Source organism: Labrys sp. HAY1-8F (genome assembly GCF_056754975.1).
In genome coordinates, this window is the sequence record NZ_JBPGWZ010000001.1 from 289,914 (window position 1) to 347,584 (window position 57,671).

At 61.0% G+C, this 57,671-nt stretch carries 48 protein-coding genes and 1 pseudogene (2 of these 49 cut by a window edge); 27 read left to right on the top strand and 22 right to left on the bottom strand.

Annotated elements, in window-relative coordinates:
* The 3 genes in view from paaE to paaZ are tightly spaced (at most 52 nt apart) and all read left to right on the top strand, a layout consistent with a single transcriptional unit that may run on beyond the window.
* Positions 1-332, top strand: the 3' end of a protein-coding gene (gene paaE / locus ACR9ZN_RS01360) for a 1,2-phenylacetyl-CoA epoxidase subunit PaaE (protein ID WP_454818469.1). The gene continues 742 nt to the left of window position 1, outside the view; only the last 332 of its 1,074 coding nucleotides appear in the window; the start codon falls outside the window, past its left edge; it ends in the stop codon at positions 330-332.
* Positions 322-1,098: a Phenylacetic acid catabolic protein gene (locus tag ACR9ZN_RS01365; protein ID WP_481271113.1), complete on the top strand. Its 777-nt coding sequence runs from the start codon at positions 322-324 to the stop codon at positions 1,096-1,098. Before paaE ends, ACR9ZN_RS01365 begins: the two co-directional genes overlap by 11 nt.
* A 52-nt stretch (positions 1,099-1,150) precedes the next feature.
* On the top strand, positions 1,151-3,205 hold the full coding sequence (gene paaZ, locus ACR9ZN_RS01370) for a phenylacetic acid degradation bifunctional protein PaaZ (RefSeq protein ID WP_481271114.1): 2,055 nt from the start codon (positions 1,151-1,153) through the stop codon (positions 3,203-3,205).
* Between the two features lie 78 nt (positions 3,206-3,283).
* Here paaZ and ACR9ZN_RS01375 read toward each other — a convergent pair whose 3' ends face one another.
* The 4 genes from ACR9ZN_RS01375 to paaG all read right to left on the bottom strand — a co-directional run bounded on the left by ACR9ZN_RS01375 (position 3,284) and on the right by paaG (position 6,649).
* The gene (locus ACR9ZN_RS01375; RefSeq protein WP_441774096.1) at positions 3,284-3,883 is read right to left on the bottom strand and encodes a TetR/AcrR family transcriptional regulator; all 600 of its coding nucleotides are present in this window, start codon (positions 3,881-3,883) and stop codon (positions 3,284-3,286) included.
* Positions 3,884-4,064: 181 nt separating this feature from the next.
* A complete protein-coding gene (gene paaK / locus ACR9ZN_RS01380; RefSeq protein ID WP_441774095.1) occupies positions 4,065-5,375 on the bottom strand; it encodes a phenylacetate--CoA ligase PaaK in 1,311 nt (436 codons plus the stop codon).
* 33 nt (positions 5,376-5,408) lie between these two features.
* Positions 5,409-5,858 carry a hydroxyphenylacetyl-CoA thioesterase PaaI gene (paaI, locus tag ACR9ZN_RS01385; RefSeq protein WP_454818463.1) on the bottom strand — a complete coding sequence of 150 codons (450 nt, stop codon included), beginning with the start codon at positions 5,856-5,858 and terminating at the stop codon, positions 5,409-5,411.
* Entirely contained in the window at positions 5,855-6,649 is a 795-nt protein-coding gene (gene paaG, locus ACR9ZN_RS01390; RefSeq protein ID WP_481271115.1) for a 2-(1,2-epoxy-1,2-dihydrophenyl)acetyl-CoA isomerase PaaG, read from the bottom strand. Before paaG ends, paaI begins: the two co-directional genes overlap by 4 nt.
* 381 nt (positions 6,650-7,030) lie before the next feature.
* Between paaG and ACR9ZN_RS01395 the strand changes: the two genes are divergently transcribed.
* From ACR9ZN_RS01395 to ACR9ZN_RS01410, 4 genes are all read left to right on the top strand, one after another.
* A complete protein-coding gene (locus ACR9ZN_RS01395) occupies positions 7,031-9,100 on the top strand; it encodes a 3-hydroxyacyl-CoA dehydrogenase NAD-binding domain-containing protein (RefSeq protein ID WP_481271116.1) in 2,070 nt (689 codons plus the stop codon).
* A 143-nt stretch (positions 9,101-9,243) separates the two neighbouring features.
* Positions 9,244-10,167 carry a helix-turn-helix domain-containing protein gene (locus tag ACR9ZN_RS01400; protein ID WP_441774091.1) on the top strand — a complete coding sequence of 308 codons (924 nt, stop codon included), beginning with the start codon at positions 9,244-9,246 and terminating at the stop codon, positions 10,165-10,167.
* Positions 10,168-10,277: 110 nt separating this feature from the next.
* Entirely contained in the window at positions 10,278-11,684 is a 1,407-nt protein-coding gene (locus tag ACR9ZN_RS01405) for an aldehyde dehydrogenase family protein (protein WP_481271117.1), read from the top strand.
* Between the two features lie 31 nt (positions 11,685-11,715).
* A complete protein-coding gene (locus ACR9ZN_RS01410) occupies positions 11,716-13,695 on the top strand; it encodes a copper amine oxidase (protein WP_481271118.1) in 1,980 nt (659 codons plus the stop codon).
* Between the two features lie 358 nt (positions 13,696-14,053).
* On the opposite strand, the gene ACR9ZN_RS01415 is transcribed toward ACR9ZN_RS01410, so the two are convergent.
* The gene (locus tag ACR9ZN_RS01415; RefSeq protein ID WP_454818451.1) at positions 14,054-14,695 is read right to left on the bottom strand and encodes an HD domain-containing protein; all 642 of its coding nucleotides are present in this window, start codon (positions 14,693-14,695) and stop codon (positions 14,054-14,056) included.
* Positions 14,696-14,812: 117 nt separating this feature from the next.
* Here ACR9ZN_RS01415 and ACR9ZN_RS01420 point away from each other — a divergent pair, with 117 nt between their 5' ends.
* The 8 genes from ACR9ZN_RS01420 (at position 14,813) to ACR9ZN_RS01455 (ending at position 24,394) form a co-directional block, all read left to right on the top strand.
* Entirely contained in the window at positions 14,813-15,781 is a 969-nt protein-coding gene (locus tag ACR9ZN_RS01420) for a GlxA family transcriptional regulator (RefSeq protein ID WP_454818449.1), read from the top strand.
* 608 nt (positions 15,782-16,389) lie between these two features.
* Positions 16,390-16,896, top strand: coding sequence for an RNA polymerase sigma factor (locus tag ACR9ZN_RS01425; protein ID WP_454818447.1), 507 nt, complete (start codon positions 16,390-16,392; stop codon positions 16,894-16,896).
* A 239-nt stretch (positions 16,897-17,135) separates the two neighbouring features.
* Entirely contained in the window at positions 17,136-18,098 is a 963-nt protein-coding gene (locus ACR9ZN_RS01430; RefSeq protein ID WP_454818445.1) for a FecR family protein, read from the top strand.
* 117 nt (positions 18,099-18,215) lie between these two features.
* Positions 18,216-18,866 (top strand): STN domain-containing protein, encoded by a 651-nt coding sequence (locus ACR9ZN_RS01435; protein WP_481271119.1) that lies wholly within the window; start codon positions 18,216-18,218, stop codon positions 18,864-18,866.
* Between the two features lie 4 nt (positions 18,867-18,870).
* Positions 18,871-20,619 carry a TonB-dependent siderophore receptor gene (locus ACR9ZN_RS01440; protein ID WP_481271933.1) on the top strand — a complete coding sequence of 583 codons (1,749 nt, stop codon included), beginning with the start codon at positions 18,871-18,873 and terminating at the stop codon, positions 20,617-20,619.
* A gap of 121 nt (positions 20,620-20,740) precedes the next feature.
* A complete protein-coding gene (locus ACR9ZN_RS01445) occupies positions 20,741-21,559 on the top strand; it encodes an ABC transporter substrate-binding protein (protein ID WP_481271121.1) in 819 nt (272 codons plus the stop codon).
* Positions 21,552-23,540 carry a Fe(3+)-hydroxamate ABC transporter permease FhuB gene (fhuB, locus tag ACR9ZN_RS01450; RefSeq protein WP_481271122.1) on the top strand — a complete coding sequence of 663 codons (1,989 nt, stop codon included), beginning with the start codon at positions 21,552-21,554 and terminating at the stop codon, positions 23,538-23,540. Before ACR9ZN_RS01445 ends, fhuB begins: the two co-directional genes overlap by 8 nt.
* On the top strand, positions 23,537-24,394 hold the full coding sequence (locus ACR9ZN_RS01455) for an alpha/beta hydrolase (protein ID WP_454818437.1): 858 nt from the start codon (positions 23,537-23,539) through the stop codon (positions 24,392-24,394). The genes fhuB and ACR9ZN_RS01455 overlap by 4 nt, the downstream gene beginning before the upstream one ends.
* A gap of 43 nt (positions 24,395-24,437) precedes the next feature.
* On the opposite strand, the pseudogene ACR9ZN_RS01460 reads toward ACR9ZN_RS01455, so the two are convergent.
* A pseudogene (locus tag ACR9ZN_RS01460) lies at positions 24,438-24,669 on the bottom strand (transposase); the annotation flags it as partial.
* A gap of 243 nt (positions 24,670-24,912) precedes the next feature.
* On the bottom strand, positions 24,913-25,512 hold the full coding sequence (wrbA, locus tag ACR9ZN_RS01465; protein WP_454818435.1) for an NAD(P)H:quinone oxidoreductase: 600 nt from the start codon (positions 25,510-25,512) through the stop codon (positions 24,913-24,915).
* 523 nt (positions 25,513-26,035) lie between these two features.
* Here wrbA and ACR9ZN_RS01470 point away from each other — a divergent pair.
* Positions 26,036-26,539 (top strand): hypothetical protein, encoded by a 504-nt coding sequence (locus ACR9ZN_RS01470; protein WP_454818433.1) that lies wholly within the window; start codon positions 26,036-26,038, stop codon positions 26,537-26,539.
* A 247-nt stretch (positions 26,540-26,786) separates the two neighbouring features.
* On the opposite strand, the gene ACR9ZN_RS01475 is transcribed toward ACR9ZN_RS01470, so the two are convergent.
* Complete coding sequence (locus ACR9ZN_RS01475) at positions 26,787-27,377, bottom strand: TetR/AcrR family transcriptional regulator (RefSeq protein WP_434961115.1); 591 nt, start codon at positions 27,375-27,377, stop codon at positions 26,787-26,789.
* A gap of 76 nt (positions 27,378-27,453) precedes the next feature.
* Here ACR9ZN_RS01475 and ACR9ZN_RS01480 point away from each other — a divergent pair, with 76 nt between their 5' ends.
* The gene (locus ACR9ZN_RS01480) at positions 27,454-28,368 is read left to right on the top strand and encodes a haloalkane dehalogenase (RefSeq protein WP_481271124.1); all 915 of its coding nucleotides are present in this window, start codon (positions 27,454-27,456) and stop codon (positions 28,366-28,368) included.
* A gap of 212 nt (positions 28,369-28,580) precedes the next feature.
* Here the strand turns inward: ACR9ZN_RS01480 and ACR9ZN_RS01485 are convergent, their stop codons facing one another.
* On the bottom strand, positions 28,581-29,600 hold the full coding sequence (locus tag ACR9ZN_RS01485) for a 1-aminocyclopropane-1-carboxylate deaminase (RefSeq protein ID WP_481271125.1): 1,020 nt from the start codon (positions 29,598-29,600) through the stop codon (positions 28,581-28,583).
* 138 nt (positions 29,601-29,738) lie between these two features.
* Here ACR9ZN_RS01485 and ACR9ZN_RS01490 point away from each other — a divergent pair, with 138 nt between their 5' ends.
* From ACR9ZN_RS01490 to ACR9ZN_RS01500, 3 genes are all read left to right on the top strand, one after another.
* A complete protein-coding gene (locus ACR9ZN_RS01490) occupies positions 29,739-30,215 on the top strand; it encodes an Lrp/AsnC ligand binding domain-containing protein (protein ID WP_434961112.1) in 477 nt (158 codons plus the stop codon).
* Positions 30,216-30,336: 121 nt separating this feature from the next.
* Complete coding sequence (locus ACR9ZN_RS01495; protein ID WP_434961111.1) at positions 30,337-30,465, top strand: hypothetical protein; 129 nt, start codon at positions 30,337-30,339, stop codon at positions 30,463-30,465.
* A 263-nt stretch (positions 30,466-30,728) separates the two neighbouring features.
* Positions 30,729-32,807: a caspase family protein gene (locus ACR9ZN_RS01500; RefSeq protein ID WP_481271126.1), complete on the top strand. Its 2,079-nt coding sequence runs from the start codon at positions 30,729-30,731 to the stop codon at positions 32,805-32,807.
* Positions 32,808-32,950: 143 nt separating this feature from the next.
* Here ACR9ZN_RS01500 and ACR9ZN_RS01505 read toward each other — a convergent pair whose 3' ends face one another.
* Positions 32,951-33,748, bottom strand: a complete 798-nt coding sequence (locus ACR9ZN_RS01505; protein ID WP_454818427.1) for a phosphodiesterase — start codon at positions 33,746-33,748, stop codon at positions 32,951-32,953.
* A gap of 211 nt (positions 33,749-33,959) precedes the next feature.
* Positions 33,960-34,466 carry a DUF2165 family protein gene (locus tag ACR9ZN_RS01510; protein WP_481271127.1) on the bottom strand — a complete coding sequence of 169 codons (507 nt, stop codon included), beginning with the start codon at positions 34,464-34,466 and terminating at the stop codon, positions 33,960-33,962.
* Between the two features lie 39 nt (positions 34,467-34,505).
* Between ACR9ZN_RS01510 and ACR9ZN_RS01515 the strand changes: the two genes are divergently transcribed.
* On the top strand, positions 34,506-34,760 hold the full coding sequence (locus ACR9ZN_RS01515) for a hypothetical protein (RefSeq protein ID WP_481271128.1): 255 nt from the start codon (positions 34,506-34,508) through the stop codon (positions 34,758-34,760).
* A gap of 103 nt (positions 34,761-34,863) precedes the next feature.
* On the opposite strand, the gene cuyB is transcribed toward ACR9ZN_RS01515, so the two are convergent.
* Genes cuyB through ACR9ZN_RS01530 form a run of 3 tightly spaced genes read right to left on the bottom strand, consistent with a single transcriptional unit; the run spans position 34,864 to position 37,839 of the window.
* Positions 34,864-35,598, bottom strand: a complete 735-nt coding sequence (gene cuyB, locus ACR9ZN_RS01520; protein ID WP_481271130.1) for a cysteate racemase — start codon at positions 35,596-35,598, stop codon at positions 34,864-34,866.
* The gene (locus ACR9ZN_RS01525) at positions 35,595-36,971 is read right to left on the bottom strand and encodes a dicarboxylate/amino acid:cation symporter (RefSeq protein ID WP_454818421.1); all 1,377 of its coding nucleotides are present in this window, start codon (positions 36,969-36,971) and stop codon (positions 35,595-35,597) included. The genes cuyB and ACR9ZN_RS01525 overlap by 4 nt, the downstream gene beginning before the upstream one ends.
* Positions 36,972-36,975: 4 nt before the next feature.
* Entirely contained in the window at positions 36,976-37,839 is an 864-nt protein-coding gene (locus ACR9ZN_RS01530; RefSeq protein WP_481271132.1) for a substrate-binding periplasmic protein, read from the bottom strand.
* 864 nt (positions 37,840-38,703) lie between these two features.
* On the opposite strand from ACR9ZN_RS01530, the gene ACR9ZN_RS01535 reads away from it, so the two are divergent.
* The 4 genes from ACR9ZN_RS01535 to ACR9ZN_RS01550 all read left to right on the top strand — a co-directional run bounded on the left by ACR9ZN_RS01535 (position 38,704) and on the right by ACR9ZN_RS01550 (position 45,504).
* The gene (locus tag ACR9ZN_RS01535) at positions 38,704-39,885 is read left to right on the top strand and encodes an efflux RND transporter periplasmic adaptor subunit (protein WP_454818417.1); all 1,182 of its coding nucleotides are present in this window, start codon (positions 38,704-38,706) and stop codon (positions 39,883-39,885) included.
* A gap of 4 nt (positions 39,886-39,889) precedes the next feature.
* Positions 39,890-43,060: an efflux RND transporter permease subunit gene (locus ACR9ZN_RS01540; protein ID WP_481271133.1), complete on the top strand. Its 3,171-nt coding sequence runs from the start codon at positions 39,890-39,892 to the stop codon at positions 43,058-43,060.
* Between the two features lie 285 nt (positions 43,061-43,345).
* A complete protein-coding gene (locus tag ACR9ZN_RS01545; RefSeq protein WP_434961102.1) occupies positions 43,346-44,065 on the top strand; it encodes a response regulator in 720 nt (239 codons plus the stop codon).
* A complete protein-coding gene (locus tag ACR9ZN_RS01550; RefSeq protein WP_481271134.1) occupies positions 44,062-45,504 on the top strand; it encodes an ATP-binding protein in 1,443 nt (480 codons plus the stop codon). Before ACR9ZN_RS01545 ends, ACR9ZN_RS01550 begins: the two co-directional genes overlap by 4 nt.
* Positions 45,505-45,683: 179 nt before the next feature.
* On the opposite strand, the gene ACR9ZN_RS01555 is transcribed toward ACR9ZN_RS01550, so the two are convergent.
* From ACR9ZN_RS01555 to ACR9ZN_RS01590, 8 genes are all read right to left on the bottom strand, one after another.
* Positions 45,684-46,124 (bottom strand): hypothetical protein, encoded by a 441-nt coding sequence (locus tag ACR9ZN_RS01555; protein WP_454818411.1) that lies wholly within the window; start codon positions 46,122-46,124, stop codon positions 45,684-45,686.
* 662 nt (positions 46,125-46,786) lie between these two features.
* Positions 46,787-47,752 (bottom strand): ABC transporter substrate-binding protein, encoded by a 966-nt coding sequence (locus ACR9ZN_RS01560; RefSeq protein ID WP_481271135.1) that lies wholly within the window; start codon positions 47,750-47,752, stop codon positions 46,787-46,789.
* 98 nt (positions 47,753-47,850) lie between these two features.
* Positions 47,851-49,131, bottom strand: a complete 1,281-nt coding sequence (gene ectB / locus ACR9ZN_RS01565) for a diaminobutyrate--2-oxoglutarate transaminase (RefSeq protein ID WP_481271136.1) — start codon at positions 49,129-49,131, stop codon at positions 47,851-47,853.
* Positions 49,132-49,286: 155 nt separating this feature from the next.
* The gene (locus tag ACR9ZN_RS01570) at positions 49,287-50,657 is read right to left on the bottom strand and encodes a SidA/IucD/PvdA family monooxygenase (RefSeq protein ID WP_481271137.1); all 1,371 of its coding nucleotides are present in this window, start codon (positions 50,655-50,657) and stop codon (positions 49,287-49,289) included.
* Between the two features lie 204 nt (positions 50,658-50,861).
* Complete coding sequence (locus tag ACR9ZN_RS01575; protein WP_441774063.1) at positions 50,862-52,184, bottom strand: SidA/IucD/PvdA family monooxygenase; 1,323 nt, start codon at positions 52,182-52,184, stop codon at positions 50,862-50,864.
* Positions 52,181-53,824: a class I tRNA ligase family protein gene (locus tag ACR9ZN_RS01580; protein ID WP_481271138.1), complete on the bottom strand. Its 1,644-nt coding sequence runs from the start codon at positions 53,822-53,824 to the stop codon at positions 52,181-52,183. The genes ACR9ZN_RS01575 and ACR9ZN_RS01580 overlap by 4 nt, the downstream gene beginning before the upstream one ends.
* A 4-nt stretch (positions 53,825-53,828) precedes the next feature.
* Positions 53,829-54,182, bottom strand: coding sequence for a cupin domain-containing protein (locus tag ACR9ZN_RS01585; RefSeq protein WP_441774061.1), 354 nt, complete (start codon positions 54,180-54,182; stop codon positions 53,829-53,831).
* A gap of 40 nt (positions 54,183-54,222) precedes the next feature.
* Positions 54,223-54,846 carry a LysE family translocator gene (locus ACR9ZN_RS01590; RefSeq protein WP_434961093.1) on the bottom strand — a complete coding sequence of 208 codons (624 nt, stop codon included), beginning with the start codon at positions 54,844-54,846 and terminating at the stop codon, positions 54,223-54,225.
* A gap of 128 nt (positions 54,847-54,974) precedes the next feature.
* On the opposite strand from ACR9ZN_RS01590, the gene ACR9ZN_RS01595 reads away from it, so the two are divergent.
* Together ACR9ZN_RS01595 and ACR9ZN_RS01600 are read left to right on the top strand one after the other, a co-directional pair.
* Positions 54,975-55,994 (top strand): GlxA family transcriptional regulator, encoded by a 1,020-nt coding sequence (locus tag ACR9ZN_RS01595; RefSeq protein ID WP_481271139.1) that lies wholly within the window; start codon positions 54,975-54,977, stop codon positions 55,992-55,994.
* A 327-nt stretch (positions 55,995-56,321) separates the two neighbouring features.
* Positions 56,322-57,671 carry the 5' portion of an NAD(P)-dependent oxidoreductase gene (locus ACR9ZN_RS01600; protein ID WP_481271140.1) on the top strand. Its footprint extends 1,632 nt past the window's final position, so only the first 1,350 of its 2,982 coding nucleotides appear in the window; the start codon lies at positions 56,322-56,324; its stop codon lies beyond the right edge, outside the window.

Below are 57,671 nucleotides of genomic sequence, written 5' to 3' on the forward strand. Positions count from 1 at the left end.
CGCGTCGGGCGGCGCCTACCGTCAAGGCCGCAGCCGATGGCGCCAGGGCGGAGACCTGCAAGGCCACGATCACGCTCGACGGCTCGACCCGCGTGATCGAGATGCCGAAGAAGGGCCAGACCATTCTCGATGCGGCGCTGGGCGCCAATCTCGACGCACCCTATGCCTGCAAGGCAGGGGTCTGCTCGACGTGCCGGGCGATGGTGCTCGAGGGTGAGGTCGAAATGGAAACCAATCATGCTCTCGAAGACTACGAAGTGCGGCGCGGCTATGTGCTCACCTGTCAATGCTTCCCCCTTAGCGACAATGTGGTGGTGAGCTATGACCAATGAGCCAGCCGACGTCGCCGCCCCCATGCCGCTGGAGAGTTATCTGGCGCAGGGCGGCATGCTGACGACGCCTGAAAACGCGCCGCCGCGTTATCGTGGCGAGTTGCTCAGATTGATGGCGACCTTCGTCGACAGCGAGCTGGCCGGGGCCGCGGGTTTCGCCGATGTCGTCAATCTAGGGCCGGGCATCAAGGAGCGCATTGCCGCCTCGCGCATCGTGCTGGAGAAACTCGATCATGCCGAGCGCGTGCTGGAGATCATGGGCGAGTTCGGTGCCGACGTCTCGCGCTATGCCAACCACCATCCCTGGACCGAGCGCGTGGCGCCCGACAGGGATCTGGGGGCCGCGCGTCATGGTTCGGACATGCGGCTTGCCGTGTTGCACTATCCGCTGCAAGGCTGGACCGATGCGGTGGTGATGAACGTGCTGATGGGCCGCGCCGTGGTCATCCAGCTCGGTGAGTTTTCGAGACTGTCCTATCAGCCGCTGGCAGAGATCTTCCGCACCGTCGCGCCGCGAGAGCGCCGGCACATGGAACTTGGCGAGGAAGGCTTGCGCAAGATCCTGGAGGACCGATCCGCCAGACCGGCGGTCGAGGCCTCGATCGCCTATTGGAGACCGCGCGTCGCGGCGAGCTTCGGCAGCGGGACTTCCGCGCATTTCGAAACGCAGAAGAAATTTGGCTTGCGCCGCACGGGCAATCCCGACCTCGCCAGCGAGTGGGAGCGCCAGGTGAGCGTCCTGCTCCATGACATCGGATTGGCCTGAGCGCCCTCCGATCGACCTTTCGCATTCGCCCCCAAACCGAAGAGTAATTGCGATGAACGCACCCGTGATCACGAGCCGACAACTGGAGTCCTATGTTGCGGGGCAATGGGTGCGCGGCGCCGGCAAGGCGGTGGCGCTGCTCGACGCAGCGACCGGCAACGTGGTTGCCCATATCGATGCCAGCGGCCTCGACATGAAGGCCATGCTCGATCACGGCCGCCGCACCGGCGGGCCGGCCCTGCGCAAGATGAGCTTCCATGAACGGGCCCTGATGCTGAAGGCGCTCGGGCAGGCGCTGATGGAAACCAAGGAAGAATTCTACGCACTGTCGACCGCAACCGGCGCGACCCGTACCGATAGCTGGATCGACATCGAGGGCGGCATCGGCACGCTGCTATCCTACGCCTCCAAGGGCCGGCGCGAGCTGCCGAATGCGCGCACGCTCATTGATGGGGAGGTGGAAGCCCTGTCGCGTGACAATAGCTTCTCCGGCCAGCACATCCTGACGCCGCTGGAAGGCGTGGCGATTCACATCAATGCCTTCAACTTCCCATGCTGGGGCATGCTCGAAAAGCTCGCACCGACCCTGCTCGCCGGCATGCCGGCGATCATCAAGCCAGCCAGCCAGACCGCCTATCTGACTGAACTGATGGTGCGCCGTATCATCGCCCTGAACATCCTGCCGGAAGGCGCGCTGCAACTGATCAGCGGCTCGGTTGGAGATCTCCTCGATCATGTCGACTGCCAGGACGTCGTGACGTTTACCGGCTCGGCAGCGACCGGCCGAAAGCTGAGGTCGCATCCTTCGATCGTGGAAAATTCGGTACGCTTCACCATGGAGGCGGATTCTCTCAATGCCGCGATCCTCGGCCCCGATGCCGTGGCCGGCACCGAGGAATTCGACCTGTTCGTGAAGGAGGTCGCACGCGAAATGACGGTGAAAGCCGGCCAGAAATGCACGGCGATCCGCCGCGTGTTCGCGCCGCACCGCAGTGTCGAGGCACTGGTCAAGGCGCTGGGCGACAGGTTGGTGAAGACGGCCGTTGGCAATCCGGCCGAGGATACGGCCAGGATGGGCCCCCTCGCGAGCTTGGCACAGCGCGACGAGGTGCGCCAGCGCATCAAGGACCTGCAGCGCGATGCCGAGATCGTCATCGGCGATCCCGACCGGCCGACCATCGTATCGGGTGACGCCGAGGCCGGCGCCTTCCTCAATCCGGTGCTGCTCTATTGTGACAAGCCGGCCTCGGCGCAGGCGGTTCACGATGTAGAAGCGTTCGGCCCCGTCAGCACGATCATGCCCTACGAGACCATCGAGGATGCGGCCGCGCTGGCGCGGCGCGGCAAGGGCAGCTTGGTTGCCTCGGTATTCACCAACGATCCCGTATTCGCACGCGAGGCCGTACAGGCGCTGGGGCCGTGGCACGGCCGCCTGCTGATCGGCAATCGGGCCAGCGCCAAATCCTCGACGGGTCACGGTTCGCCATTGCCTGGGCTGGTGCATGGCGGACCCGGACGCGCCGGTGGCGGCGAGGAACTCGGCGGCATGCGTTCTGTTAAGCACTATATGCAGCGTACCGCCGTGCAGGCGGCCCCCTGGCTGCTTTCCGAAGTGACCGGCCGCTGGATGCAGGGCGCCAAGGTGAAGCAGGACAGTGTTCACCCGTTCCGCAAATCGCTGGCTGAATTGGAAATCGGCGACCAGGTGGTCACAGCTGCCCGTACCGTAACGTTGGAGGACATCGAGCATTTCGCCAGTTTCACCGGCGATACCTTCTATGCCCATATGGATGAGGCCGCTGCCAAGGCCAATCCCTTCTTCGACGGGCGCGTGGCACATGGTTATCTGATCGTGTCCTTCGCGGCGGGCCTTTTCGTCGATCCGGCGCCGGGACCGGTACTCGCCAATTATGGCGTCGACAGTCTGCGTTTCCTCAAGCCGGTCAATCCGGGGGACACGCTGCGGGTGACCTTGACCTGCAAGCAGATCAATCCTCGCCAGACCGAAGATTATGGCGAAGTGCGCTGGGATTGCATGGTATCGAACCAGGATGCAGAGGTGGTCGCCCAATATGATGTGCTGACCATGGTAGCCAAGACCCTGTGAGATCGAGTTCGAGCAGGCAGGTGTAATGCGCAGGGGCGAAGAGGTGGCTTCGAAATCGCTTCTCGCCTCGTCGATGCCTTAGCGGCCAAGCGACTCTGCGCCGTTCAGAAAGAGCGTGGTGACCATGTCGGCATAGCCGTCGCGGTTCAGCGCTCCACTCGGTTTGAACCAAGTATAGACCCAATTCAAAATACCGAAGAGGGACATGGTAACCGGCGTGACGCCCGCTTTGCTCTTCGCCAACGCCGGATTGATTTCGATCAGCACGTCCGAAAAGGCTTTCACGATACGGCGCTCCATCTGCTGGAGTTCCGCACGCTGCCTTTCGGGCAGCGATCCCGTCGCATTGAGAAGCACTTGATGAAAATCCGCAGCTGACCGGTAGTTCTCCAGGACGCTGCCGATCAGATTGCGAAGACGCTGGCGCGGCTCCAAGGCCGGATCGTCGGTCTTGCTGATCGAGGCCTCGAGTTCGACGAGATGGGTGCGACCGATGTCGAAGATCAGCAACTCCTTGCTCGGATAGTAATGGTAGAGCAACGCCTTGGAGACATTGTTTTCCTGGGCGATCTGCGCCATCGACGCTCGCTCCATGCCGAGCTTGGCGAAGACGGCAGCTGCGCTTTCAAGAATGCTGCGGCGCTTGTCGTCGAAATCGGCCGCCCTTGTTCGCGCCATGTCTCGTATCCTTCACCTGCAATCGCTGCCGACGTTCTATTCCGCCGAATCAATGTCGTCGATGTGCTCCTCCTCCTTCGTGAACATCGACCATGCTTTTGTCGGGCGATGCAAGTCTGGCTATCGGGCCAGCCCACCCGTGCCGTTCAGTCGTTTCAAAGAATGAGCCAATCCAGCGGCCTTATTCCCTCGGCCTGTTGTCGATCACGCGTTTAGCCTTGCCTTCCGAACGCTGGAGGGAGTTTGGATCGCCAACCAGGATTTTCGTGCTGACGCCGACCACGCTCTTGATACGGTGTGCCAGATCCTTCGCCGCGGCCAGCCGGGCGTCGGAATTGGCTGCCTGCGGCATCGCTTCGACATGAATGACCATTTCGTCCATGCGGCCCTTGCGTGTCAGCTCGATCAGGAATTGCGGGGCCAACCCGGTACATTTCAGCAATTGCTCCTCGATCTGGGTCGGAAAGACATTGACGCCGCGCAGGATCATCATGTCGTCGCAGCGGCCGGTGATCTTCTCGATGCGGCGCATCGATCGAGCCGTGCCGGGCAGAAGCCGGGTCAGGTCACGCGTCCGATAGCGGATGATCGGCAGCGCTTCCTTGGTGAGCGATGTAAAGACCAGTTCTCCGATCTCGCCATCCGGCAATACCTCGCCGGTTTCCGGGTCGATGATTTCCGGGTAGAAATGATCTTCCCAGACGTGCAGGCCATCCTTGGTTTCCACACATTCGCTGGCGACACCGGGGCCGACCACCTCTGAAAGACCGTAGATGTCGACGGCATGCATGTCGAAGTCCTGTTCGATCTCCTTACGCATGGCATTCGTCCATGGTTCCGCGCCGAAAATGCCGACAGCGAGCGAGGACGAGCGCGGGTCGAGGCCCTGGCGCCGAAACTCCTCGAGAATCGACAACATATAGGATGGCGTCACCATGATGATCCGTGGCTTGAAGTCCTGGATCAAGGTGACCTGGCGTTCGGTCATGCCGCCGGAAATCGGCACGACGGTGCAGCCCAGTCTCTCGGCGCCATAATGTGCGCCGAGGCCGCCGGTGAACAGGCCGTAGCCATAGGCGACATGGCAGATATCGCCGGCCCGTCCGCCGCCCGCGCGGATCGATCGCGCCACGCAGGTGGCCCACATCTCGATGTCATTTGCGGTGTAGCCGACAATCGTTGGTTTTCCGGTCGTACCGGAGGAGCCATGAATGCGTGCCAGTCTCTCGCGTGGAACCGCGAACATGCCGAAAGGATAGGTGTCGCGCAGATCCTTCTTGACCGTGAAGGGAAACTTCGACAGATCCGCCAGCGTTTTCAGATCGTCGGGATGAACGCCAGCCGCGGCGAAGGTGGCTTTGTAGTGAGGCGAATTCCGGTAGGCATGGTCGAGCGTCGACTTCAGGCGTCTGAGCTGAAGGGCGGTGATCTCGTCACGCGAGGCAGTCTCGATGGCGTCAAGATCGCCGGGACGAGGGGCCAGGTCTTCCATTTGTCGTTTCCTCCGAGAATTTCGACCGCAGGCCTATTCCCGCCCTGGCAACAGGGTGCCCTTGATGGTGCGCGAATGGCCGCGAAATTCGGCGATATGGTCGCCGTTTTGGTTGGTGATGTTGATGTCGTAGATGCCACTGCGTCCCCGGCGCGAAACCTCGCGCGCCGTTGCCGTCAAGCAATCTCCGGCAAAGGCGGGCGCAATGTAGGTAATCGAACAGTGTTGAGCGACGGTGCGCTGATCGTAGCTGTTGCAGGCAAAGGCAAAGGTGGAGTCGGCCAGCGCAAAAATATAGCCGCCGTGGCAGGTTCGGTGGCCATTCGTCATTTCAGGACGAACCGTCATCGACAGCACCGCCATGCCCGGTGCCACGCGTTCCATCGCAATGCCGAGGTGACGGGTCGCGGCGTCTTCTTCCCACATGGCATCGGCACAGGCTTTGGCGAGTTCCTGTGCCGTCGAAACATCCGCTGTTGTCATTGTCCTTGGAACTCCGGCTTGCGTTTTTCCAAGAATGCGGCAACGCCTTCGGCATAGTCGGCGCTATGCCCGGCCTCACGCTGGAGGTCGCGTTCCAGTTCCAATTGTTGGTGCAGCGAATTGGTTGCCGCCGCCTGAATTGCGCGCTTGGTCATGCCCAGGCCTTTCGTCGGCCCTGCTGCCAGCCTGCTTGCGAGGGCGACCGCCTCGTCGAACAATGCGTCGTCATCGCACACCCTCCAGATCAGGCCCCAACTCGCTGCCGTTTGCGCGTCCAGCGGTTCGGCTGTCAGCGCCAGTGCCTTGGCGCGAGCCTCTCCGAGCAGGCGTGGCAGGTTCCACGTTCCGCCCGAGTCCGGGATGAGACCGATCTTCGCAAAGGCCTGGATGAACCGCGCCGAACGCGCGGCTATCGTAATGTCGCAGGCGAAGGCGATATTTGCGCCCGCGCCGGCTGCCACGCCATTGACGGCGCAGATCACCGGCTTCTCAAGGCTGCGAATGAGGCGGACCAATGGGTTGTAGTAGACCTCGATGGTTTGTCCGAGATCAGGAGGCGCGCCGCCTTTGCGTGGATCGCGATCGCCGAGATCCTGCCCGGCGCAGAAGCCACGGCCGGCACCGGTGAGCAGCACGGCGCGAACCGAGGCATCCTCATGGGCCCGCTCGAAGCCGGCGCGCAGCGCCCGATGCATCTCCTCATTGAAGGCGTTGAGCTTGTCCGGCCGGTTGAGCGTCAGACGCAGGACGCCATCGCCAAACGCCACCAGGACGGTGTCCGATGCAACCATGTTTCCTCCAGTTCCACCGTAACGAGCGGCGGTTCACAAAACTCTTGCATATACCGACCGGCCGGTCAATTATAAAGCTGCGTCTCGGGAGGACAATGTGATGAACGCCTGGTTTGACCGCTGCCGACCTATGCGCGGCAGGGCCTTGGACGCGGGGCAGGATCGCGGCGGTCCCGAAATTTCGAAGGGCAGGGGCCTTCGCGGTCTGGATAGAGGCGGTGGTCCGCCGGTCCGTGACAGTGGATCGAACACCGTTGTCCGCGCTCTTGCAAAAGTGCACGACCGCAGACAACGACCGTACCATGCTTGGTTGCCCGATGGATCAGTCGGTAGGCAGATCGTCGATGTGCGAATTCGTTATACTCACCTTGGATCCAGCCGATGACCGTATCCATCACGCGCGATGGCGAGATTGCCATCGTCACAGTCGACAATCCTCCCGTGAATGCTCTCTCTCAGAGGCTACGCCAGGATCTATGGCAAGCCGCCGAAGCGCTGGACGCTGACGGTGCGGTGCGGGCGGTTGTTCTGATCTGTGCGGGGCGCACCTTCATTGCCGGTGCGGACGTCGGCGAATTCGGCAAGCCTCCGCTTCCGCCACATCTGCCGGACCTCGTTGCGCGGATCGAAGCCGCATCCAAGCCCTGGGTCGCGGCGATTCACGGCAGTGCACTCGGAGGAGGGCTGGAGGTCGCGCTCGGCTGCCGCTTTCGGGTAGCTTCCGCTCCCGCGAGCCTGGGATTGCCCGAGGTGCGGCTCGGCATCGTGCCGGGCGCCGGCGGCACAGTCCGCCTTCCGCGTGTGATTGATCCGGCGTTCGCTGTCGATATGGTCACGACCGGAACCCCGGTCGCTGCGCCGAAGGCATGCCAGCAGGGCCTGGTCGATGCGATCATCGACGGAGATCTCGAAAGCGGCGCCGTCGACTTTGCCCGAACAGCAGTACAGCAATCCTTGCCGCTCCCACTTCGCGAGCGAGCTGTGCGGGCCGTCGACGAGGACTTCTGGGAAACGGCGGCAGGAGCCGTCGGTGCTCGCGCTAAACGTGAAGATGCACCGCTTCGCGCACTCGCCTGCGTGAGGAGGGCCACGGAGGTGGATTTCGACCGGGCAATGGCGTTCGAACGGGAGACCTTTCTCGAACTTCGCGGTTCGACACAGGCCGCTGCGCTCAGACATGTCTTCTTCGCCGAGCGAGCGGCGCCGCGTCCTCCACAGCTGAACGGCATTTCGCCCCGTACGATCCGCTCCGTGGCCGTTATCGGGGGCGGGACGATGGGGGCAGGTATTGCAGCCGCGTTTCGCGATGCCGGTCATCCCGTCACGCTGGTCGAACGTGACGACCCGGCGGTCGAACGCGGCCTTGCCAATCTTCGCGCGATCTTCGACAGCTCGGCCAAACGTGGCCGGATCACCCCGGAAGCTGCGGCTGAAAGGCTTGCTGGGGTGACGGGCACGACGGACTACGCCGCTCTTGCCGATGTCGACCTCGTCGTGGAGGCCGTGTTCGAAGATCTCGACGTCAAGCGCAGGGTCTTCTTCGAACTCGCACGCGTCTGCCGCGCGAATGCCGTGCTTGCAACCAACACCTCTTATCTCGATCCCGAAAGAATAGCAGACGGCATTGCCGAGCCGGAGCGGTTCCTGGGGCTGCACTTCTTCAGCCCGGCCCATGTCATGAAGCTCCTGGAAATCGTGCCGACGAATGCGACGGCGCCTGCAGTGTTGGCCACCGGCTTTGCCCTGGCACGCGTGCTGGGCAAGATCCCCGTGCGGGCCGGCATCTGCGACGGTTTCATCGGCAACAGGATCTTGAAAGTCATGCGCGCCCAAGCCGAGCGGCTTCTCCTGTCCGGTACGACGCCCCAGATGGTGGATGCCGCCATGCGTGTCTTCGGGCTGCCCATGGGCCCCTTCGAGGCGCAGGATCTTGGCGGCCTGGACATCGCTGCCTTTCAGCGCCGCGCGGCTCGCGCCAGGGGGGAGGCCCCCTTCGCACCCATCGCAGACAGGCTTTGTGCCATGGAGCGGTTTGGCCAGAAGACGGGCGGTGGCTGGTATGATTATTCCGAGGGTACGCGCACGCCTCAGCCGTCGAGAACGGTTGACGATGTCGTCGCAGAGGAGGCCAAGGGTTGGAGCCAGCAACAATGGAGTGATGGCGAAGTGGCCGACTGTATCGTCTTGCCGATGGTGAATGAGGCGGCAAAGATCCTGGAGGAAGGGATCGCGCTCAGAGCCTCGGACATCGATCTGGTCGAGATCCATGGCTACGGCTTTCCACGGTGGCGGGGCGGCCCGATGCACTATGCCGAACGTCGTGGCCTGTCCGATGTTGGTGCGGCTCTCGACCGCCTGGCGGCGGCAGGTCTTGCAGAGCCACCATGCGGCCTTCTCAGGCGTGCGGTCGTTGCCGGCAATTGGGCTGGGGCGATGGAAGAGCGAAGCTGAAAAACAAGAACAGAGCATTCCGCAAATACTAAAGCGTTTTCCAGAAAGTTCCTGAACTTTTAGATGAAGAAAACGCGTCAAAACAAAGCGATAGAGAGAAAGTGCAATTAGAAGAAATCGCACTTTGCTCTAGGGAGGGAACGATGCAGCCGTTGATGACGCCGACCCACAGGCCAATGGCGGTGGAACTCTTGCAGGCCGAAATCCGCAAAACCTGCGGCGCCTTCGATCTGGAGCCGATGACGCGTGCCGGCTTGGTGGCCGGGGATGTCGCCACGCGCCGTGTCGGTTTCTTCGATACGGCGATCGTCGCGCTCGATGCACGCCATGTCCAACGCGGGGCGCGCGCGATCCGGCAGGACCCGGGCGAGCATCTGTTCCTGCTGATCCAGGACGAGGGCCATTGCCGCGTCGAACAGGGCGAACGATCGACAGACCTTGCAATCGGCGACATGTTCCTTGTCGATTCCGTCAAGCCATCCTCCTTCGTCTATGACGGTGCACGGTCGAACCAGATTTCCATTCACATGCCGCGCGAGGAGATGCTGCATCGGTTTGGCCAGGCCTGCACGGGTGGCGTCGCCATCAGCCGGAATGATCCCTTGTGGCTGGCCATGCGGGCGGTGATCGCCAAGCTGCTGGAAGAGCCATCCGTCGCGCAGCAACTCAGCGAGGCCTTCCTGTGCCTGCTGGGCGCCTACCTCAGGGGGAGCAAAAGGAACGGCGATGTCCGATCGGCGGAAACCCTTCTGTCGCGGGCGTTGACGATGATCGACCGGCATTGCGCCGATCCCGACTTCGGTGCCAGTGAACTGGCGCGACGGTTGAACGTGTCGGAACGCATGCTGCAACGCCATTTCCAACCGCTCGGCGAAACGCCGCGCCACCGGCTTCTCAATCGGCGGCTGGATCTCGCCAAGACGCGGCTGGCAACGCCCCGGGACGCGCAGCTGAGCGGCATCGCCGCCATTGCCTATGATGTCGGCTTCAACGACCTATCCTACTTCTACCGGGAGTTCCGGAAGAAATATGGTGTGACGCCGGGAGCAGTCGCACGTTGCCATTGACGGGTTTGTCCAATCGCCGCGACGGCACCGCCCAAGCTTGAAGCACCCGCTTTCCCTTACCTTCTCCGTCAAACAAGTCCCGGCTCCAGGGCTCCGCGGGGAGGAATGAAATGACCGTCCAGACTGCGACGATCCATGGCAAGCCGATCGGCGACGAGCACAGCTTCAGCGTGCTCAATCCCGCGACGGGAACGGAGGCCGGCCGGGCGCCGAACATGGGGCCGGCCGAGCTCGACGCTGCCATAGCAGCAGCCAAGGCGGCCTTTCCGGCTTGGTCGGCCAGGAGCGATCAGGAACTGCAGGCTGCCTGTGCCGCCGTGACCGCGCAGATCGAGGCCCATGCCGAGGAACTCGCGCATATCCTCACGCTCGAGCAGGGTAAACCCCTGAACGGCCTCGGCTCACGCTGGGAACTGGGCGGCACCGTCGCCTGGGCCGGATACACGACGGGGCTTTCGCTATCGCCGAAAATCCTGCAGGATAATAGTGATGGGCGCGTCGAACTGCACCGCAAGCCGCTCGGTGTCGTCGGTTCGATCACGCCCTGGAATTTCCCGGTGATGATTGCGATCTGGCATGTCATGCCGGCGCTACGCACCGGCAACACCGTCGTCATCAAGCCCTCGCCCCTGACGCCGCTCGCCACGCTTCGCCTGGTCGAGATCATGAACGAAGTACTGCCACCTGGCGTGCTCAATGTCGTCACGGGTGACGACCGCGCGTTCAACATCGGCGCGGCTATGTCCGCGCATCCCGATATCCGCAAGATCGTCTTTACCGGCTCCTGCGCGACCGGCCAGAAGGTCATGCGCGCGGCTGCCGAGACGATGAAGCGCCTGACGCTTGAACTGGGCGGCAACGATGCCGGCATCGTGCTGCCGGACGCCGATCCGCAGGCGATCGCCGAAGGATTGTTCTGGGGCGCGTTCATCAACAACGGCCAGACCTGCGCCGCGATGAAGCGCCTCTATGTGCATGAATCCATCCACGACGCTGTCTGCGAGGCGCTTGTCGCCTATGCGCGTAACATTCCGGTTGGCAACGGCATGGACGAGGGCAGCGTGCTCGGTCCCGTGCAAAACCGCATGCAGTTCGAGAAGCTCTCGCGCCTGGTCAAGGACGCCAGGGAGCGTGGCCGGGTGCTGCTGGGCGGCGAGCCCGGCGAGGGGCTCTTCTTTCCGCCGACGATCGTGGCGGGCCTGCGCAATGGTGACCCGCTGGTCGATGAGGAGCAGTTCGGGCCCGCGCTTCCTATCATCAAATACAGGACCGTGGACGAAGCCGTGGACCTTGCCAATGACAGTGCCAACGGCCTCGGCGGCTCGGTTTGGTCATCCGACACCGCGGCGGCCAAGGCGGTGGCGAGCCGCATGCAATGCGGCTCCGTCTGGATCAACAAGCACGGCGCCATTCAACCGAACGCGCCGTTCGGTGGCGTCAAGGCTTCAGGCTTGGGCGTCGAATTCGCCGAGGAGGGACTGCAGGAATACACCGATATCCAGGTGGTATTCGCGTAGGCAGCAAGAATATCGAGACAGGGAGGATGCAATGAACCTAAAACAATATCTGGCCTCCGCCAGCGTGATCATGGCGCTCAGCGCCTCTGCCGCAGTGGCCCATCCGCTGGATGGACTGACCGCGGAAGAATATCAGAAGATCAACAAGATCCTGCGCGAAGGCAAGGTTGTCGACGACAACACTCTCTTTCCCCTGATTGAGCTCAAGGAGCCTGCAAAGGAAAAGGTGCTCTCCTGGAAGGAGGGCGACCAGCTCGATCGCGAGGCCAATGTGCAGTTGACCAGTCCCCAAGGCTTCAAGGAAGCCGTGGTCAACATCACCAGGGGAACGGTCGAAAGCACGACGCCGATCAAGGGACAGCCGATGGTGCTCTTCACCGAGTTCATGGGCGCTCTCCAGGGCGCCCTGGCCGATCCGGATATGATCGCCGGCCTGAAAAAGCGCGGCTTGGCGCCGGAACAGGCGTTCTGCCTGCCGTTGACGGCAGGCAATTTCTTCACTGAGGAGTATCGAGACTCCCGTCTGATGAAGGTGCCGTGCTATCGGGTTCCCGAAGGCTCCAACTATTACGCCAAGCCGATCGAAGGTCTTTTCGCCGTCTATGACGTCGGCAAGAAGAAGGTGCTTCGTGTCATCGATACGGGCGTGATCGAGGGCCCCAAGGACAATTGGGGCTATACCGAGAAGGAGGTGGCCGCGCGCGAGCCGCTCCGTCCGGAAATGAGCCCGGCAACCCTCTCGCAGCCGGGCGGGCCCAACTACAAGATCACCGGCAGCCATGTCGAATGGGACATGTGGCGCTTCAACTTCCGGGTCGACAAGCGGCCAGGCCTGGTGGTGTCCAACCTCGATGTGAGGGACGGGGACCAATGGCGTTCCGTCATCTATCAGTCGCACCTGTCGGAAGTGTTCGTGCCTTACATGGATCCGACGGAAGGCTGGTACTGGCGCACCTATATGGACAGCGGCGAGTATGGGTTTGGCTTGTTCCTCAGCCCATTGCGGGCCGGCGTCGATTGCCCGAGCCATGCGACCTTCCTGCCGGCAACCATTGCCGACGACAAGGGCAATCCGCTGACCATACCCAACGCCATCTGCATATTCGAACGCAGCATCGGCGACCCGGCATGGCGCCATTTCGAAGTCTTCGCCCAGAGCCCGGAAAAACCGCTTCCCGCTGAAGGCCGGCCGGCCACCGAACTTGTAGTGCGTACAGCCTCGGAGGTTGGAAATTACGACTATCTGATCGACTATCGTTTGCAACAGGACGGCCAGATCAGGATCATGATCGGAGCGACCGGCCTCGACGCCGTGAAGGGCGTGGCATCGACCTCGATGAAAGATCCGACGGCGGCCAGCGACACCGCCCATGGCACGTTGATCGCGCCGAACCTGGTGGCCGCAAACCATGACCATTATTTCAACTTCCGGATCGACTTCGACATCGACCAGTCGATCAATCATTTCGGCACGATGGACATCGTTCCCGCAAAGCTCGACCCGAAGAGCCCGCGCCGCTCGATGTGGACAGTCCAGCACACCATGCCGAAAACGGAGTTGGAGGCGCGCTACCAGCTTTCGGCACTGAAGCCACGCTACTTCATGATCTCCGATCCCTCTCGCAAAGGCTATCTCGGCCAGGAGCCGGGATGGATGATCCACCATGGTGATGTCGCCTACGGCCCGTTCGATTTCGCCAACGATCCGCCGATGAAGCGCAACGCCTATATCGAGTATTCGGTCTGGAACACGGTCTATGACCCCGAACAGCAATATGCCGGTGGCAAGTTTGCCATGCAGAGCGATGGCTCCGACACGCTGCCTCAATGGGTCAAGGCGAACAAGCCTCTGATGGGCAAGGATATCGTGACCTGGTTCACCGCCGGTTTCCACCACATCCCGCGCATGGAGGACTGGCCCGTGATGTCGACCGAATGGAAGACCATCCATATCGAGCCGCATAATTTCTTCGCCCACAATCCGGCGCTGACGATCCGCGCGCCGAAATAAGATGGACGGCACGCCGATGGCCCGCCTGGAAAAGGGCGAGCCATCGGGACTTTAAAGCTTCATCAGCCACTTCGCGCCAGTTCGCACAGTAAGGTCACGACGCCAAGCCCCCGAAATGAATTCCGGCCTGCAGGTCCGAAATCGGGTAGACCCGAGATGTACTGCTCGGCGTCAAGGCAGTCGCCTGATGACGATGAATTGTGGGTATGCTGGTCTCCCAGTCAAAGGCCAAAGCGCGTTCAGGTTTGAATGCTTGTTTGCCCTAACCCCTTGTTTCGAAGCGTATTTGCAACTCTTGGTGCTTCCGTCTCATCGTAAAATGCTCTAGCCGCACGACGTGTTGATGGCGGCGGCCGTTTCAACCGTGCCAGTGCGAGCAGCGAATGACGCTACAGAAATTGCCGCGGTGGAAATGGGGCTCCTTGTCGGCGATGACGTCGGCCTTGACGTTGCCGAAAGTGGTCTGCGGCTTGTGCTTGATGCCGTCGTAGAAGGCCTGGATGATGTCTTCCTTGAATGTCGGCGTACGCGGAAAGGCGCTGACGACGGCCTCACGCTCGGCATCGGAATAGTGACTGTAGGTGAGCCCGAGCACGTCCATCTCGACGCCGGCTGTCACGAGGGCGACGACGGGGTGCATATGCTGCGGCACGCCCGGCGTGGTGTGGAGCGCGATCGCGGTCCAGACGGTGTAGGCATCCTCTTCGGAAAGACCGTGGCTTCTCAGGAAGTCGCGCGCGGCATGGGCGCCATCGACCTCGAAACGCTCGTTCTTGCTGCTATGGCCGGGCATGAGGCCGAGATCATGAAACATTGCGCCAGCATAGAGAAGCTCACCATCAAATTTGAGCCCCTTCTGGATGCCCGCCAGCGCACCGAAATGATAGACGCGACTGGAATGATTGAAGAGAAGTTCTGTCTCACTATCGCGAATAAACTCGGTGATTGCCCGCGCCAACGTGCTGTCGGGGATCTTCGCTTCTTTCGGTATGAGTGGCATTGCCTGCTCCTGTATTTTCTACTCGCAGGCAGGCTAGAACTGGGATAGTTTGTCTGCAATCGATGTAATATATCAAAAACAGACAAATTCAGATCGAAGCGGACGTGAATGCAGGTCATGGCGAAAACGATCGTGATGGTGGCATTGCCGGGCGTGCAGCTTCTCGACGTCTCAGGTCCCCTGGACGTCTTCGCCGAGGCGAATGCCCAGGCCGGCCGTGAGATCTATCGCCTGCTCATTGCGGCGAGCGAACCGGGGCCGATCCGCGCCTCCTCCGGAGCGCGGCTGATGCCGGATCGCATCATCGACCGTGATATCGAGGAAGCGATCGACACGCTTCTCGTGGCCGGCTGTCCGAATGCAGCCGAGATGCCGGCGGATCGCGTCGTCGTCGACTGGCTACGTCGGAGGGCACCAATGGCCCGACGATTCGGATCGGTATGCAGTGGTGCCTTTTTCCTGGCGGCGGCGGGTTTGCTCGACGGCCGGCGCGTGACCACGCATTGGGCTGTGGCCGAGCAACTGGCAAGGCAGTTTCCGGGCGTTACGGTGGACGAGGACGCCATACAGGTCAGTGATGGAGCGCTACGCACCGCCGCGGGCGTGACGGCCGGCCTCGACCTTGCCCTTTCCCTGGTCGAGGAGGATCTCGGCCACGAGATTGCCATGCGCGTGGCAAGCCAGCTGGTGATGTTCTTCAAGCGCCCGGGCGGGCAGATGCAGTTCAGCCGCAAGGGCGAAGCCGTGCCGGCGGGGCGGGCTGCGCTTCAGGAGTTGCAGCGTTGGGTCGCAGCCAATCCCGGACACGGCCATAGTGTTGCGAGCCTTGCAAAGCGCATGGATCTCAGCCCGCGCCACTTTGCTCGCCTGTTTCGCAGCGAAGTCGGCATCACACCGGCAACATGGGTCGAGGAGGTACGGGTGCATGCGGCGCGGCGGCTGCTCGAACAGGGGCACGAAGCCCCCAAACAGGTCGCAGTACATTGCGGGTTCGCCGATGCCAACACGTTGCGACGCGCCTTCACGCGCCATGTCGGCGTAACGCCGGCGGAATATCGCAAGCGCTTCGCCCTCATCGCAGCCTGATCGGTGTCGGCCGGCTCGCCGAGCGTTGGGACATGCTTCAGGACGAAGCGACCAAGGATCAATCCGTCAGCGGGCTGCCAATGTTAGGCAACGCATTTCCCGCATGACCGCATTGAATTCTTTAGCTTCAATCTAGGAACTGGATTCATGAAATTCGCGGGCTTTGTGCCCATGGCGGTAACGGCGTCTATTCGGCTACGAAGGCTGCGCTCCACTCCTATGCACAGTCGCAGCGCTTTCTATTAAGGATGCCGGCATCTGCGTGCTCGAGTTCGTGCCCCTTTGGGTGCGTACCGACCTGATGAACAGCCGCGAGGCAGAAGTGGCTATGCCCCTCGATGCCTTCATTGCCGAGACGATGGCGGTTCTCGCCATCAGCGCCCAGTCTAGAATTTATATAAAACATTGTTATTGCAAGAGAATTCCGAGAATGGCAAAGGGAGGCATGCTCCCTCAAGCTGGCCGATGTCGTGACTCAAGCTCCGTGCCTCTTCCCTTCGTCATCCCTCGTCCGTATCTGCGTGGATCTTGATGAGGAAATGTCTCCGCAAGCCTCGCCGCATGACCTGATGGCAAGTCGGCACCCTGGTCTCGGGGGAAACCAATAAGTGGGTCTGGACATCCGCACATTGTTTCAGCGCTACGCCAAGGAGATTTCCAACACGCTGCGGCGTAAGGGGGCCACGGCTGAAAATGCCGCCGATTTGACGCAGGAAGCGTTTCTCAGGCTACTTTCGGTTGGATCGCACACCGATGTGGATCATGCCAATCCCCGGGCCTTGCTTCATAGCATTGCACGCAATCTGCGCATTGATCAGCAGCGCCGCGACCGGCTGATGCTGAAGGACGACCTCGCAGACCAGGACTTCGCAGCGATCTCGGATGGCAAGCCGTCGCCGGAGACGATCGTCATCGACCGCCAGAACCTTGCGATCGTGGCAGCCGCGCTGGCGGAATTGCCGGATCGCACGCGCCGGGCTTTCCAAATGCACCGCCTGGGCGAGAAGACGATCGGCCAAATCGCAGGAGAACTCGACCTGTCGACAACCAGGACCTGGACGCTGATCCGTGAAGCCTATCTTCATGTTCGAGCTCGGCTGCGCGAGAAGGCCTAGAGCATCGCGCCAACGAGCGGGCGCCGATTTTCGGCAAAAACGATGCGACGACAATAACCTACAGCGTCGGGCTTCAACCCGAAATCGGGGCCGACGCCGTAGGTGCGGTGAAAGGCGTCAGCCAATCCGGCATTATGTGAAGCCTTGTCCGTGTTGGGAAAATCGTTTCCGCTCATCCGTTCTATTGATGTAGTCAGGAGTGGCTGGCTGGCGCCCGATCGTCAGCCCAAGGACCATCAATGAACGAAACTTCCCCCCAGGAAGATCGGCTGTTCGAGGAAGCAGCCGATCTCATGATCCGCCTCCAGAATGATCCGGCCAATCCAGTGTCCCGGGAGATGGTGAGGCGCTGGCGCGCCAGAGGCCCGGCCTATGAGAAGGCATGGCTCGAGGTTTCGGAAATATACGGCATCGCCGGTCGGGTCCTTGCCCCCGGTTATCAAGCTGAACCGCGCTTCCCGAGGGGTTTGACGCGTCGTAGCCTTTTGGCTGGAGGAGTAATCGGGGCAGGGGCCCTGGCTGGCGGATATCTCGCTTTACCGGGCCTGATCCTTCGTGCCCAGGCGGACCATCTGACCGGCACGGCGGAAATCCGTCGCATCACGCTTCCCGACGGTGGCGCGGCAACGCTCGGTCCCGATAGCGCCATCGCTCTGCATTACGACAGTAGCCAAAGAACCGTCACCTTGTTGGCAGGCATGGCATTTTTTGAAGTTGCCAAGGATCCATCACGCCCCTTCCGAGTCGCGGCCTCCGAGATGGTCGCCACCGCGCGCGGCACGGCTTTCGACCTCGGCAATGACGCCGGGCTCATTTCGGTTTCGGTGGAACACGGATTGGTCGAGATAGACGTTCCCGGCCCAAGTCTGGTCGATGGTAACCGGCTGGCACCCGGCCAATGGGCCACTTTCGACGAGCGCACGCGCCTTGCCACGCGGGGCAGCCGGGATATCCGGCAGATCGGCACCTGGCGCAGCGGCCAGATCCTGGTCGAGAACGAGCCGATCCGGGCGGTCGTGGCAAGGATCGCGCGCTGGCAACCAGGACGTGTCTTGATTGCCGATGCCGGTTTCGGCGCCAACCGCATCAGCGGGGTCTTCGATCCCAGCAATCCCCTGCGCGCCCTGGAAGCGGTGGTGCACCCGCTGGGAGGCCGGGTGCGTTCGATCGGCCCTTACCTCACCGTGATATCGCGCGCTTAAAAAAGCTTCGCAGAGGGGAGAAATTTCGCGCCCTCCATTCGTCTTCACTCAAGGGGCCCGCTCGCGATCCGATCGTCGAGTGGAGCTGGGCCCCGGTGTCGACGAGGAGGGTTATCGATGGTATTGGCTCGGTGCTTGCGTGGGAGCCTATCCGGCCGGGTGTTGTGGGTTGGCCTGACAGCTTCGAGCGCCATTGCCCACACGCTGCTCCCAAGCCCGGCAAGCGCACAGGTCGCGCGGGTTCAATTCATCATCCCAAAGGGACCGCTCAGCCAGGCCCTGGCGGCGTTCGGACGTCAAAGCGGCCTGCAGATCACCTATCTGCCCGCGATCGCGCGAGACAAGTCATCGCCCGGTATCGCCAGCTCGGTCACGCCGCAGCAGGCGCTTTCGCGTTTGCTGCGTGGAACGGGCCTGTCCTACACTTTTACGAATTCGAGCACGGTCGCGATCACGGCGCCCATTGTCCGGGACGGAACGGCCAGCATCTCCGGCGCCATCGAGCTCGATCCGGTCGTGGTCCAGGGCAATGGCGACGGCAGCACCGGTTACGTTGCCACGCGTAGCGCGACTGGCACGAAGACCAACACGCCCCTGATCGAGACCCCGCAATCGGTGACGGTGCTCACCCGCAAGGAGCTGAACGATCGCAATGTGCAATCCTTGACGCAGGCCGTCGCCTACACCCCCGGCGTGCGTACGGAGTCCGCGGGTTTCGACTCCCGTTTCGAACTCCTTCTCCATCCGCGGTTTCGACGTCACCTATAACGGTATCTATCGCGATGGGCTGCGCCTTCCCGGTGCCAACATGGCGGTCTTCAAGGTCGATCCCTACAATGTCGAGAACATTGCGGTGCTGCGCGGTCCGAGTTCGGCCTTGTACGGACTGGGATCGCCCGGCGGGCTGGTCGACATCACTTCCAAGCTTCCTGTCGATACGCGCTTTGGTGAAGTGGCGCTGGAGGGTGGCAACAGGGACCACATTCAGGGCAATGTCGACCTTGGCGGTCCGCTCGACGCCGATAGAACGCTGCTCTATCGCCTGACCGGAACCCTCAGGGACGGGAAGGCAGCCAACGTCCTCGGCGGCGGCGATGACAAACTGGCCAGCCTGGCGCCGGCCTTTACCTGGCGCCCGAACGACCAGACGACGCTGACCTTGCTCGGCGAATATCTCCAGGCCAAGACGCCGGCCGCCTTCCCCTATTACGGGTGGGCCGGTTCACCCTCGAACCAGTATTCGCAAAGCGATCCTGACTACAACAGCCTCGAGCAGACCCAATATCGCATTGGGTACCAGTTCGAACACAAGTTCGACGATACCTTCACTTTCAGGCAGAAGCTTCGCTACGGCAGCGTCGACACCGAGGTTCGCTATACCGGCGTCGGCAGTGTCGATACAGAGACGATGATCGCCAAACGCTCGCTGGGCTATGTCCATGACGTTATGAACTCATTCGCCGTCGATAACCAGCTTCAGGCTGATTTTTCCACTGGGCCCGTCGAGCATAAGCTGCTGGCTGGCCTGGATTATTCCCACCTGACACTCAACAGCCGCATCGGCTTTGGCGATGGGCCGGACCAGAATCTTGCGACCGGCGCTTCGCTTGGGCCGTTCATTGATCCAGCCTTCGACACCATCACGAGGCAGAAGCAGAACCAGCTCGGTCTCTATGTGCAGGAACAGGCCAAATACGACAAATGGATCCTGACACTGACCGGGCGGCAGGACTGGGTTGAAACCCGGACCCATATCCAAACCCGTGAGCCGGTGAGCAACACCCGGCAGAGCGAGTCCGACAGTGCCTTCACCGGGCGCGTGGGCCTGACCTATCTGTTCGACAATGGCCTTGCTCCCTACGTCAGCTATTCCACCTCCTTCAATCCCAACCTTGGTTCAGCCAACGGAATCGGATTCAAGCCCACGACCGGCAGGCAGATCGAGGGTGGTATCAAATATGCTCCCACCTGGTTCGACGGCATGGTCACTGCCTCCATCTTCGACATCACGCAGGATGGCGGCATCGTCTCCATCAACAATGTTTCGTCGCAGCGAGGCAAGATCCGCGGACGCGGCTTCGAGCTTGAGGCCGTGGCCAATCTCGGTGCCGGCTTCAGCCTGCGCGGTGCCTATACCTTCCTGGATCTGAAGACGATCACCGGGGAGGTTGGAACCATCGGCAAGGTGCCGACCGCGACGCCGCGCAACAGTTTCTCGACCTGGGTCGATTATCAGGCGCCTGGCGACATTGCCCTGGCAGGTTTCGGTGCCGGCCTCGGCTTGCGTTACCTCGGAGAAAGCTATGGCGACGCCACGAACTCCTTCAAGAACGAAGCGGTTGCGCTGGTGGATGCCAAACTCAGCTATGATCTCGGGCAGATCAAGCAGGGGTTGAAAGGCTGGGATGTGCAAGCCAATGCCCGTAACCTGTTCGACAAGAAATACACCACCTGCGAGGCCGGGTTCTGCTACCAGGGCGCGCGTCGGGTCATGACCGCCAGCCTGCGCTATCGCTGGTGACGTCTTGCAGTTCGGCAAACCTTCATGTCTCTCGCGCAGCCGCCGGGGCTTCATGACCGGAGGGCTGGCCGCGCTTGCGTATGGGCTTGGTGTTGCATCGGCAGCGCCGTCGGCCTTGCAAATGGCTGCTTATCCCGCGCGTATTGCCTCGCTCGACGATGGCTTGACCGAAACCCTGCTCGGTCTGGGCGTGACACCGGTCGCCATGCCGCAGGTCGAAGCCTGGAACGACTGGGTGGTCGAACCGCGCCTCCCGCCGGGCATCGTCGATCTGGGAACCGACCGCGAGCCCAATCTCGAACTCCTGACGCAGCTTGCGCCGGATCTGATCATCACCACGCCCTATCTGGCCGCAATCGAGCCTGTGATGGCACGCCTTGCACCGACGCAGACCTTCTCCATCTACGCCCCCCCAGGGGGACGTCCCTATGAACTGAGCTTCAGGGAAACGCTTCGGCTTGGCGCGTTGCTCGGGCGCGATGGCCCGGCACAGGCTTTGGTCGCAAAGAGTGCGGCGACGATGGCGCAACTGCGCGGCCTGCTTCGTCGGGCCGCTGACAGGCCCTTGCTGGTTGTCAATTTCCTCGATGAGGGACATCTGCGCATTTACGGCAAACGCAGCCTGTTCCAGGATGTGATCGAGCGATGCGGTCTTGCCAATGGCTGGACTGGCTCGACCAATTACTGGGGCTTTTCGACGATCGGCCTGGAAGATCTGGTCATAAATCCGGAAAGCCGGCTGCTCTACCTGGAACCGGTCGCCCCCGATATTCTGCAAAGCCTCGAAAGCAACCCGGTGTGGAATAGCCTGCCGTTCGTTCGCGCCGGGCGCATCCATCGTCTGCCTGCCGTGTCGGCCTTCGGTATGCTGCCTTCCGCGATGCGCTTTGGTGCCTTGCTGGGCGCTCATCTTGCAGCTGCCGAAAATGCCAATGGTTGAGGACGCGCGCCGAGGGGGCCCCGTAGCTCTCACCATGATCCTGCTTGTAGCAGCGGGAGCCTTGAGTTGGTCGCATGCCGCCGGGCGCCTGCCCTTCGGAATTTGGCTTGAGGCCCTGTGGAGGGGGGACACCGCCGACACGGCCCAGATGCTGTTCGCCTACAGCTTCCTGCCGCGCCTCGTCGTCAGTCTCCTGTGCGGAGCCTCGCTGGGGCTGGCCGGCGCGCTGTGCCAGCTTTCATTGCGCAACCCTATAGCCTCTCCGACCACGCTGGGCATTGAGGCGGGAGCAAGCCTTGCCCTGAGCGTGGCGATGCTATGGGCACCATGGCTGTTTGCCTTCGGGCGGGTTTGGCCGGCTCTGGCAGGCGGATCGCTGGCAGCCACGGCCGTCCTGGCCTTGTCTTGGCGACAGGGCCTCGCCCCGATCTCAGTCGTTCTCGCGGGACTTGTCACAGGCCTCTTCTGCGCGGCTCTTACGGCCATGCTGACCCTCTTCAAGACCGAGTATCTAGCCGGGCTCTTCATCTGGGGCAGTGGTTCGCTCAGCCAACAGGGCTGGACGGTGGCGGCCAAACTCGCGCCTGTCCTCGTGGCGGCCGCACTGACTGCTGTTTTGCTGGTACGGCCCTTGATGCTGTTGACGGTTGACGACGCCAAAGCACGAAGTCTCGGTCTTTCCGTTACTACCGCAAGGCTGTGTGCGCTGGCGCTCGCCGTCGGGCTCAGCGTCAATGTCGTCAGTGCGGTCGGCGTCATCGGCTTCGTCAGCCTCGCAGCTCCCGTGCTGGCCCGCTCCCTGGGAGCGCGGCGTGCGGGCCACCAACTGGTCTGGTCGACGACAATGGGCGCCGGCCTTCTGTGGCTCGTGGACCAAGGCGTTCAGACGGCAGACGCGCTATCCGGCCTCAGCCTCCCGACAGGCGCTGTAACGGCCCTGCTCGGCGCGCCTCTCCTCATCGTCTTGCTCGTGCGGCAAAGGAGTGTCCCGCTGGTGCCTCCACCTCCCTTCGTGGAGAAAGCGCCCCTTGCTCCCGCAATCAGTAACCGTCTCATCGGGTTGGTGATCCTCTTGGTCATCGTCCTCGTGCTGTCCACCACGGTCGGAAGGGATGGCGGAGGGTGGCATCTGAGCCTCGGCCATGAGTTCGATAGGTTGGTGCCCTTGCGGCTGCCTCGCGCGATTGCGGCTCTGGCAGCAGGCACGATGCTGGGCCTGGCCGGATGTCTCCTTCAGCGGCTGACGGGAAATCCCATGGCCGGTCCGGAAGTTTTGGGTGTCAGCGCAGGAGCAGCCTTCGGCCTTGCCGTTGCGTTGTTTTCCCTGTCCACGGTCGGGCAAGGCGCACAAATGCTTGCAGCATCGATCGGCGCTTTCATCGCACTGGCAGCCATCCTGGCTCTCGACCGCAAGGCAAGCCCTGATAGAGCGTTGATTGTCGGAATAGCGTTTGGCGCCATGTTTGACGCCATGATCAACGTATTGATGGCCGGCGGAGATCCGCGTGCGATGCTGCTATTAAACTGGATGATGGGCTCGACCTATTCGGTGGATGCCACGGCAGCTCTTGCGAGCATCGGTGCGGCATCAGTGCTCTTTGGCGGATTGTTGCTGACCGTGCGCATGCTGACCATCCTGCCGCTCGGCAGGGGCATGTCGCTGGCTCTCGGCCTCAATCCTACGCACAGCCATATCCTCACCCTGGGCTTGAGCGCCCTCCTTGCCGCCATGGCGACTTTGATCGTAGGGCCGCTGAGTTTCGTGGGCTTGATGGCACCGCATCTGGCGCGTCGCCTCGGCATGCGTCAGGCCCTGGCGGAACTGGCAGGGGCAGCCATCATAGGAGGGCTGGTCATGGTCGCAGCCGACTGGTTCGGCCGCACCATTGCCTTCCCGCGGCAGATTCCGGCTGGATTGGCGGCATCCTTGATCGGAGGCCCATCCTTGATTTGGCTCTTATCACGCAGGTCACCATCATGAGCACACCAGCCCCTATCGCCGACACGATCTATTTCGATCTGACCCCAGCATCGAAGATGCCGCCCTATCGCATTTTCCTGCGCATTCCCAAGGAAGCACCGCCGCCACAGGGGTGGCCCGTCCTCTATTTCCTAGATGCCAACGCCATCGTTGGAACGATGGTCGACATCGTACGTGTCCAGGCGGCCTATCCACTTGGCACCGGTATCATGCCGGGTGTTCTGGTCGGTATCGGCTATCCCACGCCGGAAGCCTATGACAGCGTCCGCCGATCCTGGGACATGGGTCCTCCACCCGGCATGACCTATCCGCCTCACACACAGGATGGCCCCGAGGTGCGCACCGGGGGAGCCGACCAGTTCCTGGCGTTCATCGAGGACGAACTCAAGCCCGTGATCGCATCCCTAGTCCCCATCGACGGAAAGAAGCAGGCCATATTCGGCCATTCCTTCGGTGGTCTGTTCGTGCTGCATGCTTTATTTCGCAAGCCCGAAGCCTTCTCGGCCCGGATCGCTGCGAGCCCCGCGATCTGGTGGGAAGGGGCTGGTATCGTGGACGAGGCCGAACGCTTCGTGGCGCGAACGCAGGCAAAACCCTCGGGACGGCTGCTGGTGATGGCCGGCGAGTACGAACAGCGGCTGGCTCCTTTTCAAGTCGGGGCGATTGACGCGGCCGACCGCGTCCGAGGCTATGAAGACAGCCGGATCGTCGACAATGCCCGGGCCATGGTGCACCGCCTGGCCGGCGTGCCGGGCCTTGTGGCATCCTTTCAATTGCAGGACGGCGAAAACCACATGTCGGTGCTGCCGGGCGCCATCAATCAGGCGGTCCGCTTCGCGTTCGGTTCATCGTGATATCTGTATCAAATAGGTTTCTTGGGTAAGTTGGCTTTGTGGTCGACGCTTTGCGTAAAATCTCATTGGCCTGACGAAGCTCATGATTCTCCCGTTCAGGAAGCTTTATCTTCTCTACGACGTCACTCGGCTGACCAGTTCGCTTGCCGCACGACCTCGGTCTTCTTTGCCCATCCGTGCAGCGTCTTCGGCAAGCAACCTATCTTGGCTGCGATCGATGAAACAGCTGCCGATCGCGGCGAGAGATCAGCCTTGTGATCCAAAACCGTTCGAATGGCCCACTCGCGGACTTCAGGTCAAAACTTGTTCGTCGTCTTGCCCATATTGGCTCCAATCTCTCATGTGTCGAAGCCTCCGGCAAACCCGGTGCGGTTCACCGGAGGCTGCATCGGTTCAAGCACGACTTTGCCTTCGAAGTCCTCGGGCATGGCTCCTCCTTTGCAAAGGTTTAGCCTTCGCATGAATTGGCTCGGCAATATCGGTTGGAATTGCGGGGGTATGCGGCCCGGCCTTTCGGATCAGCCGAAAAGCTTGGCCGCTGTTCGCGCAACGATTTCGCCCTGATGGCGGGCGCCCTGGAGTTCGATTTCGGAGGGCTGGCGCGAGCCATCACTGCCAGCAACCGTGGTTGCGCCATAAGGAGCGCCGCCGACGATCTCCTTGAGAGTCATCTGGCCCGCATGGCTGTAAGGCAGGCCAACGATGATCATGCCGAAATGCAGCAGGTTGGTGATGATCGAGAACAGGGTGGTTTCGTTTCCGCCATGCTGGGTTGCCGACGATGTGAAGGCCGCGCCCACCTTGCCGTTCAGGGCACCGCGTGCCCACAGCCCGCCGGCCTGGTCGAGAAAAGCCGCCATCTGGCTGGACATCCGGCCAAAGCGCGTGCCTGTGCCGACCACGATCGCGTCATAATGTTCGAGGTCCGCGATGCCGGCGACCGGCGCCGCCTGGTCGAGCTTGAAATGAGCGTTCCTTGCAATGTCCTCAGGAACGGTTTCCGGCACACGCTTGATGTCGACGGTAGCGCCGGCGGCGCGAGCACCGTCTGCCATGGCATTGGCCATGCTCTCGATATGCCCGTAGGACGAGTAATAAAGCACGAGGACCTTGGCCATGATGGGGGTTTCCTTCCGGTGAGGGGACTTTTTCTAGCTCGTTGAGATATCTGTGCCGTTTTCGGAGCTCTGCGCAGTCCTCGATGCTATCCCCTGGTTGAGCTGGTGTCCCCTGCGAAGTCGATCCTTTCGCCCCATGACGGAGCGAAATTCTGCTGGATCGGCAGGCCAGACGTCGATTTCTACAATAAGCTGTTGATATGATTGCGAATTACAGAGATTCGCCGCGATTTTGACCCTCAACGGAAAGGGCCTCAGGCTGCATTGCAAGCGGTTGCGTTTTAGTTTGAATAATTCCAGAGAGAGGCTCTATAGTACCATTCCATTCCTGAAATTTTCCCAATGTAGGGCGGGGATGGTGAGGACCGACGGCCTACTTACGGATCGTGATAATACGGGGCGATCATCGCAGCGAGGGGGTTTCGATGCGTCAATTCTGGAAAGACAATGGCTGCGTCGCTCTACCGTTCCTTCGCACCAGCATAGCTTGGGCGGGTTGCTCCTCCAGCCAGGAGCCGGCACCATGAGCACACTTAACGTCACTCTGATCGTCATTCACACCTTGATCAGTATCGCCGCGATTCTTGCCGGCGTGCCCGCTGTGATGGACCTTTTCCGCTCGCGTGCGAACTCGGGCTCGACATGGTTCTTTTTGATCACCGCCATCCTCACCAGTGCCACCGGCTTCATCCTGCCGCTGGCCGGCCTGACGCCGGCCGTGATCGTCGCTATCATCGCGCTGGTCATCCTGGCTGCCGTACTCATTGCCAGGACCCGCCTCCTTGCCGGCGCCTTCTGGCGCTGGATCTATGCCGGCGGCATGGTTGCCAGCCTCTACCTTCTGGTCTTCGTCGCCATCGCCCAGGCCTTTGGTAAGGTTGGTGTGCTGCACGAGGCCGCACCGACGGCTTCAGAGCCGCCCTTTACGATCACGCAGGGCCTGACATTGCTGTTCTTCGTAGTGCTGGGCCTTGCGGCGGCAGTGAAGTTCCGTCCGGCGGTTGCAGGAAGATACGCGGCGGCTTGATCCCGCCGACGCAGGGCAGTGTTCGGCAGCCTGATCCCTGGTGCGGGGTCGACATTCGCAACGATCGCAAATCCGGCATGCAACTGGGCGGTCGTCAGGCCGTCAGGGCTCGCCGAAGAGGGCGGCAGGTTGGGCCGGCACCCTGGATTTCCTGTCGGAGCAAGGCCAGAACGACAAAGCGACGTGGGATCAAACAGGGAGCATTCCGGCGGGTCCAAAGGACCGTGACCCGCCTGTCCGACACGTCCTACGATCCCTTTGCAAATATCCTGGTGAACGCAATCTTCTTGAAACGCTCCAGCGGCTCTTCGCTCTGTTCCACTTTCATGCGGAGAATGGCCCCCTCCCAGGACGTCAGCAGGAAATCCGCCAGATCCTGGGGAGAGAAGCGATCTTCGATCTCCCCCGCTTTTTGCCCTTCCGCGATGCATTCTTCGAAGGGGCGGAGCCATTCGCGGTAGATGGCGACAAGCCGCTCGCGAAGCGGCTCGCTGACCTGAGAGACCTCGATGCTGAAGTCGCCGATGAGGCACCCACGCAAATAGCCATCGGCGGCCAGCCGGTCGGTAATGATGTCGAGATAGCGCAGCAACCGGCCGCGCGGGGAAAGCGAGTGGTCGCCCAAGGCCTCTTCGACGATCGCCTGGGTCTGCATGAAGTAATGGTCGAGGACTTCCTGGGCGAACGCCTCTTTCGATCCGAAATGGTTGGTGAAGGAGCCTTGCGGCACGCCTCCTTCCGCGACGACGTCGCGTATTCCGGTCGCATGGTAGCCCTTGCGGAACATTACCCGCATTCCGGCTGCGATGAACTCGTTCTTGTTCGATGGTTTCGGCATGCATTGACAATACGCACGATCGTATTATAAGTCAAATCCACAATACGCTCGTACGTATATAGGGAAGGCGATTGTCATGTCAGCAAATATCGAAACATCCAGTCTGGCGGTACTCGGCTCGCACATGGCCTATCGCCATGCGGGCTCGAAGAGTGCCCCCGTCACGCTGTTCCTGCATGGAAACCCAACGTCTTCCTACATTTGGCGCCACATTATCGGAGCAGTGGCGTCGCGTTCCCACTGCGTGGCCCCGGATCTGATCGGGTTCGGAGAGTCAGGAAAACCCGAAATCGATTATCGCTTCGTCGACCACGTGCGCTATCTCGAAGCGTTCATCGACGGGCTCGGCATATCCTCGGCCTATCTCGTCGCGCAAGACTGGGGGACGGGGTTTGCCTTCGAACTTGCGGCGCGGCGGCCCGGTTTCGTCCGCGGCCTTGCTTTCATGGAATTCATTCGTCCGATGGCGAGTTGGGACGACTTTCATCAGGTCGAGGCGGCGAGGGCGCTGTTCCAGAAGTTTCGAACGGCGGGGATCGGCGAGAAACTGATTCTGGACGACAATGTATTCATCGAACATGTCCTGCCCGGTTCCATCAAGCGCGAGCTGAGCGTCGACGAAATGGACGCCTATCGGGCGCCATTTCCAACCCCGCAATCGCGTCGTCCGATTTGGCGGCTGCCGAACGAATTGCCGATTGCAGGCGAGCCGAGCGACGTCTGGACCTTGCTCGAACGAGCTCATGTCGCTTTGCGCAGGAGTTCCTATCCTAAGATCCTGTTCGTTGGTGAGCCGGGAGCACTCGTCTCTCCAGAATTCGCCGAAGGCTTTGCGAGGCAGCTCCACAATTGCGAGGTCGTGCACCTGGGCAGCGGTGCGCATTATCTTCAGGAGGATCATCCCGATGAGATCGCTTCAGGCGTGTGCCACCTGATCGAACTGCGTGAGAACAGGTTTGCTGTGTCGCCTGTGATCGATACATGCTTATGAAGGCTTCCCGGGAAGTAACGCCGATCCCGGGGGCCACCATGGAGCGCATGTGCCGCAATTCTCCGGCGCGATCTCGATGGGCCATTTCTTGCCGCGAGCGGCTGAGACGGCCCCGTACAGCTTGTTGTGCGAGAGCCGGAGGCCAGTCTCTTCCGAGTCCGTGCCCTCGCGCCGGTGTCGTTCCCGGCAAGCCCGGGAATGGGCAATCCATGTCAGCCTTCGCGATAATAGTAGCTGTAGCCGTTCAAGGCCGGTGCGCCGCCGAGATGGGCGTAAAGCACGCGTGAGCCTTCGGGGAAGAAGCCCTTGCGCGTCAGATCGATCAGCCCCTGCATTGATTTGCCCTCGTAAACCGGGTCCGTCATCATCGCCTCGGTGCGGGCGGCGAGCCGGATCGCCTCGTTGGTTTCAGCCGACGGGACGCCATAGGCCGGATAGGCATAGTCCGGGTTGATGATGATTTCGTGCTCGCCGATCTTGCGGCCGAGCCCGACCAACGCCGCGGTGTTGTCGACGATGGTGCGTACCTGTGCCCGCGTTTGCTCGAGAGTACCCGAAGCATCGATGCCGATCACGCGATCGGCGCGCCCCTGTGCGGCAAAACCGACGATCATGCCGCCCTGGGTCGAGCCGGTGACGACGCAAACCACGATATAGTCGAACGTGAAGCCAAGCTCCGCCTCCTGTTTTGCGACCTCCTCGGCAAAGCCGACATAGCCGAGGGCGCCGAACTTGTGAACCGAGGCGCCCGCCGGGATCGGATAAGGCTTGCCTCCGGCCGCCTCGACGGATTGGATCGCATCCTGCCAGCTCTTGCGGATGCCGATATCGAAGCCGTCCTCGACGAGCCGGCAGTCAGCGCCCATCAGCCGTGTCATCAGGATGTTGCCGACCCGGTCGTAGACGGCGTCGTAGTGCGGCACCCATTTTTCCTGGATGACCACGCATTTCATGCCGATCTTGGCGGCGGTCGCCGCCACCATGCGCGTGTGGTTGGACTGAACGCCGCCGATCGACACCAGTGTGTCCGCTCCCGAGGCGATGGCATCCGGCACGATATATTCGAGCTTCCTGAGCTTGTTGCCACCCATGGCAAGGCCGGAGTTGCAGTCATCGCGCTTGGCATAGATCTGAACCCTGCCGCCAAGGGCTTGGGTGAGACGCGGCAGGTACTCGATCGGCGTCGGGCCGAAGGTCAGCGGATAGCGCTCGAATTTTTCAAGAAGGGACATCGGACTGGCTCCATGAGACAGGAACCGAGCCTAGTCGAAAAGTCCTGGAGGGTGCTTTCGAATTTCACCTTCATCTTTTATAAAAATCTCGATCAAACTACTATTTGAGTGCAACTTATTCCTAACAATAGGATATAAATGAAAGAACCTTCCATCTCCGATCTCGATCGCATCGATATCAACATATTGCGCGCCCTCCATGGCGATGGCCGGCTGAGCAATGCCGAGCTTGCCGCACGCGTGAATGTCAGCCCGGCCACCTGCCACAGGCGCACGCAACGCCTGTTCGACGAGGGCTTCATCACCGGTGTTCGTGCCGAGATCGCCCCCGTCTCCGTCGGTCTCGGTGCCCTCGTGATGGTCGGTGTGGTGCTCGACCGTTCGACACCCGAAAGCTTTGCTGCCTTCGAGGGAGCGGTACTCAAGCTCAAGGAGGTCTTGGACTGCAATCTCGTGGCGGGCGATTTCGACTACCTGCTGAAAATCCGCGTCTGCGACATGGCGGATTTCAACAAGTTGCATGGGCAGAAACTGATCGCATTGCCAGGCGTGAGGCAGACGCGCACCTTCTTCGTCATGAGGGAGGTCAAGGACAATGCGCGCCTGCCGTTCTGACGGAAGGATGCCCTTATTGGCGAAAGACCCGACCCGTCCTGTTGTTCTCTCGAGCATCGTACCGAAAGGGGGATGCCCATTTTTTCGAAGACAGGCGTTGCAAATATAGGAACTGCGCGGCGTGTTCGAGGTCCGTAAAGGTGGCAGGATCCTGGGCGGCCAGGCGCTCGAATTCGGCCCTGCTGGCGACTTGCCATTTCAGAATGTCCATGAAAGCCTGGTGGTGCCGCTGCAGGATCCTGAACCTTGATCGATCTCGGTTCAGCAGTCGCGCTTATGACCGTTGCGGGCTTGTTCGCGCATATGGCTTTTTGCTGATGCCCTGCGAAGGCGGGAACGGGAATGCAGGCCTTCCAATCCGCGGCAGGCCTGCAACGGTTCGGCACAGTCTTTTCCGCTGTCCGCAATCCGTTCGTCCCGCTCAATCAACGGGCTGCTGGAAGAGGCAAGTCAATTGCGGCTATAGAAGGAGGCGGGGCTCAAGCAATCGATCAACTGCAGGAAATGCCGAACTTGCTCACCCGCTTGTGCCTGCTTGCATTGATCCTGCTCCAATTCGGTATCGTCGAGAGAGTCAGGGCGGCCTCGCCCGAGGCTGGCTTTTGCCGCCAGATCCCGGCGGGCCGCGACAGCAGTGACAGGCGCGTGGCGCTGGTCGTGGGCAATGCGGCCTATCTGCATGGATTGCCGGCGCTTGCAACCCCTGCCAACGATGCCGCCGCCGTCGCCGGGGCATTGAGCAGGCTTGGATTCGAGGTCTTCCTCATCACGGATGCCTCGGGCCGGCAATTGCAGGCCTGCCTGGCGCTCGCCAGCGCGCGAATGTCGCACGCCGCCATCGGCCTGTTCTATTATTCGGGCCATGGCATCCAGGTCGATGATGAGAACTACCTCGTTGCTCTCAATGCGCACGCAGGAAACCTCAAGACGGGCTTTGTGCCCGTGCAGCCGATCGTCGATGAGCTCCAACGCCGGGCCGCTGCGACACTCGTATTCCTCGACGCCTGCCGGAACAATCCGCTGGCGCGCCAGGGCCGTGAAGGCCTGTCGGTGTCGACCGGCCGCGGCATCCAGGTCGTGGCCAGCAGAGTCCCTGTCGCCAAATCCGCTTCGCCGCAGACCCATGGCCTGATGGTGGCCTATTCGACCTCGCCCAACTCGGTCGCCGTGGATGGCGATGGCGACCTCAGCCCCTTCACAGATGCTTTCATTCACAAGGTCCTCTCACCCGGCTACTCGATCCAGCGGGTGATGAGCGAGGTGACGAACGCCGTCGGCGAGCAGACGACATGGGCTCAAACACCCTGGATGAAATCCTCGCTCACCAGCGAGCTCAAGCTCGATGGTGAACAGACCTTGCAAGAGGCCCAGGCGGTCTCGCAAAATTGGGCGAACCTGTCGCTGAAGCTGTTGTGGACCCACGAGGGCCGGCAAGCCGCGCTGGCTGCCGCCTTGAAGGGGTTGCCGGCCGATCCGAGCGAGGCGACGCTCAAAGCGTTTCCGGATGCCTATCTCGCCGTCTTCTCCGCCATGCATGCCAGCATGTCGAAATTGCCCGTGAACGGCTTGCCCCTTGGCGATATCCACGGTGATCAGGTCGCGGTGTTTCGTTTGCTCGAGAACGGTGCTTCCAGCCTTGAGCTTTGGTCTCGATCACGCCAGGTTCTGTTGCGCCCGGTGACGGAATATCCCGCAAACGAGGCCCATGGCGCCAGATTCAGCCCCGATGGCACCCTCTTGTTGAGCTATGGCAATGGCACCGTCGCGGGATGGGACGTGGCTACGGGCGTCAAGCGCTTCAAGACCGTGGTCGCTCATGAGGCTGTCGGTGGCCTGTTCGGCCCGCGCACATGGATCTTCGACATCGGCTTCAGTCCGGATGGGCGTTTCTTTTATGCAACCGCAACGGACAAGAAAATTCTCCAGATCCTCGACGCCCGCACGGGGAGTGTCGTCGAAGCCTTCGACAGCACCAGTTTTGCCCCCGTCCCGGATGCGACCCAGGCCCCCACGGTAAGATATATAGACGAAGACAGGCTGCTCCTGCTGCTGTCGTCGGGCCAGCAACCCGAACGGCCCGTGATTGCGACCTATGATCTGAAGGAGCATCGGCTGACGCTGATCGATCATGTTCCCGCAAGGTCCGTGACACATTTCGGTTATGACCCGGCAGGGCGTTACGTCGCTCTCACGGTCATGCCCGACAATGGCTTCAGCGGACAGGCTGATTTCATGGTCTGGGATCTTCGTTCCAAGAAGAGGGTCTTGTCAGCCAAGGGCCTGGTCATGGACGTCTCCTTCGATCCAACGGGGCGTTTCGTGCTCGCGAGTGCTGGAACGTCGTCGACGGTGTACGATCTTTACAGCGGCAAGGAGACCAGTCTGGCGGCGATACCATCCGGATTTCGGGCCATGCCCGGCTATATTGCCTCGTCGACGGGACTGTCGCCCGTGGCGATGCCAACAGGTCCCTGGTTTTCCTGGGATCTGCCCAACGGGCGGGCGCTCGTCGATCTGGCTTTTTCGACGCTTCCCCCCGAACAGCAGGCACGCGTGGCCCAGGACCGGGTTTCATACATCGGAAATGACTAGAGTGTTTTGCGATTTGGCGGAATTGCCAAGAATCGCAAAGACGCGTCGAATCAAAGAGTTAGAGCAAAATAGCGTTTCCGTCTAAACACGTTTTGCTGCATCGGACCGAAAAGCGGATACCGGATGTAGAACGAGGTCGTCGTTCAGAAAAAGGGCATCGGCCCAGGAAAGCGTCCGATCGGAACCCAATGGGTCACCAGGCCTTGTCGGGGCCGCCAATGGTGCAACAAGAAGGCCGGTGGCTCGACATAGGAGGCAGGTGGGGCGCCCTCTGTCAGGCGGAGCGCGATGGAGGTTGCGGTACTCGGTGCGGTCAGCAGCGTGGTTCCTGCGAACCGCGCTTGCATGAAACGATGAATATGTCCGCAGAGGACGCGCTCGACATTGCCATGGCGGAGCAATAGCTCGGCAAGGCGCTCTCCACGAAGGCATTTATAGGCATCGATGATATCGATGCCGCTATCGATCGGTGGCTGATGCATCAGGATGGCGGTCGGCCGATCCGGGTGTTCCGTCAGCGCTTTCTCGAGCCAGAGGAGGGCTGCATCATCGATTTCTCCGTAATGCTGGCCGGGAACGGTGACGTCGAAGCCGATCACACGGACCGGCCATCGCCCACTTGTATCGAAATGGAGAGGGCCAGCCGCCGCCAGGTGGCCTGTTTCGCTGAAACAGGCTCTGAACGCCTCCCGCTCGTCGTGGTTGCCTGGAATCGCATAGACGGGCTGGCGTAATCTGGATAGCGCGAGCCGGACGGTCTCGTATTCTGCTTCGGCCCCTTCATCGACCAGATCGCCACCGATGATGACAATGTCTGGCTCCGGCCTGAACGCTTTGAGCGTTTCAATCGCCAGATCGAACATCGCATTGGAGTCCACAAGCCCCTGATAGAGATGGCCTTTTTCTCGCAAGTGGGGATCGGATAAATGGGCGATCAGCACTCTGTTGCCTCATCACGTTTCTTAGCCGGTCATCAAAAGAGACTTCGGCGGTCGGAACAAGCTCGAACTATGCCCAGTCTTCACCCTCGCCAGGCAAATAATGGGCAGGGCACTAGGGGCGCAGCGGCCGACAATCTATCGGCGCATGACCGTTCCACTGTCGTGACGTCCCGGACGGCAGCCCGTTGGCTCGCAAAAGGTCAGGTCCCTCTCACGCCGTCGGGCGTTCGACGTCCTCGTCGGATTGCATGATGAAGATCAGCACGAGGAGAATGGTGACATAGAATCTGAAGGCGGGATTCTGGCCATTCCAGGTTGACGATTGCCACATGGCAAACCACTCCCCGCCGATCACCATGAAGCCGAAGAACCAGACGAGAAAACCGATCGTGGACGCCATGACGGCATAGTTCTTGGCAGCATGGAAGCTTCTTGCCGGCGCGTGACGGGCTTTCCAGAGCGAAGCGGTCGCAGCTAAGTATAAAATACAGGTAATTCCTTCACCGGCTATGATCAGAATATAGGAAGCGTTCCATAAAACCGGATTGCTGATCGACCTGTACATCAGGCTGTTGCCTGGAAATGTGCTATCCATGGACAGGACGTGCTTTACGAATTCGTAGTTCGAGCCATAGTCGGTAATATTGCCAAACGTAACGAGACAGGCGAAAGCGGCAAGGCAGAGGCACATGACGATCTTGGCGTAACGCGTGGACATATGCTGTACTTCCTCGGTTGAGACGGATGGGCCCTCGATTTGAATGATTCTCCAGCCAATCGGCCTCGGGGTGGTAGCGTCGTTCTCACGGCCAGTGCGAAAGCCTTTGCCGATGGAGAGGGGATACTGGCAGCCCTTGTCGCTGTGAACCTGCCGCTGGAATGCATGGTTGGCGATTGGGTGACTGTGTCAGGCTGCGATTTTGCCGTCATACGCCGCCGTTGGGTCTCGATGAACGATATCGTCAGCCTGGAAATCACGCTTGACCATCCCGCCGGGCGCGGTGTGCGTTGACGAAGCACGCCCGGTAGCGAAACATCATCGGAAAGATCGATGCGCTGTGGGCCGTGGACCTGATGAGACCGTCTCCGTCGAAAACCTCAGACATCCGGGCCCCTCACATGGCGGCATTGCGCCTGCGATCTGGATTGCGAAGTCGTTGAACACAGGTCAGGGCCAAGGCTCGCGAGGCATCGATCACCAACATGCCCTCCGGCACCATGTCCTCTGCCGCGATGGGAAGTTCCGTGCAGGCGAGAATGGCTGCCTCCAGTCCGTCTTCCCGGCAGTGCTCGAAGGCCGCCGCGCAGGCGAGTTTTGCCTGTTCGAGGTTGCCCAATTTCACCTGCCGGATCGCATCATCGACGGCGTCCTGGAAAGCCGGCCCGATGGGGTTGTGGCAAGCGATGCCCGCCTCTTGCAGGCGTTGCTGGTAGAACCCCGAATGCAGGGTACCTCGGGTTGCCATGACGGCCGCCTTGTTCCCCCTGTACTGGCGAAGCAACGCGTCGATTGCCGCGTCGGCGATGTGAATGATCTCGGCCCTGGAGCCTTCGGACAGGGCGTCGTACCAGTGATGGGCGGTATTGCAGGCGATGGCGATGATTTCGACATCGAGGCTGTTGAGCATCTCGACCGCTTCGATCAGCCAGGGCAGTGGCTTGTCATTGCCCTCGCGGACCGCCCCTGAACGGTCCGGTATCTGTGGCACGCTCAAGATTGCCATGGAGATATGGTCGGCATCGTTCTCGGCAGGAACCGCGTCGATCGTCTTGCGATAGAAGTCCGCGGTGGCAAGAGGGCCGAGACCGCCAACGACACCGAGACGGGGTCGCAGGAGCCGGCCGGTCATGCTGCAGCTTCTGCTTTGGGCAGGTTGAGCGCGTACTCCTCGCTGTCATCGACCGGATGCTGGGCCAGGTCCTTGGGCGCGATCGCGGCCGTCGCCGCGGCGATCGTCGATACGATCGTCAGCGTCCGCATGGTGTCGGTCAGCGCGTCGATGGTGAGAAACAGCACGAAGGGGGCTTCGAAGGGCAGGTTCAGATGGGCGCACAGGATGGCCATCTGCGATAGCGTTACCGCACCGCTCATTCCGGCAGTGGTCAGGCCGACCAGGATCGAAGCGCCGGCGATGTAGACGTAATCGCTCGTGCTGAGCGAACGCCCATAGAGCTGGGCGATGAACAACGAACCGCAGACGAACAGCATGATGGGCCCGGCGCGCAACATGGTGACATGAAGCGGCACCAGCATTTCCACCACGATGCGGTTGAAGCGCAGGCGCTCGCCGACAAGGCTGATGATCCAGGGGATGCTCGCCGTGCTGGAACGGGTCGCGATGGCGATCATGAACAGGGGCTGATGGGCTTTGAAGGTCGCCCACAGGCTCTCGCCGCTGCGAAACCAGACCACGAGCAGCGACAGCATCATGATGATGCCCGTTGCAATGGCGAAGGTGGCGATGAAGCCGACCATCAGCATCAGCGGCTCGACACCGGTCAACGCGGTCTGGCTGGCGATGATCGCGAAGGAGGCGATGGGCAGCAGGACGTTGAACCAGCCCGTCATGATCAGGCAGGCCCGGTAGATCGTCTCGAGTGCGTTGGCGAAGCTGACGGAGGTGGCTGCGGGGACGCGGCCGATGCCGATGCCGAACAATATGCAGAAGACAAGCACCTGCATGGTATTGCCCACCGACAGCGAATTGAAGATGTTGCTGGGTATCAACTCCAGCAGGCCGGAGAAAACGCCTTCGTTCGAGGGCGTTTTGCTGGGCGGCGCCAGCGTCATCTGCAGGTCCGTGCCGATGGTCCCTCTGCTGTTGAGCACGGTGCCGAGCTCGATGCGTTCCTGCACGTCGGTAATCACGCCCGGCTTCAGCAGCAATGTCACCATGCCCGTGATCGCGACCGTTGCCACGGATATTACGACGATCGCCAATACAACCCTGGAAAGATAGGCGGCAGTTTGCGGATCCCGGGTCATCGACTTGATCGCGAAGACCGTCGCCGACACGATCAAGGGCAAGACGACCATCTTCAACAGATTGAGATAGGCGTCGCTGATCGGGGCGAGGGACTTGGCGAAATCCGGCAGATACGCGCCGCAGAGGGCACCGAGGATCACCGATGCGATGACCGTCCAGGGCGATTGCGAGATGCGCCGCAGGCCGACATTCCAGGTCGACAGTTTATGTTCGCTCGAAACGGACACGGAACTCATGACGTCAGGCCTTGTGCAGGTAGCGGTCCACCAGTTCGTCGGCCGTCATCGGCTTGTCGCGGCCGGACAGCTCGAGGAACAGATTGATGAATTCCAGGAGATGGGGGGAACCTCGGCGCACGCCGATCGCGATCGTGTCAGTGAGATCGGTCAAGGTAACGGATCGCGCCACAATGCTGAGCGACGGGTCCTCGTGCAGCAGCCGCTTGATTTCCAGATCGTCGCGGTAGGCCGCGTCGACGCGGCCGTCTCGCACTGCCGCGACCAGTTCCTGCCAGGCCAGGAAAGTGCGCACCTTCGCCTTGGTGAAATTGGCTCGCGCGTAATATTCGAACGATGATCCGGCGATTACGCCCAGCTCGCCATCGAAGGAGCGCACGACTTCCTCCGGCTGCCGACCATTCGAGAGGACCGCGAAGCGGACCCGATTGATGATCAGGGCATGGCTCAGTCGGGCATAGGGGTGGGAATAACTGATGTTTCGTGCCCGATTGAGGGTGCGGCTCAGCTTGGCGATGACGATGTCGGCGCGGCCCTGCTGGATGAGCGCAACCGCGCCATCGAAAGTGGAAGGACTCCGGTCGAGGACCAGCTGCACGCCGAGGGCGTCAGCAAGTTGCTGGCTGGTGTCGGCATCGATGCCCTGCGACCTGTCGTTGCTTCCTCCGAAGAATGGCAAGGATTGGAAACCCGGCATGGCAACGACGAGGGACTTGCGTGCCAGAATTTCGTCGATGTCTCCGGCCAACGGCGTTGTTCCGGGAGGCATTTCGGGTTTCTCGGGTTGCGTTGCTGCGGCAACCGGCGATACGGCGAGAATGGGTGCTGCCAGAAAAAGAACACGCCTGTTGATCATGATGCTGTGCAATCCCGAAAAGAAAAAAGACTCGCGTCCAATCTTAATAAGCAACGAAATCCAGGAATTTCTCGCATCACAGTGCGTCGCCTTCTCAAGCTACACTACATTCCTACCCCGATATTGAGTACCCAAACGGCGCGAGCCATATCGCTTGAACAAAAAATGGCTTTCGGCGCAGTCGAAATCATGTTGAGAGAGAATTGTCTGCCCAATCTTCCGGGCGTTGACGTCATCCTTTCAATACGAAATTCTCAATCCCTGCATAACACTGTAACTGAACAAATCATGCAAACTTATACCCAGTCTAGCTGCGGATGACATTAGATGGTGTTCTGATTTTTACAAGGTACCGCAACGACAAAAATTTGCTCAGGGAAGAGCTAGCCGCATCTTCTTATGCTTTCTGCCGGCGCTTCGTGCCCTAGGGTTATATTCTGTTCATACCATTCGAAATAAAAATAGATTTAATTTCATAAAAATTGAATCAATATATATATTAAATTGTTTATATATTATTTACTAAACAAACAAGTTCAATTTTAGATGATGTTGATAGTTACGATTTAATTTTTACTTCGAGAAATAAGATTATTTGTCGCAGAAACGAAGAAAAAACCAAATCTTCGATCCAGCGGACATCAGTCACCCTCTAAATGGTGGCTGTCTTGGCTCGACGGACGCCATAGGTACCCCCGGGCAAAAGATACCGGCTTTGTCGCAAATTGTGCAACGCAGCAAACCGGGTACATCCTTCGACAATCTGCCCCCTTGATCGGCACACTTTCAAGACAGGCCTCAATCAATCTGGCCCCCGATAAAGGCGCTCCGGCAGCAGGCGGAACGTCGGCAGCACGCATGGCGCGGAGCACGGACTTGAAGAATATACAGGCAATCACAGGGCTGGCCGGCCTGACGATCCTGGTGGGCATGAGCGCCGCTGGATGGAGCCTCTATCAGGCACGGGCGGCCGTGACGCCGGCATCCATCCGTCCCGCACCCGCGGTCGTCGTCTCCCAACCCCTGCAAATGCGTGTCGCCGACACACAGGAATTCGCCGGCCGCTTCCAGGCCAGTGCGATGGTCGAGATCAGGGCACGGGTGCCAGGCTATCTGGATGCCATCAATTTCGAAGACGGACAATTGGTCGAAAAAGGCCGGGTACTCTTCGTCATCGACCAGCGCACCTATCAGGCCTCGCTCGACATGGCCAACGCCCAGCTGAAGAGCGCCAGGGCGCAGGCGGAGCTGGCCGGCCAGGAACTGGACCGGGCCCGTCAACTGGTCGGCACGGCTGCCGTCTCGCGCTCAACGCTCGACCAGCGCCTGCAACAAAAGGCAGCGGCCGACGCGGCGATCGAGACGGCACGGGCCACCCTGCGCCGGGCTGAACTGGATCTCGAATTCGCAACCATTCGAGCCCCCATTGCCGGACGGGTCTCCAACCGACGGCTGGATGTCGGCAGTCTCGTCTCCGATAGCGGCACGGTTCTCACCACTATAGTGGCGCTCGATCCGATCGACTTCATCTTCGACATGAGCGAACGGGACTTCCTGCGCCATGAGCGTGTCATGAAGGCAGGAGCCATGCCGTCCATGCGCGACAAGGGCGTTGCTGTCCAGGCCCGGCCGGATGGCGAGGCGGCCTGGTCTCATGGTGGCGTCATCAGTTTCGTCGACAACCGATTGGAGCCGGGCGCCGGAACCATCCGCGCCCGCGCCACGCTTCCCAATCCGAGCCTTTCCATCACACCCGGCCAATTCGGCCGGGTTCGCATGGCTGCTTCCGGGGACTATGCGGCTTTGCTGATCCCGGAGACCGCCATCCTCACCGACCAGGCAACCCGCATCGTGCTCAAGCTGGGAGCCGACAACACGCTGCAGGCCACCACCGTCGGGCTGGGTCCCAGCCGCCCGGATGGGTTGCGGGTGGTGACCAGCGGGCTCGGCCCCGACGATCGTATCGTCGTCAACGGCCTGCTGCGGGCTCGGCCTGGCCAGAAGGTCGCGCCCCAACCGGGCAACATCGCCATGCAGACGGCCGGCCTCGCGGAGTAGACGGATGCGCATCGCCCATCTCTCGATCGATCGCCCGATCCTGGCGACGGTCATGTCCGTCCTCGTCGTAATCATTGGCGTGGCCGCCTATTTTACCCTGCCCTTGGCCCAATATCCGGAGATCGCCCCGCCGACGGTCGTAGTCCAGGCCCAATATCCCGGCGCTTCGGCCGAAACGGTGGGCGATACGGTCGCCGTGCCGCTCGAACAGGAGATCAACGGTGTCGAGAACATGCTCTACATGTCCTCGCAGGCGACCGGTGACGGCCAGCTCACTCTCACCGTGACCTTCCAGCTTGGTACCGATCTCAACGAAGCCCAGGTGCTGGTGCAGAACCGCGTGGCCGTGGCGGAGCCTCGCCTGCCGGAGGAGGTCCGCCGCCTCGGCGTGACCGTGCGCAAGACCTCGCCGGATCTGCTGATGGTGGTGCAGCTCTTCTCCCCGGACGGCTCGCGCGATCCCTTGTATATGGCCAACTATGCCACGCTGCGTATCCGCGATGCATTGTTGCGCCTTGACGGCGTCGGCGATGTCCGCCTCGCCGCGTCCCGCGATTACGCCATGGTCGTGTGGCTCGATCCGGACAAGGTCTCGGCCCATAATCTTTCGGCAGGCGAGGTGGTGGCGGCCCTTAGGGCTCAGAATGTCCAGGTGTCGGCAGGGGTGATGAACCTGTCGCCGGTGCCGCGCCAGGGGGCCTTCGAACTGAATGTGGAAACGCTCGGGCGATTGACCGACAAGGAGCAATTCGAAAACGTCGTCGTGCGCACCGATGCCGAGGGACGCGTCATCCGCATCCGGGATGTCGCCCGCGTCGAGCTGACGGCACAGAGTTTCCGCGGCACGGCCTATCTCAACGGCCAACCGGCCCAGCCGATCCAGATATTCCAGCAACCCGGATCCAACGCCATCGAGACGCCCGAGCGCGTGACGGCGACCATGAAGCGTCTCGGCGCGGAGATGCCCGGCGGCCTGAGCTACGCCATTCCCTTCAATCCCACCGAATTCGTCGCGGAGTCGGTTCGCGAAGTCTACAAGACGATTTTCGAGGCCATCGGCCTGGTCGTCCTGGTGGTGCTCCTCTTCCTGCAAACCTGGCGCGCCGCCATCATTCCCATCCTCGCGATCCCGATATCCCTGGTCGGCACCTTTGCTGTCATGGCGGCGCTGGGCTATTCCCTCAACAATATCTCCCTGCTGGGCCTGGTGCTCGCGATCGGCATCGTGGTCGATGACGCCATCGTCGTAGTCGAGAATGTCGAGCGCCATCTTGCCGCCGGGCATTCGGCGCGAGAGGCCGCCCACCGCTCCATGGACGAGATCGGTGGCGCGCTAATCGCCATCACGCTGGTCTTGTGCGCCGTCTTCGTGCCCGCCGCCATGATGTCGGGTATTTCGGGTCAATTCTTCCGGCAGTTCGCCGTCGTCGTGGCGGCGGCCACCGCCATTTCCGCCTTCGTTTCGCTGACGCTGAGCCCGGCCCTGTGCGCGCTCTTGCTGAAGCCGCATACGGCCGAAGACCAGACGCACCGCCGCTTCCTGCCGATGCGCCTGCTCCACGGCTTCTTCGGCCTGTTCAACCGCGGCTTCGACCGCCTCTCCATTGCCTATGGCAGCATGACCCGGCGGCTCCTGCGTGTCAGTGTTCTCGTCCTCGTCGCCTATGCTGGCCTCGTCGGTTTCTCCGGCTGGCAATTTGCGCGCGCGCCAACCGGCTTCATCCCGGTGATGGACCAGGGCTACATCATCAATGCGGTGCAACTGCCGCCGGGTGCGGCCCTGAGCCGGGCCGATGCGGTGATGAAGGAGGTCTCGCGCCGGCTCCTTGCCACGGAGGGCGTCGCAAATGTCGTGGCCATCGCCGGGCTGGACGGTGCCACCTTCACCAATGCATCCAGCAGCGGCATCGCTTTCACCATCCTGAAGCCCTATGCGGAGCGCGAGCGCCAGGGACTGACCACCGATCGGATCATCGGCTCGCTGCAAGCGCGCTTCGCCGATCTCTATGAAGCACGCATCATCCCGATCAAGCCTCCTTCCGTGCGTGGGATGGGCAATGCCGGCGGCTTCAAGCTGATGGTGCAGGATCGCAATGGCCAGTCGCCCCAGGCGCTGGAGGCAGCAGCGCAGCAGGTGCTGGCCGCCGCATCGCAGGCGCCCGGGATTGCCAACGCCTTCTCGCCGTTCAACACGGCTACCCCACGGGTCTATGCCGATGTCGATCGCATCAAGGCGCAGATGCTGGGGGTGTCCGCCGGAAGCATCTTCGAAGCGCTCGAGGTCTATCTGGGTTCGGCCTATGTCAACGATTTCAACATGCTCGGCCGAACCTTCCAGGTGCGGGTCCAGGCCGATGGGCGCTACCGCACGGATCTTACCTCGATCGGCAATTTCAAGATGCGCGGCGATGGCGGTGCCATGGTCCCGTTGAGCGCGGTTGCGACCTTCCAGGAGAAGTCCGGGCCCTATCGCATTCCGCGCTTCAACCAGTACCCGGCGGCGGAGATACAGGGCGCCGCGGCGGCGGGGACGTCGACCGGCATGGCGCTCGACCGAATGGAACAGATCGCGCGGGACAATCTGCCCGAAGGCTTCGGCTTTGAATGGACCGAGGTGGCTCTCCAGGAGCGGCTTGCCGGCAATACCGGCCTTCTGATCTTCGGTGCTTCCGTCGTCTTCGTTTTTCTGCTGCTGGCGGCCCAATATGAAAGCTGGACGCTACCGCTCGCCGTCTTGCTGATCGTGCCCGTGTGCCTGCTGTCGGCCGTGAGCGGCTTGCTGATCTTCGCGATGGACGTGAACATCCTGGCCCAGATCGGCTTTGTCATCCTGATCGGCCTGGCGGCCAAGAATGCCATCCTCATCGTCGAGTTCGCCCGCCAGGCCGAAGCGGAGGGGCTCGGCCGTGTCGAGGCGGTGGTCCAGGGTGCCCGCATACGTCTGCGGCCGATCCTGATGACCTCGCTCGCCTTCATTCTCGGCGTGCTGCCGCTGTTCCTGGCGACGGGTGCCGGTGCCGAGATGCGGCAGTCACTGGGCACGGCCGTCTTCTTCGGCATGATCGGCGTGACCGCCTTCGGCCTTGTCTGCACGCCGGTCTTCTATGTGCTGTGCCGGATGCTCGAAGGAGGAAGCCGCCGAAAACCTGTCACGACCGCGATCGAGGTTTCCTAGCCGAGAAGTCCATGTTTCCTCGAGGGCGAGGAAATTCTCGCCATCGAGTCCGGGGGCCGCGCGAGCGGCGAGATCTGCAGAATTCTGGCAGGCGCAGGAAAAGTGTCACAAGCTATGGCGCGATATCGGCCGGATACAATTCGATACAGTTCAAGTCGATTTGCCATCGCGGCCGGTCTACCCAGCCCGCTACGACGCCATTACAATGGAGAGTGGAACAGGAAGCGATGGATGCGGTACGAAGAACCTGCCTTGTCCCGGTCGCCTTAGGTCGGAGTGTCATGCATGGAATCGGTGCCCCATATTGCGGTGGTCGACGATCATCGTGACATCCGTGACCTCGTCGGCAAATATCTCACACAGCATGGCTATCGCGTCAGCGTGGCCGAGAACGCGGCGGCGTTGCGGCGTCTGCTGGAACGCAATGCGCCCGATCTCATCATCCTCGACGTGATGATGCCGGGCGAGGACGGATTGAGCGTCTGCCGTCATCTGCGCAGCACCACGGTGGTGCCGATCATTTTCCTCACGGCCATGGTCGATGACACCGACAGGATCATCGGCCTCGAAATGGGGGCTGATGACTATCTCACCAAGCCGTTCAATCCGCGCGAATTGCTGGCGCGGATCAAGGCGGTGCTGCGCCGGGTCAACAGCCTGCCGCCCCAGCGCGGTGCGTTGAAGGCCAAGACCCTGCGTTTCGATCGCTGGCAGCTCAATGTCGGCCGCCGCGAGCTTGCTGGATCGGACGGTGTCGCCATCCCCCTGAGCACGGCCGAGTTCCGGCTGCTGACGGCCTTCCTCGACCATGCCGGCCTGGTGCTGAGCCGTGATCAATTGCTCGATCTCACGGTCGGCCGGGCGGCCGACACCTTCGACCGCAGCATCGACAACCAGGTCAGCCGGCTGCGCAAGAAGATCGAGTTCGATCCGAAGAATCCCATGCTCATCAAGACTCATTGGGGCGGCGGCTACAGTTTTACCGCGGAGGTCGAACAGGCATGATGGCCTTGTGGCGGCGCAGCCTGGCTGCCCAGATCATCACATTCATGCTGCTGGCCCTGGCGGTCTCGCAGGGCATCGGCTTTCTCGTCTCTTGGGATGAGCGCGGCCAGGCCATGCGGGCGGCGGCCAAGGGGGAGTTCTTCAGCCGGGCGGCTTCACTCGCTTTGTCGTTGAATGCGACGCCGGACGCGGTCCATGGCGACATTCTTGCCGTTAGTGGCACGATTTATTCGCGCTTTTGGTTGTCCGACCAGGAGCCTGTCGATGCGACGGCCTGGGCCAAGGACGCTTGGGGGCGCCTTCACCAGCCACTCCCGCCTGCCAAAATGCCCGTCCATCCCAAATCGAACCGCGGCCCGGTGATCGCGGCCGTGCCGGACACGCCAACCGGTGCTGCTTTTGCCAGCGAACCGGCCCGCTGGATGGAGATCACGCCCCAGTCCTGGCTGCTCGCCCGCCCGGCGAAGTTTCAATATCTCGACACCGCGATCGGCATGGGGCTGGCCGTCGAGCTCGATCGGGGGATGTGGCTCAACGCCGCCTATGCCAAGAACTATCACAACACCTTCTGGACCTCGCAATCGGCTCTCTCCCTCGGCATCACCGCCCTGGTGCTGTCAGTCATCGCCATATTGGTGGCGCGGGGCATTGCCCGGCCGATGCGACGCCTGGCGAGCGCAGCGGAACTGCTGGGGCGAGGCGAGGCCGTGCCGCCTTTGCCGGAGTCGGGCCCCGACGACATCCGGCAGACTGCCGAGGCCTTCAACCGCATGCAGGCCCGGCTGCAGCGCTTCGTCGAAGACCGCACCCGCATGCTCGCGGCCATCGGGCACGATCTGCGCACGCCGCTGACCTCGTTGCGCCTTCGAGCCGAATTTGTTTCGGACCCGGAGATCCAGGAAAAGATGCTCAAGACCATTGCCGAGATCCAGACCATGACGGAATCGGCACTGGCTTTTGCGCGCGAGCAGGCAACCGCCGAGACCACCCGCACCGTCGATCTCTCCGCCTTGGTGGAAAGCCTGTGTGACGATCTGGTCGAGATCGGCCAGAACGTTGCCTTTCTCGACGGCCCGAAGATCAGCTATCGTTGTCGCCCCGACGCCTTGCGGCGTGCCATCCGCAATCTGGTCGAGAACGCCGTACGCTATGGCGAGCGTGCTCGGGTAACACTGGCGCGCTCGGCGGAGAGCATCGACATCGTCGTCGAAGATGATGGGCCAGGCATCCCGGAGAATGCGGGCGAACAGGTGTTCGCTCCCTTCTTCCGCCTCGAGCATTCGCGCAATCGTGAAACGGGCGGGGTCGGCCTCGGCTTGTCGATTGCCCGGGCTATCGCCCGCCACCATGGCGGTGATATCCGGCTCTTCAACCAGACCAAGGGATTGCGGGCAGTGATCGGTCTGCCGCTCGTCACTGCCCGCCGGGCCCGAGCGTGACTGCGCGCAGGCGTCAATGCCGTCGCGCTACGGTGCGTCTTCCGGTCGATACTACCATCACTCTGGCATGGACCCATGTCGTGGCTTTCAGAGCATGGGACGGTATGCCAACCTCTTCAATCGGCACGATAAGCGTGCGCCGTAGCTGCTGTGGCGTCTGGTGATTTGAGGGGCGCGCTTCAAATCGCAAGGGCGCAGGGCAGCTTGGCCGATTTGATGGACGACAGGTATATTTGGCGCGGTGTTGTCGCCGTCGGCGATGAGCCGGTGATTGTAGCGACTGAAATAGGACCGGTCGGGTCTTTTGCATGCGGATCCGGCGAGACGAGCAGGTTCAAGACGATGATCATGGGAATCGAGGCGACGACCAGGATATCGAAAAGCGTGCCGCCGGCGCGGCGATAGGCGATGGCAGCAGGGCCATCCAGTTGCTCATAGGCCGGGTCGCCGACAAAAGGCACCCCATCGTCGACGATCTTCGATCGCGTGGAAAAATCTGCAAAGGATGTCACGGTCCAGCCTCCAGTTGCATGGCATGACCGTAAGCACCGTTTGTCGCGTGACTTCGCCGGCTGGCCGGAGATTTGTCGAAAAGCTTGTGCCGGCGCGCCCTGTGACATTTGGATACCGTTGGGACCGCCCCTACGGATACTCGATCGGGCAGGTGCCATTCGCGATGTCATCAACGCTTCCAGTGTATCGCCGTCACGATCCCGTTGCTGCTAACGGCCCGGCATTGCCTGGCTCGGAGCTTGTCTCCGACGAGGCTCATTCTCCGAATGCCGCAAAAACCAGGACACTTGCGCTCGCTCTGGTTTTAACAGGGCCCTGCGACACTTTCTTACAAAACAACCGGCTTCTCGACAAACTTGTGAGGCAGTTGCCAGCTATTATCAAAACAATGGCGATAAGGAATGTGCCGTTCGTTCGGTGATGGTTGATTAAAGGATCGGGCCGACAATTTTCTACGATCTGTCGATAAGGATGACTACTATCGGTATTCCAGAGTTATCTTCCAATCTGCTTTTCACAGTCGCACAAAATATTTACGGCAAGAGCGATGCCAAATTTGCGAGGCAAAAATGAGTGATCAGATACTTACCGTCATTCTCCCGGCTGCAAAATATATCTATCCTGTTTCTGTAATTTCTTTCCTCTCGATCCAGATTTTAATCACCTATCGCTATTATACGGATTGATTCAGGCATTATTTCCATCTTCTGGTAGATTTGAGCAGAAGACGTTTCTCGGCCCGTATCGATGATACGGGCCGAGCGCGTTCCTAGGACGCGGTCCCTCGGAAATGGCGGATAGTTCCGTTGTCGACCACGAAGGATACGGCGCTCAGGTCGCGCAAATTGCCGTGTTCGTCGAACGTTATCGCGCCATAGGGCGTGTTCCAGCTGCAGGCTCGAATGGCCTCTCCAAGCTCGGCTCCGTTCAGCTCGGGAAAAAGAGCTGTTGCCTGCAGGGCGACCGTCAAGGCTATGACCGAAGTTGGGAGATATCCCTGGGCCGGCGCATCGTCACTCTCGCCCAGCAGGGCGGAGAGGATCTGGGTCGAGATGCGGCATCCCTCGGCCGCTCCGGATGCTCGTTGGACGAAACTGGGCGTATAGCAATCATCGCCAACGGATATCGTGCAACCGAGTTTCCGTTTTCTTGTTTCTCTCGCCACGTCGGCGCAGAATTCGTGAATTCCTGCAATATAGAGCGTAGAAACCCCTGAAGGTAACGCTGCAAGGCTGGCGTCGCCGGTGATTTCGATCAAAGCGGGCGCGTGACCTTTCGCTTCGAGCCGTTGCCGCAATTCCGATGCTAGCGCCTGGCTATAGGTCTGGCGCTGAAAGCAGATTGCGGAGCTCTCCCCGGGGGGAGCGATCGCCACCATCGACTGCGCTGTCTGGCCGTCCGTGCCGAAAGCCCGCAATACCCCGGGCCAACCCTGGGGATTGAGGCGCGGGTGGCTGGTGGCCGGGGCAATGAAAGCCATGTTCCGTGCTGCGTAGACGGGAACGGCGGCGACGGCCGCGGCCGCGCTGAGATGGCCGACGACGATGGGAACGCCGCTATCGGCCATGCGTTGGGCGGCCCGCGCCGCCGCCTTTGGCTCGCGTTCGTCGTTCTCCCAGATATAGGACGCCTCGACGCCGAGCCAGGCCTTGGCCACCACGAAGGCATCGAGCAGTTCTTGCGTGTGAGCACCGCCGTCATTGGCGGCCAGTCCGATGCGCAGATGCTTGTTCAAGAACAAAGTCCTCCGTGGCAGGAGATCGGGCGTCATGCGCCATCGAAGAGGCGGCGGCCGAGATGGGCATCCACGGTGCCGCCACCGTCGTCATCCGCTCACGCAGCACCCGCAAGCAGCTCGGTTCTGGGCTCGCTCAAGGCCGTGCAGCGCGCAATGATCTCGATCCCTTCTTCCAGGAGGCCTTCGGGCGTCGTCAGGGGCGGCAGCAATTTGAGCGTGTTGCCATGCGGCCCGCAGGTCTCGACGATGAGGCCTTGCTCGAAACAGGCCCTGGACACGGCGTCGGCGCGGCCCTCTGCGGAAAAGCGCAGGCCGAGCATCATGCCCCGGCCCATCACGGTCACGCCGCGATGGCGCGAGGCGATTTCATTGAGCCCCGAACGCACGATGACGGCATTGGCGCGGACCTCGTCGATGAAATCGTCGGTGAGCCAGTAATGACGGATGGCGGCTGCCGCGGTCACGAAGGACAGGTTCGAGCCGCGGAAAGTGCCATTGTGTTCGCCGGGTGCCCATTGATCATGTTCGCTGCGTATCAGCAGCAACGACATCGGCAATCCAAAACCGCTGATCGACTTGGAGACGCAGATGAGATCCGGCTTGATGCCGCTGGCCTCGAAGGCGAAGAAGTCGCCGGTACGCCCGCAGCCGGTCTGGATTTCGTCGACGATCAGCAGCGATCCCAGCCGGCTGGCGAGGGCGGCCAATCGTTGCAGCCAGCTCGGTGAGGCGGATTCGAGACCTCCCTCGCCCTGGACCACCTCAACGACAAAGGCTGCGGGAGCCTCCCATCCCGAATTGGGATCATCGAGAAATTTCTCGAGGATGGCGATCGTATCGACCTTCTGACCGAAATAGCCTTCGAACGGAGCCCTGAGGACGTTGTTGAGAGGCTGGCCTGCGGCCCGGCGCTTGCCGTTCTCGGCACTGGCGGCCAGGGCACCCAGCGACACGCCGTGGAAGCCACGGGTGAAGGCGACGATCTGAGCCCGGCCGGTGACTTTGCGGGCGAGCTTGAAGGCGGCCTCGACGGCGTTGGTGCCGGTGGGGCCGACGAATTGAACGCGATAGTCCGCCAGGTTTCGCGGCGTCAGGACATGATCGAAAAAGGCCTCCATGAACTCGGCCTTGGCGGTGGTGTAGAGGTCAAGCGATTGGCAGATACCATTCTCATTGAGATGGCTGATCAGGGCCTCGCGCAGATATGGATTGTTGTGTCCATAATTGAGCGAGCCGGCCCCCGCCAGGAAATCAAGATATCGTCGGCCTTGGGAGTCGAAGACATGGCTTCCTTCCGCCCGCTTGAAGAGCGCGGGGAAATGGCGGCAATAGGTGCGAACCTGCAACTCGTGTCGCTCGATGACTTCAATGGACATTTCAATCTCCCTGAAGAACAGTTTGTCGAGCGCGCTGGAACAAGCGCGTTCATGGCGGGATGCTTGTTTGCTCCAACGCCTAGTTTCCAAGCCAATCCGATGGAGTGGCTAGAGCGCCCCTTGCGACTGGCGGCTGCCTCAAGCCGCAAGATGCCTTAGGCGGCACTCATCTGCTTTTTCTCCTCGCTGCGCTGATCGATCGGGTGCGGCAGGCTGGCCTGCAACTGCGATCGAATGCCCTCGAAGATCCTTTCCGCCTTGTAGGCGATCAGGCTGAAGGACTGCGTATCGGCAATGCCATGCGTATGCTCGCAATGGCCGTTCATCCAGATGGGCACACTCACGCGGTCGGAGGTCTTGAGCCTGTAGTCGGGCGTGATGGCGAGCAGGCCGTCATATTCGCGCTCGACCTCGCTCTCGATGCCCGAAAGCAGGCGATCGGGCGCGGTATCGCGATATCCGGTGGCGAGGATGACGAAATCTGCCTCGATCGGGGCAGCTTGGTCTTCCTTCATGATGTCGCGTAGTCGAAGGCTGATGCGCCCACCGATCTCCTGGACGGTATCGATCTCGTGCCGGTCTATGATTGTGGCGTTCGACAGGCCCATCAGGCGCCGTTCGTAGAGGAAGTTCCATTCCTGCGCCGAGCATTCGGCGTCGACGCCCGAGAAATTGGTAGCCCAGGATTTTTCGAAGATCCGGCGCCGGGCGGCCGGCGTTGCCGCCGAAAAGCGAACGGCCTCGGGCGGCATGTAGATCTGGTTCGAGAACTGGGACATGTCATATTGCCGGAACGGTAGTCCCCGATGAAGCGACGTGACATGGATGCGGTCCGGCTCATGTCGCGTCAACAGATCATGCATGATTTCCGCGGCGCTGAGGCCGGAGCCGATTATGGCGACGTGAAGGGGTCTGCCGGCCGAGGCATGAATGCGCTCGTCGAGTTCCTTGCGATAATAGAGATAGTTGCCGGCGTGACGGGCGAGATGGTGGGGGACCGCCTCGAACTGTTCGGGCAGGAAGGGTTCCATGCCGCAAGCCAGCATCACCTGGCGGGCGCGATAGCGCCCCTTGCCGGAGGTGACTGTCAGGGTGCGTCGCTCGCCGTCCGAAGCGGGGCCGATCGATTCCACGGCTTCGCCATAGCGCACATACTGGCCGAGCTGGCCGGCGGCCCAGCCGACATAGTCGGACCATTCGATCCGGCTTACGGCTCCGCTCCAGGCGCCGTGCTCGAACAGCCTGCCCTGGGCCTTGAGATAGCGCGCGAAGGTGAAAGCGCTGCCAGGGTCCCTCGGCGTTGCCAGATCCCGATAATGGTTGTGGTTGATGTTGGTCCCCGGCAGGAGGAGGCCGCCCTGCCATGCCGTGCTCGATTGCTTTTCCAGAAAGACGACCCTGTGGCGCATGTCGGGGGGCAACGAGCCGGCGCGGACATTGTCCTCGATGGCGGCGGCCACGGCAATCGCCGCTGGGCCGAAGCCGATGCAGACCAGTTCGTGAGTATTGTCGATGGAACCTGTCATCTTGGCATTCTCCATACTGGATACAGGTTGTGCGGCATGGTTGGCGGATCGTGGTCCGAACCATCTCGAACAGGGGCAGGCTTGTTTCGTTGGGAAGCCGCGCTAGAGAAAAATGACTTGTCTTCGAAACATCATTTTTCTCTAACTCTTTGTTTTAACGCGTTTTCTTAATTGGAACGTCTATCGACTTTCCTGAAAAACGCTCTAAGCACGCATGGCGGTCGCCAGCTTCGGAGGAGGGCGTATCGGTGCCCGTCTGTCGAGACGCTGGGCGGCGGATATTGCAATGTCCCGTGCCCGGATCGAAAGAAGCGAGAAGGAGCCCGCATCGCCGAAGCCGTGGGAACTCTCGCACAGGCCGTTGAGATAGACCGGCGGCGCATCCGACCCCACCAAGCTGTAATCCCTCGCAACTGCGAGTCCCTGGACAGGGTGGAACTCATAGTCGCCGCAAAGGTCGCTCAGGAGAGGATGGATCAGCTCCCGCTGGCCGCCGCTTCCCAAGTCGAGGAACCCGGTGGCGAGGACCACTGCGTCCGCCGCCAGTTCACGCACTGCCTGCGCATAGCGATCCTGGATTGTGAGCCTGGTTTTGCTGCCATCCGAGATGCAACGCCGGATATCGGCGTTGTTGATGATGTTGAGATGGTTCGGCCTTCCCTCCAGATGCGATTCATAGCGCCGGAGATAGAGCTGATTGATCACATCGGCATCGGCAGCCGAGTAATTGGTCGATCTCAGTTCCCGGGACAGCGCCATCCGCCCGTCCCAGGAGGCGGCATGGAAGTAATCCGTAAACTGCGGAAAGTAGATCTCGCCGGTGAAGGGGCTGGTATCCTTGAGCCTGTAGCCATAACCACGCATCAGGCCGTAGATCTCGGCTTGCGGAAAGCGGCCATCGAGATCGAGCATGATCTCGACGGCACTCTGGCTGGCGCCGACGACGACGATCTTCTCCGGCTGGGACAACTGCGTGATCCTGGGCAGATAGTCCGACAGGTGGAAGATCTTCTCGCCCAGGAGGCCGGCGAAAGCCTCCGGGATGTTGGCACTGCGCCCCGGTCCTACGACGACAGCGCGAGCCAGATAGCGGCTGCCGTCAACGCAATCGACCTGGAGCAGTCGGTCCGCACCGGAGCCGTGAACCACCTGTAGACTGCTCGCGGTCCGATCATAGGAAACCAGATGCGAGAAGTGCCCGGACACCCATTCGACATAATGCGCAAATTCACGGCGTAGTGGATAGGCGCTGCCTAGATTGAGATAGTCGAAGAAACGCCCCGACTGATGCAGGTAATTCACGAAGCCATAGCGGCTCCTGGGATTGACGGGGGTGATCAGGTCTCGCAGCGGGTTATGCTGGATGTCGCTGCCGCGAAGCAGCATGGTGGGCTGCCAGGCGAATGCGGGCCGGGCCTCGATGAAGTGGAGGGACCCGGAAAAGCCGGCGTCGTCGAGGGCAACGGCGAGGGCGAGATTGGCCGGGCCGAAGCCAATGCCGATGATGTCGATGACGGGAGGCTTCACGATGCTCTCCTCAGGGCGGGTTCCCGGTCGAACCAGGCGGCAGCGAGCGCCTGGCCATAGGTCGTAGCCTCGATCTGACACTCCTGGCCAGCCAGGCTGGCTGGCCAGGCGTCGGTGGCGCCTTTCGCGAAAGCCTGGCTGAGGCGATCGCTGAAGGCGGGCATCAAGGGGCGGGTTATGAGCGGCAGGACCAGTTGGAAAAGCGCCGCCAGGTAGCGAACTTCCTCGATTGCCTCGGCCCTGGCGAGGCGGGGCGAAAGGGCATGCCGGCTGCCGGCAGCAATGCGCACCAGCAGCTGGCTCAGATGCTCGGCAATACGCTGGGGGCTGAAGGTTTCGATTTCGTGGAAACGGGCGAAGCGAGCAAGCACGCCGCCAAGACTTCCCGCGGTCCGCTCGTCGATACGCCAGCGCTGGCCCGATAACCCGAGTGCCGCGGCCGCCTCGAGGATGCCGCTGGCCGCTTCCTTATAAGGCCGGGACAGGCGAACCTCGACCAGTTCGTCCATGGCGCCTTGCGTGAAGTTCATCTTCTGATATTCGGGATTTGCTAGGGCAAGATAGAACCGCACGGCGTTGACGTCCCGTTCGCGCAGAAGATCGCGTCCCCAGATCAGGTGTCCCTTCGATGTCGAGAACTTGAAGTTCTCGAGTTCGAAGAATTCATTGGTGAGAATGGTGTCGACGATCCTGCAATCGCCATGGGCCCAGGCCAGGGCCGGATGCACGAAGGTGAAGAAGAAGCTGTTGTCATAGCCGAGGAACTCGACGAGCTCGGCCTGCCGGCCAAGGCTCCAAAGGCCGGTCCTTCCACCGTCGCCGGTTGACTTTTCGCCGTCCGCGATCCGCGTGGAATTGATCAGGCCTGGCAGCATTTCCGCCCAGACATTCAGGACCTGGCCTTCGAGGCCGGCGAAGGGGGCGGGGATGCCCCAGTCGGACGGATAGGTGAGAGGGTAGTCCGGTAGCGGCTTGGACAGCATCTCGAAGGCAAATTCGACGACATGGGGTCGCCAGATGCCGCGCTTGCTTTCGTAGAAGGCCGTGAACTGGCTGCGGAAACGTTCGAGCTCCAGGACGGCGATCTCGACCTCGCGATAGTCGATGTCGCCGGCCGAGCGGCTGGAGGAAACCAGTTCGAGAGTGCGCGTATCGTTGGGATGGCCGCAAGCCTCGCAGATCGCACCCGCTGTCGGCGACCAGCAGACCGGACAATGGCCGGAAACAAAGGATTCGAACAGATAGCGATCCTCTGCCACCGAATAGGGGAAACGCCAAGGTTTGCGCACGGCGTGGCCATTGGCCTCCACCTTTGCGAGGAAGGATTGGACGAAGGCAACGTGGTCATCGTCCACCATGTTGAACGCATCCATGCGGATGTCGGCGGCTTCCAGCGTCTGGCGCATTTCGCCATGGCAGGCGGTGGCCATGCGATCGGGATTCTTGCCCAGACGTTCGGCCGTGGTCACGACATAGCTCTGGTTGCGATCGGCCGAGCAGACATAGCGGACTTGATTGCCGCGCATGCGCTGATAGCGCGAGAAGATGTCGGCGCCGAGATAGGGCCCCGAAAGATGTCCGACGTGAAAATCACCGTTCGGTGTGGGGGGCGTGGCCGTTACGATAAAGGTGCGGGACATCGGGTCAGGCTCCCTTCGCATCTGCTTCAGGAGCGCCCCACCAGACGCAGAGAAATGCAAGCTCCTCGTCCCGGGAGGTATTGTCGACGAAGTGCCGTGAGAAGCGGGGCAGATAGACGACGTCACCGCTGGCTACAGGGCTGGTTTCGCCGTCCACCGTTATCGTGCCGCTTCCCGAAATGAAGATGAATGTTTCTTCTTCATCGTGATCATGTGGAATCGATTGCTGGCCCGGCATGACCTTCATGACGGCTCCACCCCAGGGCGGCACCGTCACGCCCTTCCAGGGATAGAGCCGGCGAAAGGCGCCGCCATATTCGTCAGTCCAACCGTCAGCTCGTTCCGTCCTGATATGCATGGTGCCCACCTCTGTTTGGGACGGTGGCTGGCGCCACCAGTTAGGTGTGGAGCACGGGCAGGAACATCCATATCGCTACGCCGATCAAGCAGACCGAGAAGAAGATGTTGACACCTCGACCCGACGTTCCTCCGCTAAACAGGCGTGCGATGGCGGCTCCAGCCAGAGTCCACACGGCAAAGGCAATCAGATTGTTGACAGTAAATATTGTGGCTATGCTAAAAACGTGACCTACTTTGTCGTCATAATTTCCCATGAATTGAGTAAATATGAGACCTATTATTAAGTAAGCCTTTGGGTTTAGAAGAAGTATTACGGCTCCATCCAGAAAGCTTGCGCGCCCCTCCGTCGTCGCGTCCAGTTCGCTTTGAGGGGTGGCGAAAGCTGCCTGAGCAAACTTGATGCCCAGCCACAACACATAGAGTGCTCCGGCTATATTCAGGATTTTTGCCACATGGGGCTCCGACAGGAGGGTCAGCCCCACCCCGAGCCCGATCAGCAACGTCACGATGAATGTGGCGACGTGATAGCCCACAAGGGCCGGCACTGCTGCCCGAAAGCCGCCGGTGGCTCCGAGCGTTGCGAAGAAGGTGTTGCCCGGTCCTGGGCTGTAGGCGAGTGGAAACAGAAAAATGACGAACGCGACCAGTGCCTCTCCGTTCATGGCAAATACCCTCCGGATGACGGTCATAGACGATTTAGATACCTAAGGGGTGATATCCACTATTTCTGGGGGAGCGTCCATTTACATCATCGGGACAAGATAGAGATTAGGTGTGCTCTCGCAGATTTGTGGAGGACAAATTGACCTCATTTTCTGCCACGACCACATCAAATTCTCCGAGAGAAGTCGTAATCCTGATCACAGAAAACGCGATTACACTTGATGCCGCTGGCCCGATACAGGCTTTTCACGAAGTTGGTTTGAGGTACAAGGATAGGGCATATCAAATTACTGTCGCTTCACCATATGGTGGAGTAATTCCGCTCGATAGCGGTATAAAGTTGGATTCAAATTGTATATTTGATTTAAGTGCGGAAAAAATAGATACACTTTTGGTTATTAGTTCATATAAATTTTTGAATTACACGGGTGAAGCTGCGCTGATAGGATGGTTGAAAGAAACAAAGACGAGGATTAGACGTATCGGATCCTTGTCTATGGGTACATTTCTATTGGCTGAGGCCGGCCTTTTAGATGGTGCCGACGTCGTGATGCACTGGCGATGGCACGCGTCGATGACAAAGCGTTTCTCTTCCATGACGGTATTATCGAACTGTCTATATGCGCGGCGCGGCAATGTCTGGACCTCCGCCGGCATGACGTCGGGGATCGACATGGCTCTGGCAATGATCGAGGAGGACCATGGCAGGGCCCTTGCCCTGGACGTGGCTCGGACCCTGCTGGTCTTCATGCACCGGCCGGGAGGCCAGGCGCAAATCAGCATTCCGCTGGCCGCACAAAGCCGAGACATCGGCAGCCGCTTCGGCGCCCTTCATGAATGGGTCATGACAAATCTATCGCGCCGGCTTGATATCGAGGTGCTCGCCGACTGGATGGGCATGAGTCCGAGGACATTTGCCCGTCAATATAAGGAGGCCGTTGGAGACACCCCCGCCAAGACGATCCGCCGCATGCGCATCGAGGTGGCAAGGAGCCTGTTGGAAAAGACGAGCAACAGCATCTCCTCCATTGCCGTTCAATGTGGGTTCTCGGACGTGGAGAACATGCGGCGGGCTTTCCTGAAGGATGTTCAGGTCGGGCCGGCCGAATACAGGGAGCAGCTCGTGGTCCCAACGCGGGCGGATTGACTGTGTGGCGTCAACACCAATGAGACAAAAAACCGGAATGGAAAGCTACCAGCCGAGGCGGTGATCAAGGATATCCGCCGGGCCGTACGCAAGCCCTATGGGGAGGGGAGAAGGTTCGCATCGGGCTTCGGGCTGGAGGGCTTGAATGCCTCCCGCTCCGCCTGGCTGTCATGATGGCGATCCGGTCGGATTGGCCTTGCCGCCAGATGCACGCGGAAATGCGCAACAAGGCGAATGTTGAGTTGGCCTCGCGATATTTGCGGCAGCAAGCGCCGGCTATTATCGGGCAACAAGAGCCTCTTTCACCCAAATAGGAGACGCCGACCGATGGCGAATGCCCAGACGTTGAAGGCACAGCGCGACAAGACTCTCGAACTGACGCGTTCCGGGCCGCCGGCGCGTACTTCCAATCCCTTCTTCGGCGTCGGGCCGATCACTGACGGCACGCTGGACGAGGTCGATGCGCGCCTCCTGCGCTTCGAATTCGACAACTGGCTCGAGAGGAACTATCGCAAGCTCGATGACCACGGCGCGGATCTGGGTCCCTTCACCACCGCCGAAGTTGGACGGAGCATGCATCGGGGCTATCCCGCCGACAAATTCCTCACTGACATGATGCGGGAGATTCATCGTTATTTCGAGTTTCCCAAGGCCAACAAGATGGCTGTAGGGCTCGGCGGCGGCCATAGTGGTTTCACGGTCTGTGCCCTTCATCTGGTAACCGCCAACGATCCCAGCCAGCATGTCTATGTCGACACGCTCCGACCGGAATCGGAAGCCGCCAAAGGAGGCGGCTTTTTCCGGCAGTCCTGGGGGGCGCAGCTCATCGAGATGCACCGCCATGCCCGCAATGGCGATGAAAGCCGCATTCATTTCGCCGAGCAGGAAGGCGCCATTCCCAGTGCCGATGCCCTGGAGAAGATGGGCGCCAAGCTCTTCATCGGCGTCGGTCATGAGACCACGGGCGCCACGACCTATACTGCCCAGGACATCGCCAACCTGATCGAATGGCTCAACCGCAATCCGGCCGAACACCATGCCGTGCTCGACGCCACCTCCATGCTCGGGGCCATGCCCTGGGGCGAGGAGGCGGTGAAGAGCGTCATCGATAAATGCTGCATGTTCATGCCGTTCCAGAAGGCGATCGGCGGCATTTCCGGCTATTTTGTCGTCTCGTTCACGCCGCAGGCGCTGGACCTAGTCGAGAAGAACCAGAAGTCGCCATCCTGGGCGATCCCGCGCCAACTCAAGATCGTGGCGCCTGTCGATCCCAAGCGCCCGCTCACCGGCGAGCGGACCGTCAATGTCGGGCCGATCTACGATCCGGCGCAGGACAAGATGCTGGGCGGCGTAATCAACACCTATTCCACCCTTGCCTTCGCCGAGACCACCTTCGGCCTGCTGCGTTCAGAAAAGCGCCTCGGGTCGGTGCAGGATCTCTATAAGCGCTCGGTGCGCAACCGCGCCGCCGTGAATGATTGGGTGGCCAAGCACCCCCTGTTCGAACTCGGCGTCGCCGATCCCGAGCGGCGCGGCGCGGCGGTGACGCTGCTGCGCATCAAGGATGCCGACATCACCGACCCCGCCATCCACGCCCGCATCATCGCGCGCTCCAAGCAGGTTCTGGCCTATGAAGGCATCACCCATCCCAATGGTGAGCATGAGCGCGGCCTCGAC

What these genes read in the sequence shown, in the direction of transcription:
- ACR9ZN_RS01365 (WP_481271113.1), top strand. Translation starts at nt 322, where the DNA reads ATGACCAATGAGCCAGCCGACGTCGCCGCCCCCATGCCGCTGGAGAGT.
- paaZ (WP_481271114.1), top strand. Translation starts at nt 1,151, where the DNA reads ATGAACGCACCCGTGATCACGAGCCGACAACTGGAGTCCTATGTTGCG.
- ACR9ZN_RS01375 (WP_441774096.1), bottom strand. Translation starts at nt 3,883, where the DNA reads ATGGCGCGAACAAGGGCGGCCGATTTCGACGACAAGCGCCGCAGCATT.
- paaK (WP_441774095.1), bottom strand. Translation starts at nt 5,375, where the DNA reads ATGGAAGACCTGGCCCCTCGTCCCGGCGATCTTGACGCCATCGAGACT.
- paaI (WP_454818463.1), bottom strand. Translation starts at nt 5,858, where the DNA reads ATGACAACAGCGGATGTTTCGACGGCACAGGAACTCGCCAAAGCCTGT.
- paaG (WP_481271115.1), bottom strand. Translation starts at nt 6,649, where the DNA reads ATGGTTGCATCGGACACCGTCCTGGTGGCGTTTGGCGATGGCGTCCTG.
- ACR9ZN_RS01395 (WP_481271116.1), top strand. Translation starts at nt 7,031, where the DNA reads ATGACCGTATCCATCACGCGCGATGGCGAGATTGCCATCGTCACAGTC.
- ACR9ZN_RS01400 (WP_441774091.1), top strand. Translation starts at nt 9,244, where the DNA reads ATGCAGCCGTTGATGACGCCGACCCACAGGCCAATGGCGGTGGAACTC.
- ACR9ZN_RS01405 (WP_481271117.1), top strand. Translation starts at nt 10,278, where the DNA reads ATGACCGTCCAGACTGCGACGATCCATGGCAAGCCGATCGGCGACGAG.
- ACR9ZN_RS01410 (WP_481271118.1), top strand. Translation starts at nt 11,716, where the DNA reads ATGAACCTAAAACAATATCTGGCCTCCGCCAGCGTGATCATGGCGCTC.
- ACR9ZN_RS01415 (WP_454818451.1), bottom strand. Translation starts at nt 14,695, where the DNA reads ATGCCACTCATACCGAAAGAAGCGAAGATCCCCGACAGCACGTTGGCG.
- ACR9ZN_RS01420 (WP_454818449.1), top strand. Translation starts at nt 14,813, where the DNA reads ATGGCGAAAACGATCGTGATGGTGGCATTGCCGGGCGTGCAGCTTCTC.
- ACR9ZN_RS01430 (WP_454818445.1), top strand. Translation starts at nt 17,136, where the DNA reads ATGAACGAAACTTCCCCCCAGGAAGATCGGCTGTTCGAGGAAGCAGCC.
- ACR9ZN_RS01435 (WP_481271119.1), top strand. Translation starts at nt 18,216, where the DNA reads ATGGTATTGGCTCGGTGCTTGCGTGGGAGCCTATCCGGCCGGGTGTTG.
- ACR9ZN_RS01445 (WP_481271121.1), top strand. Translation starts at nt 20,741, where the DNA reads ATGGCTGCTTATCCCGCGCGTATTGCCTCGCTCGACGATGGCTTGACC.
- fhuB (WP_481271122.1), top strand. Translation starts at nt 21,552, where the DNA reads ATGGTTGAGGACGCGCGCCGAGGGGGCCCCGTAGCTCTCACCATGATC.
- ACR9ZN_RS01455 (WP_454818437.1), top strand. Translation starts at nt 23,537, where the DNA reads ATGAGCACACCAGCCCCTATCGCCGACACGATCTATTTCGATCTGACC.
- wrbA (WP_454818435.1), bottom strand. Translation starts at nt 25,512, where the DNA reads ATGGCCAAGGTCCTCGTGCTTTATTACTCGTCCTACGGGCATATCGAG.
- ACR9ZN_RS01470 (WP_454818433.1), top strand. Translation starts at nt 26,036, where the DNA reads ATGAGCACACTTAACGTCACTCTGATCGTCATTCACACCTTGATCAGT.
- ACR9ZN_RS01475 (WP_434961115.1), bottom strand. Translation starts at nt 27,377, where the DNA reads ATGCCGAAACCATCGAACAAGAACGAGTTCATCGCAGCCGGAATGCGG.
- ACR9ZN_RS01480 (WP_481271124.1), top strand. Translation starts at nt 27,454, where the DNA reads ATGTCAGCAAATATCGAAACATCCAGTCTGGCGGTACTCGGCTCGCAC.
- ACR9ZN_RS01485 (WP_481271125.1), bottom strand. Translation starts at nt 29,600, where the DNA reads ATGTCCCTTCTTGAAAAATTCGAGCGCTATCCGCTGACCTTCGGCCCG.
- ACR9ZN_RS01490 (WP_434961112.1), top strand. Translation starts at nt 29,739, where the DNA reads ATGAAAGAACCTTCCATCTCCGATCTCGATCGCATCGATATCAACATA.
- ACR9ZN_RS01510 (WP_481271127.1), bottom strand. Translation starts at nt 34,466, where the DNA reads ATGTCCACGCGTTACGCCAAGATCGTCATGTGCCTCTGCCTTGCCGCT.
- cuyB (WP_481271130.1), bottom strand. Translation starts at nt 35,598, where the DNA reads ATGACCGGCCGGCTCCTGCGACCCCGTCTCGGTGTCGTTGGCGGTCTC.
- ACR9ZN_RS01525 (WP_454818421.1), bottom strand. Translation starts at nt 36,971, where the DNA reads ATGAGTTCCGTGTCCGTTTCGAGCGAACATAAACTGTCGACCTGGAAT.
- ACR9ZN_RS01540 (WP_481271133.1), top strand. Translation starts at nt 39,890, where the DNA reads ATGCGCATCGCCCATCTCTCGATCGATCGCCCGATCCTGGCGACGGTC.
- ACR9ZN_RS01545 (WP_434961102.1), top strand. Translation starts at nt 43,346, where the DNA reads ATGGAATCGGTGCCCCATATTGCGGTGGTCGACGATCATCGTGACATC.
- ACR9ZN_RS01550 (WP_481271134.1), top strand. Translation starts at nt 44,062, where the DNA reads ATGATGGCCTTGTGGCGGCGCAGCCTGGCTGCCCAGATCATCACATTC.
- ACR9ZN_RS01555 (WP_454818411.1), bottom strand. Translation starts at nt 46,124, where the DNA reads ATGTCACAGGGCGCGCCGGCACAAGCTTTTCGACAAATCTCCGGCCAG.
- ectB (WP_481271136.1), bottom strand. Translation starts at nt 49,131, where the DNA reads ATGTCCATTGAAGTCATCGAGCGACACGAGTTGCAGGTTCGCACCTAT.
- ACR9ZN_RS01570 (WP_481271137.1), bottom strand. Translation starts at nt 50,657, where the DNA reads ATGACAGGTTCCATCGACAATACTCACGAACTGGTCTGCATCGGCTTC.
- ACR9ZN_RS01580 (WP_481271138.1), bottom strand. Translation starts at nt 53,824, where the DNA reads ATGTCCCGCACCTTTATCGTAACGGCCACGCCCCCCACACCGAACGGT.
- ACR9ZN_RS01585 (WP_441774061.1), bottom strand. Translation starts at nt 54,182, where the DNA reads ATGCATATCAGGACGGAACGAGCTGACGGTTGGACTGACGAATATGGC.
- ACR9ZN_RS01590 (WP_434961093.1), bottom strand. Translation starts at nt 54,846, where the DNA reads ATGAACGGAGAGGCACTGGTCGCGTTCGTCATTTTTCTGTTTCCACTC.